57 protein-coding genes and 1 rRNA gene (1 of these 58 running past the window's edge) are annotated in these 57,671 nt (G+C 45.9%); 45 read left to right on the top strand and 13 right to left on the bottom strand.

The window, feature by feature from the left end:
* The 6 genes from NSS66_RS00290 to NSS66_RS00265 form a co-directional block, all read left to right on the top strand.
* Nucleotides 1-87, top strand: partial view of a MarR family winged helix-turn-helix transcriptional regulator gene (locus NSS66_RS00290; RefSeq protein ID WP_340958195.1) — the final stretch only. The gene continues 381 nt to the left of window position 1, outside the view; 87 of the gene's 468 nt are visible here — the last part of the coding sequence; its start codon lies off the left edge, out of view; the stop codon is at nucleotides 85-87.
* Nucleotides 88-180: 93 nt separating this feature from the next.
* Nucleotides 181-1,563, top strand: coding sequence for an MFS transporter (locus NSS66_RS00285; protein WP_340958194.1), 1,383 nt, complete (start codon nucleotides 181-183; stop codon nucleotides 1,561-1,563).
* A gap of 80 nt (nucleotides 1,564-1,643) precedes the next feature.
* On the top strand, nucleotides 1,644-2,213 hold the full coding sequence (locus tag NSS66_RS00280) for a hypothetical protein (protein ID WP_053325330.1): 570 nt from the start codon (nucleotides 1,644-1,646) through the stop codon (nucleotides 2,211-2,213).
* 68 nt (nucleotides 2,214-2,281) lie between these two features.
* Nucleotides 2,282-2,431, top strand: a complete 150-nt coding sequence (gene rpmG / locus NSS66_RS00275; protein WP_007430271.1) for a 50S ribosomal protein L33 — start codon at nucleotides 2,282-2,284, stop codon at nucleotides 2,429-2,431.
* A gap of 95 nt (nucleotides 2,432-2,526) precedes the next feature.
* Nucleotides 2,527-2,997 carry a hypothetical protein gene (locus NSS66_RS00270; protein WP_069079659.1) on the top strand — a complete coding sequence of 157 codons (471 nt, stop codon included), beginning with the start codon at nucleotides 2,527-2,529 and terminating at the stop codon, nucleotides 2,995-2,997.
* 17 nt (nucleotides 2,998-3,014) lie between these two features.
* Nucleotides 3,015-3,260 (top strand): type B 50S ribosomal protein L31, encoded by a 246-nt coding sequence (locus tag NSS66_RS00265; RefSeq protein ID WP_013310118.1) that lies wholly within the window; start codon nucleotides 3,015-3,017, stop codon nucleotides 3,258-3,260.
* A 111-nt stretch (nucleotides 3,261-3,371) separates the two neighbouring features.
* On the opposite strand, the gene NSS66_RS00260 is transcribed toward NSS66_RS00265, so the two are convergent.
* The 3 genes from NSS66_RS00260 to NSS66_RS00250 are packed head-to-tail and all read right to left on the bottom strand — an operon-like array spanning nucleotide 3,372 to nucleotide 6,481.
* Nucleotides 3,372-4,475, bottom strand: a complete 1,104-nt coding sequence (locus tag NSS66_RS00260) for a CobW family GTP-binding protein (RefSeq protein WP_049828476.1) — start codon at nucleotides 4,473-4,475, stop codon at nucleotides 3,372-3,374.
* Nucleotides 4,476-4,493: 18 nt separating this feature from the next.
* Nucleotides 4,494-5,471 (bottom strand): TIGR03943 family putative permease subunit, encoded by a 978-nt coding sequence (locus tag NSS66_RS00255; protein ID WP_071558808.1) that lies wholly within the window; start codon nucleotides 5,469-5,471, stop codon nucleotides 4,494-4,496.
* Between the two features lie 8 nt (nucleotides 5,472-5,479).
* Nucleotides 5,480-6,481 (bottom strand): permease, encoded by a 1,002-nt coding sequence (locus tag NSS66_RS00250; protein WP_028542352.1) that lies wholly within the window; start codon nucleotides 6,479-6,481, stop codon nucleotides 5,480-5,482.
* Nucleotides 6,482-6,715: 234 nt separating this feature from the next.
* Between NSS66_RS00250 and NSS66_RS00245 the strand changes: the two genes are divergently transcribed.
* The 15 genes from NSS66_RS00245 to NSS66_RS00175 all read left to right on the top strand — a co-directional run bounded on the left by NSS66_RS00245 (nucleotide 6,716) and on the right by NSS66_RS00175 (nucleotide 18,991).
* Nucleotides 6,716-7,795, top strand: a complete 1,080-nt coding sequence (locus NSS66_RS00245) for a CobW family GTP-binding protein (protein WP_340958187.1) — start codon at nucleotides 6,716-6,718, stop codon at nucleotides 7,793-7,795.
* Nucleotides 7,792-8,901 carry a FecCD family ABC transporter permease gene (locus NSS66_RS00240; RefSeq protein WP_053325335.1) on the top strand — a complete coding sequence of 370 codons (1,110 nt, stop codon included), beginning with the start codon at nucleotides 7,792-7,794 and terminating at the stop codon, nucleotides 8,899-8,901. Before NSS66_RS00245 ends, NSS66_RS00240 begins: the two co-directional genes overlap by 4 nt.
* Complete coding sequence (locus NSS66_RS00235) at nucleotides 8,898-9,686, top strand: ABC transporter ATP-binding protein (protein ID WP_053325336.1); 789 nt, start codon at nucleotides 8,898-8,900, stop codon at nucleotides 9,684-9,686. Before NSS66_RS00240 ends, NSS66_RS00235 begins: the two co-directional genes overlap by 4 nt.
* Nucleotides 9,687-9,750: 64 nt before the next feature.
* Complete coding sequence (locus NSS66_RS00230; RefSeq protein WP_340958184.1) at nucleotides 9,751-10,773, top strand: ABC transporter substrate-binding protein; 1,023 nt, start codon at nucleotides 9,751-9,753, stop codon at nucleotides 10,771-10,773.
* Between the two features lie 217 nt (nucleotides 10,774-10,990).
* Entirely contained in the window at nucleotides 10,991-11,698 is a 708-nt protein-coding gene (locus NSS66_RS00225; protein WP_025724201.1) for a metal ABC transporter ATP-binding protein, read from the top strand.
* The gene (locus tag NSS66_RS00220; protein WP_028542348.1) at nucleotides 11,644-12,492 is read left to right on the top strand and encodes a metal ABC transporter permease; all 849 of its coding nucleotides are present in this window, start codon (nucleotides 11,644-11,646) and stop codon (nucleotides 12,490-12,492) included. Before NSS66_RS00225 ends, NSS66_RS00220 begins: the two co-directional genes overlap by 55 nt.
* Before the next feature lie 52 nt (nucleotides 12,493-12,544).
* A complete protein-coding gene (locus NSS66_RS00215; protein ID WP_279830571.1) occupies nucleotides 12,545-13,531 on the top strand; it encodes a metal ABC transporter substrate-binding protein in 987 nt (328 codons plus the stop codon).
* Between the two features lie 333 nt (nucleotides 13,532-13,864).
* A complete protein-coding gene (locus NSS66_RS00210; RefSeq protein WP_023988407.1) occupies nucleotides 13,865-14,227 on the top strand; it encodes a response regulator in 363 nt (120 codons plus the stop codon).
* Between the two features lie 85 nt (nucleotides 14,228-14,312).
* Nucleotides 14,313-14,801 (top strand): hypothetical protein, encoded by a 489-nt coding sequence (locus tag NSS66_RS00205; RefSeq protein ID WP_023988408.1) that lies wholly within the window; start codon nucleotides 14,313-14,315, stop codon nucleotides 14,799-14,801.
* 66 nt (nucleotides 14,802-14,867) lie between these two features.
* Entirely contained in the window at nucleotides 14,868-15,251 is a 384-nt protein-coding gene (locus NSS66_RS00200; protein ID WP_023988409.1) for a VOC family protein, read from the top strand.
* Nucleotides 15,252-15,405: 154 nt separating this feature from the next.
* Nucleotides 15,406-15,600, top strand: coding sequence for a hypothetical protein (locus NSS66_RS00195; protein WP_028542346.1), 195 nt, complete (start codon nucleotides 15,406-15,408; stop codon nucleotides 15,598-15,600).
* A gap of 12 nt (nucleotides 15,601-15,612) precedes the next feature.
* Nucleotides 15,613-15,948, top strand: a complete 336-nt coding sequence (locus NSS66_RS00190) for a YolD-like family protein (RefSeq protein WP_028542345.1) — start codon at nucleotides 15,613-15,615, stop codon at nucleotides 15,946-15,948.
* Between the two features lie 121 nt (nucleotides 15,949-16,069).
* A complete protein-coding gene (locus tag NSS66_RS00185; protein WP_028542344.1) occupies nucleotides 16,070-16,414 on the top strand; it encodes a cupin domain-containing protein in 345 nt (114 codons plus the stop codon).
* Nucleotides 16,415-16,480: 66 nt separating this feature from the next.
* On the top strand, nucleotides 16,481-17,062 hold the full coding sequence (locus NSS66_RS00180) for a TetR/AcrR family transcriptional regulator (RefSeq protein WP_226887689.1): 582 nt from the start codon (nucleotides 16,481-16,483) through the stop codon (nucleotides 17,060-17,062).
* Between the two features lie 60 nt (nucleotides 17,063-17,122).
* On the top strand, nucleotides 17,123-18,991 hold the full coding sequence (locus NSS66_RS00175) for an alpha/beta fold hydrolase (RefSeq protein WP_340958178.1): 1,869 nt from the start codon (nucleotides 17,123-17,125) through the stop codon (nucleotides 18,989-18,991).
* Nucleotides 18,992-19,040: 49 nt separating this feature from the next.
* On the opposite strand, the gene NSS66_RS00170 is transcribed toward NSS66_RS00175, so the two are convergent.
* The 4 genes from NSS66_RS00170 to NSS66_RS00155 form a co-directional block, all read right to left on the bottom strand.
* Nucleotides 19,041-19,910 carry an aminoglycoside 6-adenylyltransferase gene (locus tag NSS66_RS00170; protein WP_053325341.1) on the bottom strand — a complete coding sequence of 290 codons (870 nt, stop codon included), beginning with the start codon at nucleotides 19,908-19,910 and terminating at the stop codon, nucleotides 19,041-19,043.
* Nucleotides 19,911-20,808: 898 nt separating this feature from the next.
* The gene (locus tag NSS66_RS00165; RefSeq protein ID WP_075154137.1) at nucleotides 20,809-21,642 is read right to left on the bottom strand and encodes a class I SAM-dependent methyltransferase; all 834 of its coding nucleotides are present in this window, start codon (nucleotides 21,640-21,642) and stop codon (nucleotides 20,809-20,811) included.
* Between the two features lie 155 nt (nucleotides 21,643-21,797).
* Nucleotides 21,798-22,679 carry an Hsp33 family molecular chaperone HslO gene (gene hslO / locus NSS66_RS00160; RefSeq protein WP_076265340.1) on the bottom strand — a complete coding sequence of 294 codons (882 nt, stop codon included), beginning with the start codon at nucleotides 22,677-22,679 and terminating at the stop codon, nucleotides 21,798-21,800.
* Nucleotides 22,680-22,710: 31 nt separating this feature from the next.
* The gene (locus NSS66_RS00155) at nucleotides 22,711-23,187 is read right to left on the bottom strand and encodes an Rrf2 family transcriptional regulator (protein ID WP_081327414.1); all 477 of its coding nucleotides are present in this window, start codon (nucleotides 23,185-23,187) and stop codon (nucleotides 22,711-22,713) included.
* A 245-nt stretch (nucleotides 23,188-23,432) separates the two neighbouring features.
* Here NSS66_RS00155 and NSS66_RS00150 point away from each other — a divergent pair, with 245 nt between their 5' ends.
* The 8 genes from NSS66_RS00150 to NSS66_RS00115 all read left to right on the top strand — a co-directional run bounded on the left by NSS66_RS00150 (nucleotide 23,433) and on the right by NSS66_RS00115 (nucleotide 33,865).
* Nucleotides 23,433-24,446, top strand: a complete 1,014-nt coding sequence (locus tag NSS66_RS00150) for an LLM class flavin-dependent oxidoreductase (RefSeq protein ID WP_023988418.1) — start codon at nucleotides 23,433-23,435, stop codon at nucleotides 24,444-24,446.
* A 263-nt stretch (nucleotides 24,447-24,709) separates the two neighbouring features.
* The gene (locus NSS66_RS00145; RefSeq protein ID WP_340958176.1) at nucleotides 24,710-26,779 is read left to right on the top strand and encodes a bifunctional aldolase/short-chain dehydrogenase; all 2,070 of its coding nucleotides are present in this window, start codon (nucleotides 24,710-24,712) and stop codon (nucleotides 26,777-26,779) included.
* 352 nt (nucleotides 26,780-27,131) lie between these two features.
* Entirely contained in the window at nucleotides 27,132-28,352 is a 1,221-nt protein-coding gene (gene rhaI / locus NSS66_RS00140) for an L-rhamnose isomerase (protein WP_028542339.1), read from the top strand.
* Nucleotides 28,349-29,824 (top strand): rhamnulokinase, encoded by a 1,476-nt coding sequence (gene rhaB, locus NSS66_RS00135; RefSeq protein ID WP_028542338.1) that lies wholly within the window; start codon nucleotides 28,349-28,351, stop codon nucleotides 29,822-29,824. Before rhaI ends, rhaB begins: the two co-directional genes overlap by 4 nt.
* 20 nt (nucleotides 29,825-29,844) lie before the next feature.
* Nucleotides 29,845-30,603 (top strand): DeoR/GlpR family DNA-binding transcription regulator, encoded by a 759-nt coding sequence (locus NSS66_RS00130; protein ID WP_023988422.1) that lies wholly within the window; start codon nucleotides 29,845-29,847, stop codon nucleotides 30,601-30,603.
* Between the two features lie 268 nt (nucleotides 30,604-30,871).
* Nucleotides 30,872-31,600, top strand: coding sequence for a (Fe-S)-binding protein (locus NSS66_RS00125; RefSeq protein ID WP_025724218.1), 729 nt, complete (start codon nucleotides 30,872-30,874; stop codon nucleotides 31,598-31,600).
* A complete protein-coding gene (locus tag NSS66_RS00120) occupies nucleotides 31,597-33,117 on the top strand; it encodes a LutB/LldF family L-lactate oxidation iron-sulfur protein (RefSeq protein ID WP_053325349.1) in 1,521 nt (506 codons plus the stop codon). Before NSS66_RS00125 ends, NSS66_RS00120 begins: the two co-directional genes overlap by 4 nt.
* The gene (locus NSS66_RS00115; RefSeq protein WP_068940814.1) at nucleotides 33,110-33,865 is read left to right on the top strand and encodes a LutC/YkgG family protein; all 756 of its coding nucleotides are present in this window, start codon (nucleotides 33,110-33,112) and stop codon (nucleotides 33,863-33,865) included. Before NSS66_RS00120 ends, NSS66_RS00115 begins: the two co-directional genes overlap by 8 nt.
* Before the next feature lie 12 nt (nucleotides 33,866-33,877).
* On the opposite strand, the gene NSS66_RS00110 is transcribed toward NSS66_RS00115, so the two are convergent.
* A complete protein-coding gene (locus NSS66_RS00110; RefSeq protein ID WP_023988426.1) occupies nucleotides 33,878-34,855 on the bottom strand; it encodes a LacI family DNA-binding transcriptional regulator in 978 nt (325 codons plus the stop codon).
* A gap of 154 nt (nucleotides 34,856-35,009) precedes the next feature.
* Here NSS66_RS00110 and NSS66_RS00105 point away from each other — a divergent pair, with 154 nt between their 5' ends.
* The 5 genes from NSS66_RS00105 (at nucleotide 35,010) to NSS66_RS00085 (ending at nucleotide 41,909) form a co-directional block, all read left to right on the top strand.
* Nucleotides 35,010-36,473 (top strand): glycoside hydrolase family 1 protein, encoded by a 1,464-nt coding sequence (locus tag NSS66_RS00105; RefSeq protein WP_340958171.1) that lies wholly within the window; start codon nucleotides 35,010-35,012, stop codon nucleotides 36,471-36,473.
* A 17-nt stretch (nucleotides 36,474-36,490) separates the two neighbouring features.
* Nucleotides 36,491-37,345 (top strand): DMT family transporter, encoded by an 855-nt coding sequence (locus NSS66_RS00100; protein WP_272640600.1) that lies wholly within the window; start codon nucleotides 36,491-36,493, stop codon nucleotides 37,343-37,345.
* 258 nt (nucleotides 37,346-37,603) lie between these two features.
* Nucleotides 37,604-38,446: a BglG family transcription antiterminator LicT gene (gene licT / locus NSS66_RS00095; protein ID WP_023988429.1), complete on the top strand. Its 843-nt coding sequence runs from the start codon at nucleotides 37,604-37,606 to the stop codon at nucleotides 38,444-38,446.
* 117 nt (nucleotides 38,447-38,563) lie between these two features.
* Nucleotides 38,564-40,453: a beta-glucoside-specific PTS transporter subunit IIABC gene (locus NSS66_RS00090; RefSeq protein ID WP_272640601.1), complete on the top strand. Its 1,890-nt coding sequence runs from the start codon at nucleotides 38,564-38,566 to the stop codon at nucleotides 40,451-40,453.
* Nucleotides 40,454-40,472: 19 nt separating this feature from the next.
* Entirely contained in the window at nucleotides 40,473-41,909 is a 1,437-nt protein-coding gene (locus NSS66_RS00085; protein ID WP_076294834.1) for a glycoside hydrolase family 1 protein, read from the top strand.
* A gap of 65 nt (nucleotides 41,910-41,974) precedes the next feature.
* On the opposite strand, the gene NSS66_RS00080 is transcribed toward NSS66_RS00085, so the two are convergent.
* The 4 genes from NSS66_RS00080 to NSS66_RS00065 form a co-directional block, all read right to left on the bottom strand.
* On the bottom strand, nucleotides 41,975-43,081 hold the full coding sequence (locus NSS66_RS00080) for a sensor histidine kinase (RefSeq protein ID WP_028542331.1): 1,107 nt from the start codon (nucleotides 43,079-43,081) through the stop codon (nucleotides 41,975-41,977).
* A gap of 15 nt (nucleotides 43,082-43,096) precedes the next feature.
* Nucleotides 43,097-43,798, bottom strand: coding sequence for a response regulator transcription factor (locus NSS66_RS00075; RefSeq protein WP_023988433.1), 702 nt, complete (start codon nucleotides 43,796-43,798; stop codon nucleotides 43,097-43,099).
* A 110-nt stretch (nucleotides 43,799-43,908) separates the two neighbouring features.
* The gene (locus NSS66_RS00070) at nucleotides 43,909-45,099 is read right to left on the bottom strand and encodes an acyltransferase (protein ID WP_339202307.1); all 1,191 of its coding nucleotides are present in this window, start codon (nucleotides 45,097-45,099) and stop codon (nucleotides 43,909-43,911) included.
* A gap of 319 nt (nucleotides 45,100-45,418) precedes the next feature.
* Nucleotides 45,419-45,844 (bottom strand): CHRD domain-containing protein, encoded by a 426-nt coding sequence (locus NSS66_RS00065; protein WP_023988435.1) that lies wholly within the window; start codon nucleotides 45,842-45,844, stop codon nucleotides 45,419-45,421.
* A 168-nt stretch (nucleotides 45,845-46,012) separates the two neighbouring features.
* On the opposite strand from NSS66_RS00065, the gene NSS66_RS00060 reads away from it, so the two are divergent.
* From NSS66_RS00060 to NSS66_RS00050, 3 genes are all read left to right on the top strand, one after another.
* Nucleotides 46,013-46,435, top strand: a complete 423-nt coding sequence (locus NSS66_RS00060) for a hypothetical protein (RefSeq protein ID WP_028542329.1) — start codon at nucleotides 46,013-46,015, stop codon at nucleotides 46,433-46,435.
* 231 nt (nucleotides 46,436-46,666) lie between these two features.
* Complete coding sequence (locus NSS66_RS00055; protein ID WP_028542328.1) at nucleotides 46,667-47,827, top strand: rhamnogalacturonan acetylesterase; 1,161 nt, start codon at nucleotides 46,667-46,669, stop codon at nucleotides 47,825-47,827.
* A 115-nt stretch (nucleotides 47,828-47,942) separates the two neighbouring features.
* On the top strand, nucleotides 47,943-48,266 hold the full coding sequence (locus NSS66_RS00050; RefSeq protein WP_023988438.1) for an MGMT family protein: 324 nt from the start codon (nucleotides 47,943-47,945) through the stop codon (nucleotides 48,264-48,266).
* Between the two features lie 156 nt (nucleotides 48,267-48,422).
* Here NSS66_RS00050 and NSS66_RS00045 read toward each other — a convergent pair whose 3' ends face one another.
* Nucleotides 48,423-48,611, bottom strand: a complete 189-nt coding sequence (locus NSS66_RS00045) for a hypothetical protein (protein ID WP_013370989.1) — start codon at nucleotides 48,609-48,611, stop codon at nucleotides 48,423-48,425.
* Between the two features lie 319 nt (nucleotides 48,612-48,930).
* Here NSS66_RS00045 and NSS66_RS00040 point away from each other — a divergent pair, with 319 nt between their 5' ends.
* The 8 genes from NSS66_RS00040 to NSS66_RS00005 form a co-directional block, all read left to right on the top strand.
* A complete protein-coding gene (locus NSS66_RS00040; RefSeq protein WP_339202008.1) occupies nucleotides 48,931-50,094 on the top strand; it encodes a TolC family protein in 1,164 nt (387 codons plus the stop codon).
* A gap of 13 nt (nucleotides 50,095-50,107) precedes the next feature.
* Nucleotides 50,108-51,568 carry an efflux RND transporter periplasmic adaptor subunit gene (locus NSS66_RS00035; RefSeq protein WP_076294831.1) on the top strand — a complete coding sequence of 487 codons (1,461 nt, stop codon included), beginning with the start codon at nucleotides 50,108-50,110 and terminating at the stop codon, nucleotides 51,566-51,568.
* A 6-nt stretch (nucleotides 51,569-51,574) separates the two neighbouring features.
* Nucleotides 51,575-52,294, top strand: a complete 720-nt coding sequence (locus NSS66_RS00030; protein WP_023988440.1) for an ABC transporter ATP-binding protein — start codon at nucleotides 51,575-51,577, stop codon at nucleotides 52,292-52,294.
* Nucleotides 52,291-53,502, top strand: a complete 1,212-nt coding sequence (locus NSS66_RS00025) for an ABC transporter permease (protein WP_339202011.1) — start codon at nucleotides 52,291-52,293, stop codon at nucleotides 53,500-53,502. Before NSS66_RS00030 ends, NSS66_RS00025 begins: the two co-directional genes overlap by 4 nt.
* Before the next feature lie 237 nt (nucleotides 53,503-53,739).
* A complete protein-coding gene (locus NSS66_RS00020) occupies nucleotides 53,740-54,354 on the top strand; it encodes a helix-turn-helix transcriptional regulator (RefSeq protein ID WP_223822107.1) in 615 nt (204 codons plus the stop codon).
* Nucleotides 54,355-54,367: 13 nt separating this feature from the next.
* Complete coding sequence (locus NSS66_RS00015; protein WP_025723337.1) at nucleotides 54,368-55,171, top strand: pyruvate, water dikinase regulatory protein; 804 nt, start codon at nucleotides 54,368-54,370, stop codon at nucleotides 55,169-55,171.
* A 148-nt stretch (nucleotides 55,172-55,319) separates the two neighbouring features.
* Nucleotides 55,320-56,297, top strand: a complete 978-nt coding sequence (gene glpX, locus NSS66_RS00010) for a class II fructose-bisphosphatase (RefSeq protein WP_340958163.1) — start codon at nucleotides 55,320-55,322, stop codon at nucleotides 56,295-56,297.
* A 1,194-nt stretch (nucleotides 56,298-57,491) separates the two neighbouring features.
* Nucleotides 57,492-57,671: ribosomal RNA gene (locus tag NSS66_RS00005) — 16S ribosomal RNA — on the top strand; the annotation flags it as partial.

Genomic DNA, 57,671 nt, shown 5'->3' with positions numbered 1-57,671 from the left:
ACATTATCTGTCGGAGAATCGGAGACGCTGCGCGGCCTGCTTAAAAAAATTCTCCACGATTACCGTTATGCGAACACCCGCGTTTGAGCGGATATATAGAGAGTTTGTCCGGATAGGGATATTCAAAAGCAGTGAAATACGATCTTAGATAAGAGGTTTACAGGAGAGGGAGAAAACCAAATGATAAATGAACAAACTTATCCCAATGCGGATAAGCTTATGCGTGTGTTGGCTTTCACACTTATTTTTTCAGTGATGAACGCTTTTATGTTTAATGTCGTTATGCCTGTGATTCGGGAGGAGTTTCATATTAGTGCTTCCGATGTAAGTTGGTTGCTGACTGGCTATATGATTGTGTATGCGGTTGGTTCAGTGACCTACGGCAAATTGGCAGATAAATATCGTCTTAAGGATTTGCTGACGTTTGGGATTATCTTTTTTGCACTGGGTTCGCTTATTGGACTGTTGGCCAATCAATTTTGGATGCTCATTGTAGCTCGTTTGCTTCAGGCTGCAGGGGCTGCTGTTATTCCGGCAACTGCTATGATCGTCCCAGTCCGTTATTTCTCGGCTGAAAAAAGAGGACGTGCTTTGGGTGTCACAGCAATCGGCTTGGCGTTAGGTACTGCACTGGCTCCGATTATTTCCGGTTTGATCACAGGCTTTGCAAGCTGGCGTTTTTTGTTCGTCATTTCCATGCTGCCACTGATCGCATTGCCGTTCTTTCGTAAATATTTGGACGATCAGCGTGGAGAGGATCAGAAGTTCGATTTTCTTGGTGGATTATTGCTGGGTGGAACAGTAGCCTTCTTGTTACTTTCGATTTCGCAAACCAATATGATGTTTTTTCTGCTCGGTATGGTGTTATTTGCACTGTTTATATGGCGCATTAACACTGCGCATGATCCATTCATCCAGCCGAAGCTGTTCCGTAACAAGCAATATTCATACGGGCTCCTTATCGCTTTTTTAGGGACGGGGATTAGCTTTGGATTGCCGTACTTGGCACCGCAGTTTCTGAACAGTCTCAATCAGCTTACGCCGGCAATAATTGGACTGGTTATGTTTCCGGCTGCTATTGCTTCGGCTCTATTGGGTAAAAGAGGGGGGCGTTTGGCGGATAGTAAAGGAAATTCGTTTCTCGTCTATACAGCTGTATCGCTTTTGTTCATCTGTTTTATCAGCTTGTCTACGTTTGTGGGTGCATCTCCGTATCTGATTTTATTTTTGCTTATTTTCGGAAACGTAGGTCAGACCTTCATGCAAATTGCCATGTCCAACACGATTTCTCGTACCTTGTCGAAAGACCAGATTGGTGTTGGAATGGGGCTGCTATCTCTGCTGAATTTCATTGCCGGAGCGATCACGACAAGTATTTTGGGCAAAACGCTGGATAGTTCGTCGTCCTTTCATTTGAATCCTGTCGTATCTAATGTGCAGGTGTTCAATTTTAGCAATATTTTTACGGTGCTTGCACTGATTGCGCTTGTGACGATGGGACTTTATGCGTTGCAATTCCGAAGGGGTTCACGCCGTAATACGCCTGCTGTTGAACAAGGATAAACATTTGATGCAAACTCATGCCAAAACAAGGGTATAATATAGAAGGAAAAGTTCATCTATGGAAGGACGGAGTGTCCGGCATGACAAGAAACCTTCAATATGTGCCCTATGGTTATGAGCCTCCGATCGAGACGCATAAAGGGACCATGGTCTACTATGATACGTTTGAGCAGATTACAGCCAGAGAGCTGGAGCTTTTTGCCGAAACGGGGGCTGCATTATCTTTTACAAAGCTGGTGCTGTATCCGCTACATGAAGAAACCGTCAGAAGAATGTGGAAGCAGCCGGTACGTTCGTATTACAAGCGGGTGGACGAGCTGGGAGAGTGGCAGCGGGAGCAGGCTTTGAGTGCTGTTGTGATTGAGAGTTGGGAAGGTAAGCGTAAAAAGTATACGCCGATTGAAGCAGCCATCCGTTTTTTGGCGGAAAAGTATACGACCCCACTTTTTTTGTACATGAGTCCTGAAACTGCAAATTTGTGCGCTTCCTATGCATCGTTTGGAGAATGGATTAGAAATGTCAGATTGCTGCTTTCGAGCGAACCCCAGGAACTTCATCCGAAGCTTGCACAGTACCGTAATCGCTGGAACACGGTAGAAGAAGCGACAAACCGTGACTCTAAGGTTGACAAAGCGGAGCATGAATTATAGAATAGAACTAATCGTAAAAATTACTATTGTAATTGTATACCATGTATTCCAATTAAGGAGGAAGAGAAATGCGCGTAATTGTTACCTTGGCATGCACCGAATCCGGTGATCGCAACTATACAACAACCAAGAACAAAAGAAATCATCCGGAGCGTCTTGAAATGAAAAAATACTCTCCGCGTCTGAAAAAGTACACGATCCATCGTGAAACTAGATAATTTGAGGCTTGCTATATAGCAACCTGAATGATCCTGCATCCTGAACGGAGCCTGTAATTCTAATGAATATAGGGCTTCATGAAAGGAGCTGCGGCATGATCTCTCCAGTTAACGATGAAGAAATCGTGTTAAGTTTGCAAAAGCCTGCGTTATGGAACCGGCGAAAACTTGAATTAGTCCAGTGGACAGAGCGTCCAAAGTTAAAGCTTGCACCTAAGAAAACGGCTTTTTATCAAGGCTGTATGATAGATGCCGAGCTACATGGCACGCTTTGCCTTTTGAATCGAAAGCACGTGGCTACCGAGTTCTCCTGTGCTGGTGTCAGCATTTGGGACGAGCCGGAGGACCATTCACTATATGCTTATATAACGATGAAGGCTGACGAAAGATCCGGAGCGTTCGTGCAATGGGCGATGCGATATATGCGGCATCGTTTGCTTGTCGTTTACGAGCTTGAGCGCAACCGTTATGATCTGTCGTCTTTTTTTCTGGGACATAACCGTTCCTTTTGCCAACTGATGGAGTATTGCGCCAGTACGTTTGAGTTTGAAACTAAAACTATATGAAAGATTAGGTGAAACTAATGAAAAAAGATATTCATCCAACATTGAACAAAGTTATCTTTTTGGACCCTAGCTGTGGATTTACTTTCCTGAGTGCTTCCACTAAATATTCGCAAGAAACGATGGAATGGGAAGATGGCAACACATACCCAGTTATCCGTGTAGATACTAGCTCCGCTTCCCACCCGTTCTTCACTGGTAAACAAAGAAACGTGGATATCGGTGGCCGTGTGGATCGCTTTAACAAAAAATATAACCTTAAGTAAGAACAGTCGAGCGTTATGTTTATGGATTATGCTAATAATCCGTGAACATCGCTTTTTAAAAACCCTCCTGCAGATGCAGGAGGGTTTTTTGTCTTAATCTAGACCTGTCATTTATAGCGAAATGAAGCACTGTTCCCATTGGTCGGTAATGGATGCTTTATCGAGCTGCTCCCCAATTAGCGTGACATATCCCTGACTCACGGGAAGTGCAGTAGGCTGCCACTCCAAGTGATTTCCTGAAAATTGCAAAAGCATTGTACCTTCCTGAGGAAGTACGCAATAACCTTTCGCTCGAAGCAGTGAGGAACCTAACCCGGTTAGAAAGTTTTCTAATCGTTGTTTTTCGAGTGGCTGAGGAGAATATTGATGCAGCGTTATGCTCTCCAGACGGGAGAACGAATGAGGCTGCTTAGGATCGTGGTTATGACTGTGTGTCGAAATAACTTTGAAAGCCGTACTTCTGGAGACACTACTGGTGCTTCCGATACTTTTGACGGGAATGGGGACGAACGGTGCATCTGCATCAGTGAGCTGGACCTGTGCAGGTGCTGGTTGAGGTGTCTGTGCAGGTTTCGCGGCAACGGATGCGGAGGCCAGAACAGGCTCTAGTAGTGGTTCAAGGTCAACCCGGCTATATTCAGTAGTTTGCAGCTTGGCCGTATCGTTGAGCTTGCGGATGCTCTTGACGACCTTCGTCACTTCACGGCTGCTTGCTGTATCCGTCTTGTTCACCACAATGAAGTCTGCGGTGCGCAGCTGTCCGTGCAGGGTGCGAACCAGTTCTTTATCAGCCGTAAAGCGGCTGTTGTATTCATGGAACAGCTCAGCATCCACAACACTGATGCTGTGAACCAGATAAAGCCGATCTGCCAGTAGAGGGGAGCGAAGCTCCTCCAGTACTTGTTCGGGGTTGGCTACCCCGGTGGTTTCCATGAAGATCAGATCTGGCTCCTGGCTGAGCAGGGTATGCAGAGCCCCTGCCAGCTCATTTCTTTTGCTGCAACAAATGCAGCCTTCTAGCAATCCTTCTACTGTTACGTCAGGCATTTCCTCTGAAATTATAGCGCTGTCTACATCATATTCGCCCATTTCGTTCATTAAAACAGCAGCACGAAGGGGGATTTGGCGAGTATGGGCTAATAGGCGCAAAAGTAGTGTTGTTTTGCCGCTTCCAAGAAAACCACTGATTAAAATAACAGGAACTTTATTCATCATTTTTCCTCCTTGGTGGGTTTAGTGTGCTGTGTTCAAGCGATCAAAGGTAGCTACCGAGTCTGCTTGGGTATAGACATAAGGGGATTCTGGCTGCTCGACAGCGGTTATTTTTTCGGATCGAATTTCAAGTACGGGAGCGTTGCCCTTTTGTGTGGCATGCAGTGTTCCTTCAATGGTCACCCAGGTATCCTTGTCAAAGGACGGGGCCTTCTGGGATTGGACGATGATCCCGAATGGCATGGCATCGGCAGTACAGCACATGACGAGGAATCTTCCTACTGCAAATAGGCCTTTACCCGGCAGGTTGTCGTCTTTATAGACAAAGCCAGTCACCTGTACTTTCTTTCCTTCAAAAGCTTGTTTATATAACTCAATGGCTCCAATAGTTTCGGAAAAAATCTCAGGCTTGATCTGTATGATAGGTTGCTGATACAGGCGTTTCGCCAGCTCGGCGAATTCTACATTGTACTTGTCAGGCGGAACGAACAGCTTATCCAGCGTTTCCTGACTCCATTTTCCCTCTGGAGGGGACGAAGTTGGGACGGAAGATGCAGTTGATAAAAGGGAGGCGGTGGATGCTTTTGTGGTCTGTGTATCCGTTTTTCGTCGGATATCCGGGTTGGGATACGTGAAGGACATGCCTTTTTTGGCGGCCATATCACTACCAAGTGCCTGATTGGGCAGCAGAGAACCGAACAGGAGCGGGATGAGTAGCATTCCATATACGAGTGTTTTTTTGAACCAGCTTTGCGGCAACGGATGCTCACAATCACATACATCCTCACCGTCCCGCTCCCCGATGATTCCGTGCCATGCCATCGCCAATGCGATGAACAAGAGTGGTACAGGACAGAGTAGGAGCAGCTTTTGCATATGGGGAGCCAAGTAGTAATGAAGTGCATTCGTGCGGCTTAATGAGACGATGTACACAGCCAATCCGATCAGGAGCAAGGAGCGCATGCCGTATTGCCAGCGAATGCTAAAGGTTGAATTCACGTTTGTATTCACCTCCCTAATAACCATTCAGCAGCTATAGAACCCACTAGGACGAGTGAAACAATGAGCAAGCCCAGGATGGCGACAAATTTGGTGCGGAAGGTGCTTAGCAGCATGAGCGTGCCTTTGAAGTCTAGCATCGGACCGAGTACAAGAAAGGCTGCCAGCGGACCCAGTGTAAAGGTATGTGAAAAAGCAGTGGCTACAAAGGCATCGGAGGTGGAACACAGCGACAGTATGTAGGCAAAACCCATCATAAAGGCGTACGATCCGACCGTTCCGTTGCTTAACGAAAGCATCTCATCACGTGGGATGAAGGTTTGGATGCAGGCTGTTAATAATGCGCCGATAGTGAGATATTTACTCATGTCCAAAAACTCGTCACCAGCATGTACAAAAAAGCCCCGCCATGTGCGACTATGCCGATGAGTCTGATTGTTCTGCTTTTGCTGGTTAAAAGAGAGCAACGACCGTTTGAGCGGATGCACTCGTACAAAGGCATACACGATCAGCCCGATGATCGCGGAGACGGCAAAAGCCAAACCCATTCGAACGGCAGTGACCTCGGGATGGGAAGGGAAAGCCATCATCGTCGCAGCCAGTACCACGGGATTGATAATGGGCCCGCTTAAAATAAAAGTGATACCCATATAGGCAGGCATTCCCTTGAGCATTAATTGGCGAACGACAGGGATCATGCCGCATTCACAGATGGGAAATAGCATACCTAGTAAGGAGGCCAGCAGGACACCCGGTACAGGATGCGCAGGCGCTATTTTGCGAATCCATGTCTCCGGTACAAGCCACTGCAAAAGGGATGAGACGAGCACACCGATAAGGAGAAACGGAACAGCTTCCAGAAAAATACCCATAAATACCGTTTTTAACGGTTGCAGCTGCCCCATATCTAACAAACGAAGCCACTGGGGAGATAGCGTGACAAGCACAGGGATGAGAAAGGCAAACGGAATTATAAAAGGCAGCATCTTCAACAGCGTACTGTTTTTCATTCCACGTCTCCTTGAGAATAAGGGTTCTTATCTACATCCTATGTCTGTAGAGGGACAATCATGCCCGCTGGATTGTGCTTGTATCACCTCCTATATTGACAATTCAAAGAGTGGTCGTATATATTTATGTTTATTATTAGTAATAATTACGATTAATTTCTGATAAAGGATTGCAAGAAGGAAATTTTTACGGTACGATCCATATTAAATGTTGTAAAGACAAGGAGGGGTTATATGATACCGATTGTTGTTTTATCCGGTTTTTTGGGTAGCGGTAAAACCACTCTTCTTCAGCATGCGCTGGCTTACTACAAGGAGAAGGGCTTCAAGCCAGCCATTTTGATGAATGAGTTGGGTGATGTTAATCTGGACGGCAGTTTGGTGAATGGCCAGGCACCCATGAAGGAAATGCTCAGCGGTTGTATATGCTGTACCATTCGCGGGGATTTGGGCGTCGAGCTCATGAATCTTGCTGATGAATATAAGCCGGACGTGATTATTGTAGAATGTACCGGAGTGGCTAACCCGATGGAGATTGTAGATGCAGTGACAGACGCCTCCATCTATTCCTCTATGATTTTACAATCCGTTATCACGGTCATAGACGCGCATCAATTTCTGGACTTTGCCTCGGGGAACGAGAGAAGCAAGTCGCTTCGTTTGATGCAGGATCAGCTTCGGTGCGCTTCCAAACTGATTATTAACAAGACCGATTTATTGGCTGCGGGCGAGTTGCAGAAAGTACAGGCCCTCGTAAAAGAGTTAAATCCATATGCTCTGACTGTGAGCACGCAACGAAGTGACGTGGACGCGGGTATTTTTTTCTCCACTCAAGGAGAGGAGCGTATGGACGTTTTGCGGCATAAGGAATCCGCAGTTGATATTGAGAGTGAACATCCTCATTCGGAAAATCATCTGCACACGTATGATCATGATGACCATACAGACCATCAGTCTCATGATCACCTTGATCACGCCCATGACCACGAACATGGGGAGCATTATCATTCCTACGACCATGTAGTTGTTCACACGCATTTCTTTGGACAACCTGTGCCACGATCCGAGTTTGAACAGTTGTTCCGCAGTTTGCCAGCTGAAATTTACCGGGCCAAAGGAATTGTGCGGTTTCTGGAATCAGAGGGCCAGATGATGTTTCAATTTGCCTATCGGGAGCTGGAAATCATTCCGATCCGCCCGCAAAAGCCAGTGAACGATGTAGCGGTTGTCATGGGTGAGAATTTCTCTGCTTCCGAGATCGAGGGACAATTGAGAAAGCTGGAAGCGGCCGAAAAGCCATTGAGTAGTTCATGACTTCGAGAACGAGCAACCTTAATCCATCACAACATAATTCTCGCGCACACCTAGCGGGCAAGCCTACTTGGGGATTTACAACAATTCTGCTGCTGACTGCTGGGCTGTTGCTTTCGGTCACACTCGCGGTTATGCTGGGTCCTGTAGCTGTCGCACCGGGGACGATATGGCGAATTGCACTGTCCCATCTTCCCTGGCTGGACCAGTGGATACCCGTGACATGGACCAAGCCTGAGCAATATATCGTTTGGGAAATCCGCTTTCCACGCGTGCTGCTAGGTGTTGTCGTAGGAGCAGGACTTGCTGTTACAGGGGCGACTATACAGGCATTAATCCGTAATTCGTTAGCAGATCCCTATATTTTAGGAGTCTCGTCTGGGGCTTCGGTAACAGCCACGTTGGTGATTGTGTTCGGAGCTTTCGGATTTTTAGGACGACTTGCGCTGCCTTTATCTGCTTTTATAGGTTCGTTAACTGCAATGCTTATGGTGTTCGCGTTATCCCGTGTGGCTGGGAGCATATCGACGACCCGCTTATTGCTGGCAGGGGTGGCGGTGTCTATGATGCTGTCGGCAGTGACTAGCTTTATCGTTACGATGGCCCCGAATGAAAAAGGCATTCGTGACGCGATGTATTGGATGATGGGAAGTCTGGCAGGTGCTCAATGGGATACGCTTTTTATTCCAAGCCTCATTGTAGCCGTTGGAACGGCTGTGCTCCTGACCCGATACCGTTCGCTGAATGCTTTGCTAACGGGTGAAGAGACCGCAGTAACGCTCGGTGTGAACGTACAGGCGTTCCGCGTATTACTGGTTGTTATGGCGTCTCTTTTAACAGGGGCAGTCGTATCAGTTAGTGGCTCGATTGGCTTTGTCGGGCTTATGATTCCGCACATCGTTAGGCTGGTCGTAGGATCAGATCATCGGCGCGTGCTGCCTGTCAGTCTATTGGCGGGAGCTATTTTTGTCGTGTGGGCTGATGTGTGTGCCCGGCTCCTGCTGGCTCCCCAGGAGCTGCCGATTGGTATTGTGACGGCTGTGTGCGGAGGACCCTTTTTTGTGTGGCTGCTGCGTCGTAGTTCCTACTCGTTTGGAGGCGAAAAATGAATATAGAAGTCGAATGCGTGACCTTCAGTATTCACGACAAACGGCTGATCGACGGCATCTGTCTCCAGGTAAAAGCAGGGGAGCTGGTCGGATTGATCGGTCCAAATGGCAGCGGGAAATCGACGTTGCTCAAAAATATGTATCGTGTGCTAAAGCCTGACAGTGGTTTGGTTACGTTGGATGGCCAGGATATGCTGCGGATGAAGTATAAAGAGACGGCCCGACAAATGGCAGTGGTGAGTCAGGATGCGCCGCAAACGTTTGATTTTTCAGTACGGGACATCGTGCTGATGGGGCGCCATCCGCATAAGAAACTGCTGGAAGCAGATACTGTCGTCGATCATGAACTGGTCGAGCAGGCGCTGGAGCGGGTAGGCATGGATGCTCAGGCGGATCAGGGCTTTGCCACCTTGTCCGGCGGAGAAAAGCAACGGGTATTGATCGCCAGAGCTTTGGCCGGGCAGGCGAGATTTCTTGTTTTGGATGAGCCGACGAATCATCTGGATATCAGGTATCAGTTGCAAATTTTGGATTTGGTCAAAACACTTCGGATAACTACGATAGCTGCACTACATGATTTGAATTTGGCGGCATTTTATTGTGATCGAATGTATGTATTAAAAGAAGGCAAAGTGGTAGCCTCTGGCATAACGGAGGATGTGCTTCAGCCAGACCTGCTGTGGAGTGTATTCGGTGTGGAGACAGAAATCTGCATTCATCCAAAAACCGGGAAGCCGAATATTACCTTTTTACCGGATTCTCTCAGGAGAGGAGGCTATCCATAACGTCAACAGAAAAGGTGATACGATGAGGTAAGATATACTACAAATAAAAGAGGAGACGGTACATATGAAAAAATATAGCAAGCCCGCGTTACCGCTGGTTATGCTCGCTTTGGCGATGATGCTGTTGTTATCAGCCTGCGCAGCAGGAAACACAGCTCAAACAAGCGATCCATTGGCAAACGGGCAGCAACCTGCCGCATTGCAATCGGCAACCAATAAGACGTCGGTAGAGCTTGAGAACATGGGCGTTAAAATGGCATTTCCCGAGGCGCCCAAACGCGCGGTTACATTGAACCAGCATGCAACTGAGGTTATGCTGGCCCTTGGACTGGAATCCTCTATGGTAGGAACTGCGTATTTGGATGATCAGATTTTGCCAAAATATAAGGCTCAATATGACAAAATCCCGGTACTGGCCGGACAATATCCGTCCAAAGAGGTGTTTATGGCCGCTGCACCGGATTTTGCCTATGCGGGCTGGAAGAGTGCCTTTAATGATAAAAATCTGGGTTCCCGTGAGGAGCTAGCCAAACAAGGGGTGCTGACCTATATACAGGAGTCCTCAAATAAACCGGGTCCCACGTTAGAAGATGTGTATCAGGATATACTAAATATTGGGCGTATTTTCAGGGTTGAGGAGCGTGCAGAAAAGCTGGTAAATGACATTCGTGAACAAGTGCAGTCCATTCAGACTCAAATTGGTGTTGTTGAACAGGCACCCAAGGTGTTTGTCTATGACAGCGGAGAAGACAAGCCCTTTACGGCTGCCAACAATTACCTAACGTCTTTGATTGAAAGTGTGAAGGCGAAAAATATTTTTGATGATATTGACAAAAGTTTTACCGAGGTAAGCTGGGAAGAGGTTGTGAACCGTAACCCTGATGTGATCGTCATCCTCGACTATGGTGATACTTCACTGGCGGATAAAGAGAAGCTGCTCCTAAGCAAGCCTGCGCTGGCTGGTGTGGAAGCGATCAAAAACAAACGGTTTATAGTACTGCCATTATCCGCAGCGGCTGAAGGCGTGCGCGCTCCGATCGCGTTGAAAACCTTGGCGGCAGGCTTATACCCGGACAAGGTGAAGTAAACAAACAAAAGAGTTTCCAAAACATTGACGAACCTTGCCTAAACTGTTAAACTTGCTAATGCGTAAAGGTTACGTTTATCAAACGCTTATTTTTTTATTACCAAATCGTAATAATTACGGTAGATGGTTTAATGATCATAAACGACCTGGAGAATCTGCGCAAATGATGATCGCTCAGATGGCTCCAGGCTTTTTAAAGGAAAAGGAGATTTGCGTCATGTTATTGGCCTCATTGGAACAGGTCACATTTGGCTACGGAGACGTTCCTAACTTGGTGGATGCCAATGTTGAAATTTTTTCGGGAGAATTTGTAGCTATTACCGGACCGAATGGTGCTTCCAAATCAACCATGCTCAAACTGTTGCTCGGCTTGCTTCAGCCTTGGAAGGGCAAGGTGTTCATGTCTAACCGTACAGGTGAAGGCAAAAAGCTCGTTGTTGGATTTGTATCCCAACAAATTGCTGCTTTCAATGGCGGATTTCCAAGTACGATTTTGGAATTTGTCCGTTCAGGAAGATATACTCATGGCTCTTGGTTACGCCGTATGCGGTCTGAGGATCATGATCTGACTGAGCAGGCGCTGCGTCAAGTAGGCATGTGGGATTTGCGTCACCGTAAAATCGGAGAATTGTCGGGTGGACAGAAGCAGCGTATTTGTGTGGCAAGAGCACTCGCTCAGGAATCGGATTTGCTCATTTTGGATGAGCCTACGACCGGAATGGATCAGGAAAGCCGCCATCATTTCTACGATCTGATGAATCAGCAGGTTAAGGAATATGGAAGAACTGTGGTCATGGTGACCCATGGACTATCGGAAGTGCAACATTATCTGGATCGAATTATTGAGCTTGAGAGGAAGGAAGATGGCGGATGGAAATGCTGCACTACGACTTCATGCAGCGGGCATTTTGTGCCGGTGGGGTAATTGCACTGCTGGCCTCGGTGCTTGGAGTTTATCTGATGCTACGGCGTCAGGCTCTCATGGCGGACATGCTATCGCATGTATCGCTGGCAGGGGTGGCAGCGGGTGCCTATTTAGGCATTAACCCAACGATAACTGGATTTATTGTTGCCGTAATCGGCGCGATTATCGTTGAATACGTCCGCAGGTCTTATAAAACATATAGTGAGATATCTGTGGCTATTATTATGGTAGGTGGCCTCTCGACGGCCGTTATTTTAATGAATCTGAATCAGAGCATCAACAAAGGGTTTTCCGCTTATTTGTTCGGTTCGGTAGTAGCGGTCAATCAGACAGAGCTGATGTTGATGATTGTAGTGGCTGTGATCGGAGGTATTTTCTTTTTTGTATTCCGGCGTCCATTGTATCAGATTACCTTTGATGAAGAAACGGCGAAGACTAATGGTCTTCCTGTCAAGTCCATCTCATTTGCATTTAGTATTTTAACAGGGATGATTGTAGCTGCTGCAATGCCGATTGTCGGTGTACTGCTTGTCTCCTCACTCATCGTGCTCCCTGCGGCGCTGGCGATTCGAATCGCACCGAGCTTCGCGGCAGCCATCTGGATATCTATGATCACTGCATTGATCGGCGTATTTATGGGTTTAACGGCGTCGTATGAACTTAGTACACCCCCAGGGGGGACAATTGCCATGGTGCTGTTATTATTCCTGATCGTAGGAGCTGGTATTCAAAAGCTGGTCCGTAAGCTGGGCAAGCAGCAGGCTTCCCGACGGAAGAATGCGACAGGCCAGTGAGTGTAATTACAGTGAGAGTGACTAAAAACTAACACATAAAGGAGTAATGAATATGAATACATGGTTCAAAAAATCATTTGTATTGTCTGCGGGACTAGCACTTATTTTGTCTGGCTGCGGAGCCAAATCTGATAATACAGCTACAAATGCTTCCCAAACCGAGCCGAATGCGGCACAAACAGCAGACAAGCTGAATGTGGTCACCACTTTTTATCCAATGTATGAATTTACCAAGCAAGTTGCTGGAGACCATGCTAACGTAACCGCGTTGATTCCTGCCGGTGCTGAGCCGCATGACTGGGAACCAAGCGCCAAAGATATGGCACAGGTTAAGGATGCTGACGTATTTGTTTATAACGGTATCGTCGAAGGTTGGGCAGAACAGGCTTTGAGCAGCGCGTCCAACGATAAGCGTGTTGTAGTTGAAGCGAGCAAAGGGTTAAACCTGATGGAAGGCACTGCTGAGGAAGAAGGAGAAGAAGCACACGCAAAGGAAGGCCATGATCACGATCATGTGCTGGACCCTCATGTATGGCTTAATCCAGTCTTGGCCCAAAAAGAAGTAGAGTCCATTGAAGCAGGGCTTGTGGCAGCCGATCCGGCAAACAAAGCTGATTATGAGAAAAACGCTGATGCTTATATCGCTAAGCTGAAGGATCTGGATAACGAGTTCAAAACAGGTCTGAAAGATGTAAAACGTAAAGATTTTATTACGCAGCATGCTGCTTTTGGTTATTTGGCTAAGCAATATGGTCTGACCCAAGTACCTATTGCCGGATTATCTCCGGAACAAGAGCCTACACCAGACAAGCTGGCGGGTATTATCAAATTTGCTAAAGAAAATAATGTTAAAACGATTTTCTTTGAAACTCTTGTTGATCCGAAGGTCGCTGAGACCGTAGCTACTGAAATCGGTTCAAAAACCGATGTACTGAATCCGCTCGAAGGATTGACGGATGAAGACAAACAGAAGAACCTGGATTACCTTGGTGTAATGAAAAACAATCTGGAGGCTTTGAAAAAAGCTCTGAATGAATAAGGAATTCTTAAACGAATAAGTTTAAAAACTGACGTCGGAATGATACCGGCGTCAGTTTTTTTATAACTATCTAAGAAGATTGTACTTTCTGGGCTAGTGCTCTAGATACAGTAGATATATAGTCCTTTGTAATTTGCTTTTCAGAAATGATTTACGTCATTGTGAAACGTTTTTTTGAAAACTAATTCTGTAGTAGCTAGTTTCAAATTTCTTTTATAATTCATTGGTAGCGTTTTTATTTTTACAGATTCTTTCTATTAATATTACTAGTTTATTCACCGATATTGAAGTTTGGGCGTGCATATCATTTGACAACGGATTGGAGAGGTTAATTTGGCAACAGTTATAGTAGTGGATGACTCTTTATTTATGCGTTCTGTGCTTAAGGATATTCTTTTGGATTTAGGTCACGCTGTTATTGCGGAAGCAGAAAATGGGTATGATGCTGTTTTGAAATACGCACACTTTCGTCCCGATTTAATCACCATGGATATTAATATGCCTAAGATGGACGGACTTGAGGCTGTTAAAAAGATTGTAGAGCTTGATCCCCAAGCCAATATTTTGATGTGTTCTGCTTTGGGGCAGCAGGAAGCGATTATAAAAGCATTTCAGGCAGGTGCAAAAGACTTTATTGTTAAACCATTTGAGATGGAAAGGGTCGTGAATGCAGTCACAAAAATGCTGGGGAGTTAAGGAATCAAGATTTTTAATACATAAATATTGAACATGTTAAAGCGAGAATTCCATGCTTATTTTCACGAATATGGAGATGAATAGGATGAGCAATCGAGTGTTGTCTCAAAAAGTATTTATAGACGAACTGATCGCTACGATCAAGAATGGAGGGCTTGTCCCTGTAAATTATGAACACCTCGTCAGCGAACAAAGGGAAAGAATGGATGCTCTTAACAATGAACTTACCCTTCGTATTGAGGGATTAGAGACCGACTTGATCTCTGCTTCGACACATTCCATTCCTTTTGCCAATGGCGAAATTATGTTTCTTGCTCGCTATATTGTACTCATTGGGGATCATACCGAGGGATACTTTGTGTTCTATCGAGCAGAAGACTGTGAAAGTCCAGAGGAATATCAGTTTTTAACAAGCTCTTATCAACTTCCACATTTATTACTTGAATTATCTCTTTCTTTAAAAGAACATGGTACTAATGAGCCGCTTGATATTCTGACTTATTGGAATGGCCCTGTCTATCCGCTGAAAGATTTGAATAAAGAAGATATTAAGCTATCCACCTATGAATTTTAAAGTGAGGAGATGGGATTAGGGCCATCGAGGTTTGGGAATTACTTATACAAAGGAGTTGAAAAATCAATGATTAGTAAAGTCGGTCAAATTATGTTGTATGTAAATAACCAGGATGAGGCACTGGATTTTTGGACAAAAAAAGTAGGATTTAAAGTAATTTCTGAAGAAAATAATGGTCAAGGAATGAGATGGATTGAAATTGCTCCTGCAAAGGGTGCAGAAACAAGCATTATTCTCCACAATAAGGAATTCGTTGCTAAAATGTCACCTGAATTAAATCTCGGTACACCTTCTTTAATGTTTTTTTCGGAAAATCTTGATCAATTATATGACGACTTATCAAATAAAAATGTCAAAGTTGGAGAAATTGTAACTATGCCTTTCGGAAGAGTGTTTAACTTTGCAGATAATGAAGAAAATTACTTTGCTGTAAGGGAACGAACTAAATAATAAATTTTTGTAGAAGTTAAATTTTTAAGTTCAGATTACATTGTTACGAAATCCCTTGAGAGAGTCAAATCCCTCAGGGGATTTTTTTACATTGATAATCAAACGCATGTTCGCATATAATACAAACAAACGTTCTGATAAGGAGTGAAGGATCATGTTGGAAAAATACGTGGGGCAGATCGTGGAAATCGTGTATTTGGATCGGAAGGGCAAACTGTCTCATCGGCGTATCGAGGTGCATCGTGTGCAGAATGGCTTGATACGAGCCATCTGTTTACAGACAGGCCAGCCACGTGTTTTTCGATTAGATCATGTATTGGCATGGCATCCGGTAACCAGAACAGCATAGGAGGGGCTTACGATGGGGAAAAAGCTTGAAGGAAATGGCATATGGGAAAGCTCACGCATGATTTTGCCTGAGCATCGGGAGGCATATTTAAGACTGATGAAGGAGCAAGGAAGGCGCGGCAAGCCAGCACTGGACGATCAGGAAATGCAGCAGATTGAACAGGCCATTATCGTATCCTATAACGAACGTAAGCCTATTACGCTAAAAGTGTTCAATCCATTTGATGATGAGGAGCTGCGTGGACTGGTCACAGTAATTAACACAAGTCGGCGAGAAGTGAAGCTATCCCGTGGGGAAGAGGATTTTAGCTGGATTAAGTTGGAGGAAATTATCGAGGCGCATATATAAAAACAGTCTGACTAAGTCGGAGTGTTTTTTACATTTGTCCCGCCGTTTTTTAAAATTAAGATTGTAGCTCTATGAATCCATATTTAAAATAAAACTGTAATTGCAAAAGGAGGAGTTCAATATGAAAATAAGTAAAAATAATGCTGAACATTATATATGGGGAGATCAATGTGATGGTTGGCGCTTGGTGAAAAATAATGATTTGAGCATTATTCATGAGCGGATGCCCGGAAATACACATGAGGTCAGACATTATCATCATCATGCGCGCCAATTTTTCTTTATTTTATCAGGTACAGCGGTACTTGAAGTGGATGGTGAACGAATCCAATTAGGATCTCAGGAAGGGTGTGAGGTTCCTCCTATGGTGCCTCATCAAATGTTTAATGAAACGAATCAGGATGTTGAATTTTTGGTTATTTCTCAGCCTGCGAGCAGAGGTGACCGGGTTCTGGCCGAAAAATAATATTTTGGAGTAGACATGTTCCAGCGAAGGTTGACAAGTCTTTTTTAGTACCGTATAGTGCTAAATATGATGAAAAAAAATAAAATCACGAATCGGGATGTTGTTCTGCGCATCGCCACCTCATTGTTTCTTACCCAAGGATATCATGCAACAAGTATGGATGAAATTGTGGCTGTGAGCAATGTGTCCAAAACGAACATTTACTATTATTTTAAAAGTAAAGAAGAGCTACTTTCAGCCATTCTGGATCAACTGATTCAAACGTATAATGAGATGATTTATGAAGTTGTTTCGCGTAAGGATCAGTCTGTTCAGGAACGTTTTGAAATCCTTCTTCAATTGCTGACAGAGCAAGAGACAGATTGTTTGGGAGGCTGTCCCTTTATTACTCTTTATACGCAAATGCCTCAAGATAGCGCCTTGTTTCGGAATAAAATAAGCCAGTTCTTCCAAAGCCAAATCACTACCGTAGAAATATTGCTGAACGAGGGAAGGGAAAGATTAGAGATTCAGGCTGAACTTCCTGCGAGGTCGACGGCCCAATTCATCGTCTCGGCCATTGAAGGTGCGCTCTTTCTGCAGCATGCAAGCCAGGACCCGAGCATACTCGAAAATTTAAAATTTACTTTAGCACTTCTGCTAAAGTGATTTTTTTAATCTTTATTAGTACTACTAAGTACTAAAAATTAAAAAAGGCAGGTTTCGTATATGGCACATATCTTTATCACGGGCGGCACAGGGTTTACCGGCATGCATACGTTACGACAACTTTCAAAGGCGGAACACACTATTACCGTCCTGGTTCGTTCGCAGCAGAAGTGGGAACAAATATGCAGACAAATGGATTTGGAGACAGCATGGCATATCGGGAAATTAACACCGGTTATTGGCAATTTGAGTATACCTGCTCTAGGATTAAATCCTGTTGACAGGCAACTCGTGGAGACAGCAGATGTGATAATTCATGCAGGAGGTCCGATGGATATTCTGCTGGGAGAGGAGGATGCGAGAGCAGCTTTTCTACAAGCAGCAGAAGAAATGATAACGTTGGCTACACATATTCATGCGAGCAAAGGGTTACGACATTTTATCCATTTGGTTGGTTACAAAAGCCCTTTTAATGATCATAACTGGATTACTCCCGAGCCCATCATCGATCATTTGGAACAAGCGCCTCCATATGAACGGATGAAATTTTTGGCTGATTTGCGTATTCGTCAAGGAGCACACAAGGAAGGATTTCCGCTTTCGGTTGTCCATTTGAGCGTTGTCATGGGTGACTCAGAGTCTGGGGATACGCCCCAAACTGGTGGGCTAGGCATTCTCGTAGGTTCTACAGCGCGCAAGCTTATGGGACTTGTCCCCGGCGGAAAATCTCATTGGCTTCCCTTGGTCCATGTAGATCATGCAGCCGAATTGATCAGTGTTCTTACGAAGGAATCACATCCTGCTAGTGAAACATACTACTTGATGGATGACAGGCAGCAGAGTCCAACGATGATAGAGCTGGGAACGAATATGGCGAAGGAGCTTCGTGTCTGTAAACCGCTCGGTTCGATCTCGCCAGCTTGGCTAACCAGTATACTGGGTACTCCTCTGGGCCAAAAGTTAGGTATTCCGAAGGAATCACTCGATTTTATCGTGGATGTGGACTACCCAATGGATGCAGCACGAGAGATTCAACGTAAATACGGGTTGTCACAGGCGATGAACAAAAGCGTGTTCCCATTTGTCATTACTGATCTTGATTTCAGGATTGCTCATTCCACCATAGATACAGATGGATATGTCCGCAACAGACGTGGGCCATTAGCTACCCTGGAGCGAAGGGTGAAGAATGGAAATCCAACGATCGTATTAGTTCACGGTACTTTCAGCGGGGCAGATTGTTTGATACCGCTGGCAAATCAATTTCCGGAATCCTCTGTTTGCTTGGTGGATCTTCCTGGTTTTGGCCGTTCCCCATACCATCATAAGGAGGATGTACTAGAAGGCCACATTGAATCGTTAGTGCAGGCTATTCAGGCTTTGGAAACGCCAATCTGCCTTGTAGGTCATTCGTTCGGCGGACTACTAGCTGCTAAGGCATGGGAACGCGTACCTGAGCGTATCAGTAGCTTACACCTATTGCAGCCTGTATTGCATACTGCTCCGCGCAGATATCGGAGCGCACGAATTACGGAGAGTATGCTAGGCAGACTCAGCGAGTCAGGCTTACGCAAGCAATTGCTTGCGCAGACTTGTTTTGAAAGTATCGACGATATCCCGCCAGCATACATCACATATGTTCTTGAAGAAATGCGTTCCCCACGCGTAAGAAAGACGACTGCGCAAGCCCTAGCCATGCTAACCAAGTCCGATAGCTTCCGGTCGGTCCCTGAGATATCCGAAAGAATGTATAAAGAGGAGGTTTCGATTCTATGGGGTGTGAAGGATCAGATCTATAAGTTGCCCGAGCCATTTCATGCCCTGCATACGCTGAATATTCCGGCAGCTCATCATTTTCCGATCTCGCAACCGGAACGAACAGCGCAATATCTAAAGCAGCACATACGACAGAATAACGTTAGTGTATAAAAATAAAACCAGCCTAGCACATATAAATCAAGTGCAGCCTGGTTTTTTATCAATAAATGTCCTTAGCATCTGCTGGGAGAGCTTTTACGTGATGGAGATAGTTCGTAACACGTTGATCGTCCAGAGTCGGATATTCGTAACCATAATGGTTCGCTACTTCCAAGGCAACTTCTCTAAATAAATTTCCCATGATAAAAAGAGACTGCCACATATGTTCATAATCTGCATCCGCAAACGTTTGGATGTAGGCTGTCCATTGTTCAGGCTCAAGGTGGTTCTCGAAATATTTTCCCTGCTTACCCGGATCTGCCGCGAAGTCTGTTCGTATACCAATATGCCATTCCAACATCAAGTGGAGCGCATCTCTAACAGGCCGATCCAGCATAAATTTAGCATAGGGCAGCTCTTGTCGCCATAATCCTTTAGCCACATAAGTACTGACCCACCAGAACTCGTTGCAGGAATCCGCATAGGCTTGGGCGGTTGGGGGTATCGTCTTATAATCTTGAAGACTTGGCGGTGGGAAAGGCTGCACAAGCCCGTCTTTATCCAGCAGCAGTACACTTAAGCTGTCTCGGGTCCAATTGGCGATGTTTTCTGTAGGATAGAGAGTAAGATCTATGCGATTGCCGTCCGTAAATAACATGAGAAAAGCAAAACGATCACGGGGCATCGGAGTAGGTTCCATATGCTCATCGGGCGTCTGCATAATGATCAATTCACCAAAATGGTTGATCCAGCGACGTTCCTGAATAAAGCTGTCCATGGAGGATACGAGAAAGACGATATCATAATCCTGAAAAATGTCCCGTGGAGCATGTGGATTGGCGCGTGAACCATTCAGAATCACGGCACGTACCCGTTCGTCCTCTTGAGCAAGATGGAGAATGGTATGAAGCATTTCATGTTCACTTCTCATAATAGTTGTCTCCACAAGCGGTATCTAAAGGAGAAAAACGTGGACAAGGGAGCAATAGAAATAATGGCCACTAGCTCAAGGATCATCAAGGAAAACAACCTCCTGTAAGTTCTTTTATCTGGGATAAGTCTCCTATCCTTACAATAGCCTATACACAGAAGCCATTCAATTGTGCTGCCGAGGCCTTCTTCATTACCAGAAGTACACTTGACCGAATTGTATGTTTTATCCATAATGAAGCGAGGCATCAAGTACAGACCATCTTAGAGCCTAATCCTCTAATACGTTTAAAGGAGTGATGATGTTTGAACACGAACAAACAAATCAAAAAGCTTATGAGAGATTTATGTATTTAGATGAATAAGAAAGAATCTCTCATAGGCTTATGGGAGGCAAATCGGACAGATGTGTGCTCATCACATGATTAAAGGAATAGAACTCGCGGAATCTTATTTTTATAAGGCATTCGGTCTTTTTATTACAATGAAGCATCACATATCGATTCAAGGTGTTATTAGCGGCACCACACCGGGTAGAATTTTTTTATCTAATAATGGGGATACCGCTGTATTGAGCAACCCCCAAGGCATTTTTCTGGGAGGAAGTCCGGACAATAAAGCCTTTTTAAAAGAAATCAACATGTTGCTTCAAGAAATCCTATTACCTCAACTGGCATCCAAAGGAGAATTAGACTACGTGCTATATTACCCGGCAGATGAGAAGTGGGAAGCTGCTCTTGAAACCGTGATGAAGGATTTACGGCCTATGAAGAGTGGACGAATGACGTTTACTCAGCATTTGGACGGTATAGCTAACCCGCTTGGAGAGGATATCGTAGCAATAGATCGTGAACTATTAAAGCAGCGGCATCTGACCGTAATTGTAGAGGTGCTGAGTTTTAAGACTTGGTACCTACCGCAAGCATATGCGGGCTCATACCGATTACGGATTCCTGCTCTTCAACCTGCCGTGATATATCCAGCAAGCGGCTGCGATGGGAAGGAAGCACCCACTTTTCCTCAAATCCGGGTGCAATCCAGACGGGTCCTTCCACGCCCAGTACACGAGGCTTCGGCAATCCAGCCGCCTGCCAGTCTGCGCGCAAGGCATCCGGTGTATGGAAGTAGGAGCGTGTGAGAAAAGAGGGATAAGCAGCAGGGCGCACATGCTGACCATCTGTTAGCTCCTGTCTGACCATATCCATGAACGCATCTTCCTCCACAATGGTATTGCACTCACCGTACACCGATAGCCCCCACAGTAGCGAGCCAAACCTGGAAATAGCTGAAGTAATCAGCGTTCCACCTTTTTTTAAGACACGCGCTGCTTCTTGCAGTGCTTTTACTCGTTCCTTCTGTTCCGTTAAATGATATAAAGGTCCCATCAATAGCACGATGTCCGCGCTTTCATCTTTACGATCAAGATTTCTGGCATCCGCGGTTTCCAGCTTGCTGATGATGGGTTTATTCAGTTGCTGCTGACGAGCGAATTCAATGGCTTGGGAAGATAGATCAAATAAATGAACTTCGTATCCCAGCTCCGCCAGCCACGAAGAGTAGACCCCTACACCGCCGCCGATATCGTAAATAACATGAGTAGACTCCCTGAGATAACGTGAAATGATTTCTTTTGATCTTTCCAGTTCTATTTTTCCTATGCCTCGCTCTAACCTGCCTATTTCTGCACCGCCATCATAATAAGCCAGAATTTCATGCGTATCTTTTTCAAGCATAGCGCACCTCATCTCAAGTGATTGGAATAATATAACATTATCACTTACATCATGAACAAGTCTACCGTGTTTAGGATTAAGAAACCATCGGAAGCATTGGGAAAGAAAAAAGCTGTTCCCCAGTAGCTAAACCTACTTTTTGGGAACAGCCATATTTAAATGATGTTTGTTTCCAGCATGCCCTCGAGATCTTCTTTGGTAAGATGGTAGTGTGCGTTACAAAAGTGGCAATGAGCTTCAGCCTGTCCATCGGTATGGATCATATCTTCTATTTCCTTATTCCCTAAGCTGATAATGGCATTGGTAACGCGCTCTTCTGAGCAGGGACAATGAAATTGTACAGGCATGGTTTCCAGTATGTTTATGTTGCTTTCTCCTAAAATCTGACCCAGAATCTGCTCTGGTGTAAGACCTTCCATGACCATTGCGGAGATGCTTGGAATGCTCTCAATACGTCTCTCGATAAAACTGATAACCTCTTCTGGTGTATCTGGCATCAGCTGAATAATAAAACCTCCAGCCGCCTGTATAGAGTTATCTGGGTTAACAATAACTCCCGCTCCCACAGAAGAAGGAATTTGTTCGGATTGGACGAGATAAGATGTGAAGTCCTCGCCCAGTTCACCCGATATGAGAGGGACCTGTCCAACAAACGGGTGTTTTAAGCCGATATCTTTGGATACAATTAGCGCTCCATCTGTTCCTACAGCTCTGGCGACATCCAATTTCCCTATCTGATTAAGCTCAAAATGGGTTTGTGGATTTTTTACATAACCTCTAACTTCACCTTTGGAGTTGGTATCGACAAGAATCGTGCCGATAGGTCCGCCACCGTTGATTCTGATCGTCAGTTTATCCTCATCCTTAAGCATGGCTCCCAGCATGACGCCGACCGTCATAGAACGTCCCAATGCAGCCGATGCTGTGGGCCAGGTATAATGACGCCGTTGGGCTTCACTTACCGTTTCCGTTGTTCTCACGGCATAAGCCCGTACCTGATTGTTGTAGGCAAGAGCTTTTACTAAATAATCGTTCATGTTCATATTCCTTTCTGTTAATTAGAGTTCTTTACAAGACCATTTTTTCCTGAATCCAGTTCTCTAAAGAAGTAATTTTGTCATCATATCCTTCTTTAAAAAAGTCAGCGGATAGTGACGCGATGGTTTCTCTTTTCAGAACTGCCTTCCAGGAGGCTTCCGCTTCTTCCATCAAATTTGCCAGTAAACAACACTCATCGTCTTTCTTTAATTCAAGCATTTCGTTGTATATACCACTGGAAGAATAAAGGGTTTGTTGTCCCTCAATCGCTAGATAAATATCAAATACCCGTATATCCTCAGGTTTTTTCTTTAATTTGAACCCGCCCTTGACACCAGGTACAGAAGTAATCAAATCGGAGCTAACCAATTTTCGTAACAGTTTATGAAAATAAGTAGGTGAAGCACCTAACTGCTGGCTGATGGCCTCCCCAGGTAAAACGGCTTTGTCCGGCAGCATCGTGAGTAGAAGAAGAGCGTAGACAGATTGTTCGACACCTGTTTTCATATGCACTAGCAATCACCTCAATATTTATAACCAGGCTAACGTGGATAAATATTATCCACATATATTGCATAATAGATGAGCTTATTATAAAAGTAAACTGTTTTTTGATAAAAACTAAAAATTTAAATCATTTGCAATTCATAACGGAACACATTATCATAATTGACGTATCAATTGATGGGTCAAAGAATTAAGGCGTTGAGGGAAATATGTAAAATAATATTTTGACAGGGGGTTTATATATAATGACTACGCGTAACGTTGCACTATCTATATTAGATCTTGCACCTGTCATTGAAGGCGGCACTCCTGCCGATTCCTTCCGCGATACGGTGGATCTTGCCCAGCATGCTGAACAATGGGGGTACCATCGGTACTGGCTAACGGAGCATCATAACATGCAGGCGGTCGCCAGTGCGGCTACGTCCGTGATCATCGGGCATGTAGCTGCACATACAGACAAGATTCGGGTCGGTTCAGGCGGTATTATGCTGGCTAACCATGCTCCACTCATGATTGCAGAGCAGTTTGGAACCCTAGAGTCGCTTTATCCGGGACGAATTGATCTGGGACTTGGCCGGGCTCCAGGCACGGATCAACCCGCGATGAGGGCACTGCGGCGCGGGCTTCACAGTACTGGGGAAGATTTCCCCGAGCAATTGAATGAGCTGCGTTCTTACCTGAATCCAGCGCTAAACGGAGCCGTTCCGGGAGTAAGAGCGATTCCTGGAGAAGGGCTGGACATTCCCATCTGGTTACTGGGATCAAGCGGATTCAGCGCACAGCTGGCAGGTCAGCTTGGGTTGCCGTTCGCATTCGCCAGCCACTTTGCCCCGGCTCATTTGCTACAGGCTTTAGAGTTGTATCATCGTAATTTTCGGCCATCCAAAGCACTGGATAAGCCATATGTGATGGTCGGTGTTAATGTGCTTGTTGCAGATTCTGATGAGGAAGCAAAATGGCTCTTTACTTCACAAGAACAGCAGTTTCTAAATGTGCTGCGCGGGCACAGCGGAGGACTGAAGCCACCAGTGGATGACATGGAAAAGCTTTGGAGTGAGCACGAGAAGGAGATGGTTCGTGGTAATATGCTGGGGTATTCAGCCATCGGCAGTCCTGACACCGTCAAGCAAAAGATGGATTTGATAATCGACCAGACGAGAGCCAATGAGCTGATTACAACCTCTCAGGTATATGACCATCAAGCGCGCCTGCGCTCGTACGAGCTGCTAGCCAAAGTGATGCGTATAGTTGGGTAATTAGATGAGTTAAACAAATGAGGCTGTGCCAGAAAGGTTCTTATAACCGATTCTGACATGGCCTTTATTTTCTGCGTGGAAATGATCGTTTTACAATGAATATATCCGTTTTATAGATGGGTAAAAATTAAAATTTATTTTTGATTATTTTTGTATTACTTATTTTCAAATTAAAACAAAAGTGTTATAGTCTCCATAAACAAAGAATAACCACTGTAATAAAGCCTTTCAAAACTAAAACTAAACTTGGAGGTCTTTTTCCTATGGTACAAAGTCTGTGGATTTCTTCACAAGCATCTGAGCAGAAAAGCACGCTGGAACAGCTCGTATACCGTTCTAACCTGATTGGCACAGATAGGAGTGTGTGCAACTGGGGAGGCGGCAACACTTCGGCCAAAACGATGATACAAGATTTTCGTGGGCGTGAAGTAGAAGTGATGTACGTTAAGGGCAGCGGTTCCGATCTCGCAACAATGAAAGCGCATAACTTCACAGGGCTTCGTATGGAGGATATTCGTCCTTTATTTGAAAGGGAAGATATGTCTGACGAGGATATGGTCGCATATTTGGCGAACTGTATGATAGATGCCAAGCATCCACGGGCTTCAATTGAGACGCTATTGCATGCTTTTCTGCCTTTTAGACATGTGGATCATACACACCCGGACGCGATTATTAGCTTGTGCTGTGCGCACAACGGCAAGGAAATCGCTAAGGAAATTTTCGGTGACCGTTTTGTATGGGTGCCTTATATCCGTCCTGGCTTTAAGCTATCGAAAATGATTGCCCAAGGTGTACTCGATCATCCACAAGCTGAATTGGTATTGATGGAAAAGCATGGTCTGGTTACGTGGGGAGAGACATCCGAAGCGGCTTATGCGAAAACAATCGAAATCATTCAAGAAGCAGAAAGCTATATTAGAGCTCGTCAAGAGGAAAAGCAGGCATTTGGAGGCACAAAATATAAAGCGCTTACTTATAAAGAACGCCGTAGCATTGCATCCCAGGTCATGCCATCCGTCCGTGGTGCAGTCAGTGATGAGAAAAAGATGATCCTCACCTTTGATGACGCGGAGGATGTGTTGGAGTTTGTGAACGGCCGGGATTCTGCTGCTTTATCCCAGGTCGGGGCTGCGTGCCCGGATCATCTGGTCCATACCAAGATGAAGCCACTCTATGTAGATTGGACACCGGATGTGGAGGATGTAGAGGGCTTGAAAGTTAAGCTTGCCGAGGGTATAGCAGCCTATAAGGAGCAGTATCAAGCTTATTTCGAGCGCAATCGGCATGAGGGAGATGTTATGTTTGAGGCTGCGCCACGTGTAATTTTGATTCCGGGTATTGGTATGATCAACACAGGAAAAAGCTGGAGCAACGCGCAGGTAAGCGGCGCCTTGTATCATCGTGCTATTGCTGTCATGCGAGGAGCAACGGCGTTAGGAGAGTTTGTTTCACTCAGCGAGAACGAGTCATATAACGTGGAATATTGGCCGCTGGAGCTTTATAAGCTGTCACTCGCGCCAGCAGAAGCTGAATTTTCCCGTAAAATTGCGTTCATTACAGGCGGTGCAGGCGGAATTGGCAGTGCAACCGCACGTCGTTTGGTGGATGAAGGCGCACATGTCGTACTGGCAGATCTGAATCTGGAAGGCGCGCAAAAGGTAGCCGCAGAGATAAATAGTAGCTACGGAGAAAATCGTGCCATCGCCGTAAAAATGGATGTGACGCAGGAGGAGCAAATTCAGGCTGCCTATGCAGAAACGGCATTGACCTATGGCGGTGTAGATACCATCGTCAACAATGCAGGCCTTGCTACATCCAGTCCGTTCGATGAAACATCGTTAAAGGAATGGAATTTAAATGTGAATGTGCTGGGAACGGGTTATTTTCTGGTTGCACGAGAAGCGTTCAAGCTCATGAAGGAGCAGACACTTGGCGGCAGCATGGTGTTCGTCGGCTCCAAAAACTCGGTCTACGCAGGAAAAAATGTAACAGCCTACAGCTCGGTCAAGGCGCTGGAAGCGCATTTAGCCCGTTGTATTGCCGCAGAAGGCGGTGAATATGGTATCCGTGTGAACACCATTTTACCGGATGCCATTCTGCAAGGCTCGGCAATCTGGAACTCCAATTGGCGCAACGAGCGCGCTGCCGCCTACGGGATTGAGCCCGACCAGCTGGAGGAACATTACCGCAAACGGACGACGCTGCTGGTCAACATTTACCCGCAGGATATCGCCGAGGGCATTGCCTTTTTCGCCTCATCCAAGGCAGAGAAAACGACAGGTTGTATGCTGACCATCGACGGTGGCGTTCCCGCAGCATTTACACGCTAGCCGAATTAAAATGAACCTATGTAAGCGATAGACTCATTTCAACGGCTCAACACTTAGGATTATAACGAACTAATTTAATGTACTAATCTATTTCACTAAACCAAGCCACATGACGATAGTTTCGAAGGGCTTATACACACTAACACTTTAAAAATAGAAGTGACTTTATGGGTGGTCAGCAGCAGAGCGGGCGGAATTGTTCTGAAGAAACGATGTGTTCGCCTTTGCAACGGGATTTTAACCTTATCATGTGTTATAAAATGAAAAATCCCGTTGCAACAGCGATCGGAAGAATAATCCGCACGCGAAGCGGCCTCCCGTAACTCACTTCATTTTCCAAGGAGGAACCACGATGAGTGACAAAGCGTACGCCTTATTCGAGGAGCAACAGCAACAACGGGGCATTGACCTGGAGCAAGTAAAGGCAAAGCTGAAAGCGCTTAGCATAGAAACACCATCCTGGGGATATGGTGACTCAGGTACACGATTTAAAGTCTTTCAGAAAACAGGCGTGCCGCGTGACCCGTTCGAAAAGTTGGAGGATGCCGCGCAAGTTCATGCCGTGACAGGCCTATGTCCATCCGTTGCGATCCACATTCCGTGGGATACAGTAGACAATTACGGCAAGCTTCGCAGTCATGCCGAAAGCTTGGGACTACAGATTGGGGCCGTGAATCCCAATCTGTTTCAAGACGAGGACTACATGCTCGGCAGTGTCACCAATGTAGACCCGGCCATCCGCCGCAAGGCCATCAACCATTTGCTGGAATGCGTGGATATTGCGAAGGAAACGGGCTCTAACGATTTTAGCTTATGGTTCGCAGATGGAACGAATTATCCCGGTCAGGGAGACATTCGCAAACGGAAAAATTGGATGCTGGAAGCGCTCAGTGAAATGTATAAGGCGCTTACTCCTGACATGCGCATGTTGATTGAATACAAGGCGTTCGAGCCAGCCTTTTACCATACGGATATTGCCGATTGGGGCATGGCGTACAATTTCGCAACCAAGCTGGGGCCGCAGGCACAGGTGCTGGTGGATACAGGGCATCATCTGCCGGGAGCCAACGTGGAGCATATTGTCGCGTTTCTAATTGATGAGAAGCGATTAGGTGGTTTTCATTTTAATAGCTACAAATATGCGGATGATGATCTGATCGTGGGCTCCGCGAATCCGTATGAACTGTTCTTGATTTTTTATCAGATTTTGAATGCGGCTCAGGATGCGGATGCGGATATTCGCCATACCGTCGATAAAATTGCTTATTTGATCGACCAATCGCACAATATTGAACCCAAAATTCCGGCGATGATTCGCTCGGTGCTGAATGTGCAGACTCAATATGCGAAGGCACTTCTGATCAATCATGCAGAGGTGGAGGAAGCGGCGAGTCGCCAGGATGTGCTGGGTGCGGAGGATGCCGTGCGCCAAGCGTTTGAGTTCGATGTGGCACCATTGCTCAGAGCGATCCGTGAAGAGCAAGGGTTACCGGCAGACCCGATGAAAGCCTATTTAGCGTCTGAGTATGGCACGCAGATTTTGCAAAGAGGCAAGGGTGGTGCAAGCTGGTGAGCATCCTCGCTTATGATTTGGGGGCAAGCAGCGGCAGGGTTCTACTCGGAGAATTGACAGATTCACGTATAGTGGTGGAGGAAATTCATCGCTTTTCGAATGATCCGGTCAAGGTTGGGGAGCGTCTGCACTGGGATCTGTTGCGTCTGTATCACGAGGTTCAGCAAGGATTGCTCAAAGCCAAGCATATGGGAGTGAATCCGTCCAGTCTTGCGATTGACTCCTGGGCGGTCGATTTTGGATTAATTGGGGAAACCGGAGAATTGCTGGGGAACCCTTATCATTATCGGGATTGGCACACCCACGGGGTGATGGAAGAAATACAGAGACGGCTGGGAAAAGACTCCATTTTTCAGCGTACAGGCATTCAGTTTTTGACGTTTAACACGATTTATCAGCTGGCTGCTATGCGAAATGCGAGTTCACCGTTGCTGGAGCAGGCAAAGCATTTCTTGATGATTCCAGATCTGCTGCGGTATTTTCTGACAGGTGAAATGTACAATGAGTTTTCGAATGCGACTAGCACGCAATTATATAATCCGTTGCAGCAAAAATGGGATGATGAGCTTTTGTCTGGAATCAATATTCCCCGTTCCTGGTTTGGTGAGGTACTGGAGCCAGGAAATGTTGCAGGAACTATCCGCTCGTCGGTCATGACCGATCTGGGTATTGGGGCGATTCCTGTAATTGCAGTAGCAGAGCACGATACGGGATCTGCTGTGGCTGCCGTGCCTGCGCTGGAGCACTCGTTTGCGTACTTGAGCTGCGGAACATGGTCCCTGATGGGAACGGAAACGGCACAGCCTGTAATCAATGACGATACGCTTCGTTTTAATTTTACGAACGAAGGTGGGGTCGGTCGAACTTACAGGCTGCTTAAAAACATTATGGGCTTGTGGATTTTACAGGAGGCGCGCAGAGAATGGGAGCGGCAGGGATACTCCTATTCCTTCCCCGAACTGGTTCATATGGCAGAACAGGCTCCAGCATTCACTTCTTTGATTGACCCGGACGATGAACTGTTTCTGCACGCTGGGGATATGAAAACACGTATTCGCCAATATTGCCGCAACACCGGGCAGCCATTGCCCGAGACGCCGGGTGAAATCACGCGCTGTGTTTTGGAGAGTCTGGCGTTAAAGTACCGTTACATTTTGGAGCTTACGGAGCAGGTGTCAGGACAACGGTTTAATGGTTTGCATATGGTCGGAGGAGGGATTCAAAATCGCTTGCTGTGCCAATGGACGGCCAATTCGATTCAAAAACCAGTGTGGGCGGGACCTGCAGAAGCGAGCGCAATCGGCAATCTTGCGGTACAATGGATGACACAGGGAAAGTTCGCCGATATATGGGAAGCACGCCGGGTCATCGCGGATTCTATTTCCGTGGAGGAATATGAACCTGCCGAGTCAGAAGCGTGGGAGGATGCCTACGGGCAATTCCGGCGGGTGGCGGGACTTTTTGTACATTAAAGATGTGGAGTGAGATTGCCATGCTGGTCGCAGAAAGATATGAGATGATTGTGCAGCTCGTTAATGAAAAAGGAAGCATACGGGTGTCCGAATTGAGTGAGTTGTGCAAAGTAACGGAGGAAACGATCCGCCGTGATCTGGACCGCCTGGAGCAGGCGGGACGACTGCGCCGTTCGCATGGGGGAGCGGTCAGTGTCAAAAACGAGCAGCCTGAAACGCCCTATGCGGTACGGGAAATTATGAACGCAGAGGAAAAGCGTAGGATTGCCGAGGAAGCGGTCAAGCAGATTCAGCCGAATGATCGTATTTTGCTGGATGCCAGCACAACCGCCTGGTATATGGCGTCAAGTTTACCGGATATTCCTTTGACAATATTAACAAATTCAATTCGGGTAGCTACAGAGCTGGCGGGTAAGGAAAAAATCGAGGTCATTTCGACGGGCGGGCAGTTGCTTCAACGCTCGTTGTCATTTGTAGGCCCGCTCGCAGAGCGTTCACTAGAAACCTATTATGTGGATAAATTGTTTTTCTCCAGCCAGGGGGTTCATCTGGATCGCGGTATTAGCGAATCAAATGAACTGCAAGCTCGTTTGAAGCAGAAAATGGTCAGCATTGCAGACCGTGTGATTTTACTGGCGGATGCGAGCAAATTTGGGCAACAGGCGTTTACGCATGTCGTGAACCTGTCGCAGGTATCCGAGATTATTACGGATTCGCGGTTGTCGGACCCGATTCGCAGTCAACTTGCGGAGCTGGCTATTCCAGTTACGGTTGTGTGAAGCGGGGAGTTTCCAAGGTGAAGGCCGCTTTGCGTTTCATTTGGTCTTACGATCGCTATTGCAGTGGGATTCTTTGATGATGTAAAAAAGTTATAAGTGAGAATCCCACTGCAAGCTTCTAAAGTATCACTTCCCCCGGATTTTTAGCATTGAGTAAAGAATCTGGGGGCAACAGCGATGGGAAGCACCATCTGACTGCGCAGCGGCACTATAGGTAACCTTTCAGTTATAAAGTAATAGCTATTCCATGGACGGAAGGGTGTTCCGTATGAAGGTATCTTTATTTATTACCTGCCTAAGTGATGCGATTTATCCCAAGGTAGGGGAAGCGATGGCACGCTTGCTTGTCAGATATGGTGTTCAGCTGGATTTTCCGAAGATACAGACATGCTGCGGACAGCCATCCTATAACAGCGGCTATTGGGATGAAACGAGGGTTGCGGCTAAAACGATTTTGAAAGCGTTTAACGACAGCGATTTTGTCGTATCCCCCTCCGGTTCCTGCACATATATGATTCATCATTACCCGGAGTTGTTTAAGGATGAGCCCGAATGGCTGGACTCCGCACGGAGGCTGGAGCAAAAGACGTATGAGTTTACGCAATTTATGGTGCAGGTGCTTGGTGTGACCGATGTAGGCGCGTCTTTTCCGCATACGGTAACCTACCATCCGTCTTGCCATGGCACACGTTTGCTCGGCGTGAAGGAGGAACCGATGAAGCTGCTTGGCAGTGTAAAGGGGCTGCAATTAGTACCACTTCCCTTTGCTGAGGACTGCTGTGGCTTTGGCGGGACTTTCGCGGTGAAAATGCCGGATATTTCGGGAGCGATGGTGACTGAAAAAGTGGACCACATCAGGGAGACCGAAGCCGAGGTACTGGTCGGACTAGATATGGCCTGCTTGATGAACATTGCCGGAAATCTCCGGTATCGGGAGGAGCCAGTTCGGGTGATGCATCTGGCTGAGCTGCTGTACGAAGGGGTGAAGCACGCATGACCGCCGTACACTCACATTCCATGAACCAAAAGGTCAAAAAACGCGCAGAGCTGGCCCTAAATGATGATTTTCTGCGGAATGCAGTTCGTTTCACTACGGAGCGGCTTCGTAACGGCAAGCGGGTGGCTTCAGAGCAGCACGGAAATTGGGAGGAATGGCGGGAACGGGGCCGTCAAATTCGTCTGCATACCATTGCCCATCTGGACTATTATTTAAATCTATTTGTAGAAAATGCCCGTGCCAACGGGGTGCATATTCATTTTGCCGATACAGCAGCCGATGCCGTACGTATTACACTGGATATTGCTGCGCATAGCCAAGCCCGCTCCGTCGTCAAATCCAAGTCGATGGTGTCGGAGGAGTTGCATTTGAATCAGGCGCTGGAGGGTGCGGGTATCGAGACGATTGAAAGTGACCTCGGTGAATATATTATTCAACTGGCAGGAGAGCCCCCGTCTCATATCGTCATTCCGGCGATTCACAAAAACCGTTATCAGATTGCCGAGCTGTTATCCAAAGAAGCAGGGGAGAAATTGTCCGCGGATACGACGATTTTGGCGGGCTTTGTCCGCAAAAAGCTGCGTGAGAAGTTTCTAGAAGCGGATATTGGCATGACCGGGTGTAATTTTGCCATCGCCGAGACAGGCTCCATGGTCCTGTTTGAAAATGAAGGCAACGCACGAATGGTATCCACTTTGCCCAAAACGCAAATTACGCTGATGGGCATGGAACGGATTATTCCATCCTGGACGGATTTGGAGGTGATGGCTACATTACTGCCACGATCCGCTACTGGACAGAAGCTGACCATGTACATGTCTGGTATTTCAGGCCCTCGGCGCAGCCAAGATGCCGATGGGCCTGACGAAATGCACATCATCATCGTAGATAACGGACGTTCACTACAGCTAGGCAATCCCGAGTTTCAAGAGTTGCTGAATTGCATTCGCTGTGGGGCTTGCCTGAATGCCTGTCCAGTGTACCGACACATTGGCGGGCATGCGTATGGCGGGACATATAGTGGCCCTATCGGTGCAGTGCTTACGCCTGCCCTTCATGGCAACATCGAAGAGTGGAACGATATTGCGAGTGCATCCAGTCTGTGTGGTGCGTGTTATGAAGCCTGTCCGGTCAAAATACCGCTGCATGATATGCTGGTATATTTGCGTAGACGTAAGGTAGAGGCGGGACAAGGAGATAAGCTGGAAACAGTAGGAATGAAAGGTTTTGCGACCGTGGTTTCCAGCTCGAAGCGATTCGCAGCGGCGATTCGGCTAGGGCAGATTGCTCAGAAAGCGGTCGTTCGTAAGGGCGAAATTACCCTAAAGCTGGGCCCCCTAAAGGGATGGAATACGTACCGTGTGGCTCCCTCTTTGGCGAAAAAATCCTTCCGTCAGCAATGGAACACGCTGGAGCATAAGCTGGAGCAGGAACGCAATGTGATGCAGCCGGATGTTCTCAGTCGAATGGAGAAGATTTTGGCAGATAGAAGTAAAGGAGGGACGCAGCATGAGTGAACAGAGTAATCCTTCTGCGCAAGCAAAAGCGGCCCATGAAACGTGGCTTCATCAAATGGAAGCAGAATCCCGTGCCAAGCAGGTACGCTTTATGGACGACATCGCGACGCGGCTCAAGCGTCCACGACAAACGGAGCCGCCAGTTCAGCCGTTTCGCGGGGCACCTGCATTTTGGCACGAATTCGAATGGAGCGCGGAGCAGCGCATCGAGGAGTTCACCGCCAACTTTACAAGTGTTGGCGGGCATGTCGTGCGTCTGTCGGATTTGGAGCAGACCGCAGACTGGATCGCGCACAAAGCGCGAGAGCTGGGAGCGGCCTATATCGTCCGGCAGAATGAGCCGGACCTGGATGCGCTCCAGCTGGAATTGGCGCTGCCGGAAGTCCGTTTATCGGTGTGGAACACCGATCCAGTCGAGGATTGGAAGGCCCGCGCCGCCGAGGCGGATATCGGCATCGTCATCGCCGACGAAGCGGCTGCTTACACCGGTTCGGTAGCGGTGCTATCCTCGCCGGAGAAAGGCCGTGCAGTCAGCCTTTTGCCAACTGCACTGATCATTCTTCTGCCAGTAGAGCGCTTGCGAACACGACTGGGCGAAATTCTAAACCGCTTTGACAAAGCCGGGCGTGAGCAATTGCCCGCAGGCATTCATTTTATTACTGGACCGAGCCGCTCGTCGGATATTGAAAATGATCTGACGATCGGTGTACACGGACCGGGTATCGTCTATACACTGTTGATTGGTTAGTTTGTAGATGGATTAGCAGGTAGACTGGCGGACCTTCAATTCAAAAGCAAGGGAGGCTGGCTCCAAAGGCTGCCCGTTCAATTGCTGATATAATGTACGGAACATTTCCTGTCCGATTCGCTGCAACGGGTTCGTAATATTGGTCAGTCCCATGGCGTCGGCTACCTGACTTTCGTCAGCTTCAAAGCCGACCACTGCCAAATCTTCTGGAACCTTCCAACCTTTACTACGAGCGGCTGAGATAATACCGCATGCCACCAAATCATTGGTTGTCATGATGGCATGGGGACGTTCCTTTAACGACTCCAGCTTGGCGAACGCTCGCATTCCGTCCTGCACCGTATGGATACCGCTGAGCAACCATTCCTCATTCACTGGCAGCTTCCTTGCCGCGAGCAGGTCATAATAGGCCTGGAGTCTTCTTTGGCTGTTTACGCTGTTTTTTCTGCCTACGGTGCAGGCGATTTTTTCAAATCCCAGCTCGGCCAAATGCTCTAATCCAATCCGAAATCCTTCATAATGGTCGAGATAAATGGATGAAATCTCTTTATTTTTTAATGGCTCGCAGGTCACAATCGGCCCATACTTGGTGTAATGCCTCACAGCAGACCAATCCAGCATACGCCGTAAAATGACGATCCCGTCCACTTTTTTCTGCCTCAAAAGCTCTAACGCCGCGCTTTCCAAATCCTGATTTTCCTCCGTCTGGTAGATCAAAACCTGATAATCTTGCTCTTTACCCGCATTGGATACTCCCTTGATGATTTGCATGTAATAATTATTAATCGTTGGGGTCATGATCCCAATAACCTTGGTACGGCCTACTTTCAACTGCACCGCATTAATATTCGGAATATAATCCAGTTCCCGAATGACTTCCATCACCCTGGTCCGCGTTGCTTCACTGACATATGGATGATGATTAAGCACACGAGACACGGTACTTGTCGATACCCCCGCAATTTCAGCAATTCTTTTTATATTATGCATGACATTCAACTCCAAAAATTTAGTTCTTGACCTGGAATGCATCCCAGATTGTAGCATGAAAGCATAAAGCGTATGCAGCAATCCGGGATGCATTTGAAGGACATGGGTTCCGCATACTTCTTCACAAATTATAACCTACTTGGAGGAATGCAACATGGAACAGGCAAAAGGTTTTCCCAAGAACTTTCTATGGGGCGGGGCAGCCGCTGCCATGCAGATTGAAGGGGCTTACAACGTAGATGGAAGAGGGCTCTCGATTTCTGATGTATTTACCTTTGATCCAGCACTCGACAAAAAGCATTGGCTGGATCAGTGGCATATGATGACCCATGCGCAGGTCAAGGAAGCTTTGGACCCAAACAGCACCAAAAATTATCCAAAACGTCGGGGAAATGATTTCTATCACCGTTATGAAGAAGATATTAATCTGCTGGCCGAGATGGGTTTTAGATGCTTTCGCACTTCCATTTCCTGGACACGTATTTTCCCGAATGGCGACGAGACAGAACCCAATGAGAAAGGGCTGCAATTCTATGACAAGGTTTTTGATGCCCTGCTGGCCAAAGGAATTGAACCTGTCATCTCGCTGACCCATTACGATATGCCTTTGTATCTTGTCACCGAATATGGTGGCTGGAAAAACCGGAAACTGATTGAATTTTTCGTCCGTTTTGCCGAGACTGTATTTACCCGTTACAAGGATAAAGTAAAGTACTGGATTACGTTTAACGAAATGAACTGTGTCAAACATCATCCGTTTGTCAGCGCGGGGATCATTGAAGAGAATCACCCGAATCTGGAGCAGGACAAGTATCAATCTGCCCATCATCAGTTTATAGCCAGCGCGCTGGCAGTCAAAGCCTGTCATGATATTATACCGAACTCCCAGATTGGGTGTATGATCAGCTATCTGTTGCTTTATCCGAATACTTGCAATCCGGATGATGTGCTTGAATGCCAAAAGGAAGAACGAGTGTCCTTCTTTTTCAGTGATGTACAAGCTAGAGGGTATTATCCGTCCTATACCGCACGTATGTTCAAAGAAAAGGGTGTTGTTCTGCATAAAGAACCTGGCGACGATGAAATCTTGCGAGATAACCTCGTGGACTTCGTGTCCCTGAGCTACTATATGTCCAACAATGCCAGTGCCACTGCCGATCAGCATGCCAAAGCAAGCGGAAATCTGATTGGTGGCGTGAAGAATCCTTACCTCGAGCAGTCCGAGTGGGGATGGCAGATTGATCCTAAAGGATTACGTTATGCGCTCAATAACCTGTATGACCGCTATCAAAAGCCACTGTTCATCTCAGAAAACGGCGTGGGTGCGACAGATCAAATGAATCCTGACGGCACCATTAACGATGATTACCGTATCGACTATCTGAAAAAACATATCGAGCAAATGAGGGAAGCCATTGAGGATGGAGTGGACCTGTTCGGCTACACCGCCTGGGGTCCCATCGACATGATCAGTGCTTCGACCTCACAGGCATCCAAGAGATACGGCTTCGTCTACGTTGACCAGGATGATCTGGGCAACGGAACACTGAACCGCTACAAGAAAAAAAGCTTTGACTGGTATAAAAAAGTGATTGAATCGGGCGGAGAAGTGCTCTAAACGGAGGCGTATGATGCATGAAAGGCTTGAGCCTGCTCTTATGCCTGATCTGGGGCTTTAATTTTGTCATCATGAAATTGGGCAATGGAGCCTTTGAACCTGTTCAATTTGCGGCTCTTCGGTTTCTCACAGGGACGCTACTTCTGTTCGGAATTCTGATGTGGAAACGGGTTCCGAACCCTGACAGGCACACGATAAAATGGTATATACTCTGCGGGATTCTCCAGACTACCTATTTTAATATTGCGATTCAGATATCCCTGAACTACATTAATGCGGGCTTAACCTCCGTGCTTACGTACAGCATGCCGCTGTTTTTATCCATTATGGCTCATTTTATGATTCCAGGTGAGCGGCTGAATACACGCAAAACGATTGGAATTGCTACAGGGGTCTTGGGGCTATTATTTGCTATGGACATTCATTTGGGCGGCAATTTGTGGGCCATGCTGCTTGGGGTGAGTTCAGCGATTGCTTGGGCACTTTCGAACCTGATTATCAAGCTCAAGCTCCAGCATTGCGATAAAATCCAGTTTACGACCTGGCAGATGGCGTTCGGTGCGCTCGGATTGTTATTGTACTCCCTGTTGTTTGAGCGATGGGAGCCGAACTTTAGCGCTGCGTCGATCTTTTATATCTTATTTTCCGGCATTGTGGCGTCTGCTCTTGCATTCCTGCTGTGGACTCATATTCTCACTAGAATGGAAGCTAGTAAAGCTTCTGTTACGCTGTTGCTGGTTCCTATCATCGGTGTTGTGTCCGGCTGGATCTTTCTTCACGAGGCGCTCAAAGCGGCTACCTTGCTTGGCATTTTCTTAGTACTGGCGGGCATCTGGATTGTGAATCGTTCAGGGACTCCGAAGCCGCAGTAAGCGGATGGAAGGCTTTTTTTAATAAAGGGTTGACAGAAAAAAAGAAACTCTATTATAATGAAGCCAAGAAAACGATTACAAAAATGAATCTCATAATTTTCAGGGTGTTACTATTTTAGGCATAACCTGAATGGAGTTCCGGTAAATGGGCGATAACGTCTATGAAGCGGTATTCTGTTCAGGTTTTTTAGTGTATGCACATTTTTTAACAGAGTCTTTTAAAAAATGGCCTTCCAGTAAATAAAAGCAGGTGGTCGCATGATTTTGAAGAAAGCGCTTAACAACAATGTCGTTTTAGCAGAGGAAGAGGACGCCCAAGAGGTCATTGCGACAGGAAATGGAATCGCATTCAACCTGAAACCGGGGGATACCATCGATGAGCGAAAAATCACGAAGCTGTTTGTAGTCAAAACTCAGGATTTATCCGCGAAGCTGGCGGATTTGCTGAAAGATGTGAAGATGGAATGTATTGAAATCGCGGATGAAATCGTGGAGTATGCCAGACCGAGATTGGCTGGAGACATTAGTGACTATATTTACCTAGCCCTGATCGACCACATTTCATTCGCCATCCAACGGCATGAACGGGGAACACCGATTGAAAACCGATTTCTTTGGGAGATCAAGCGGTTTTATCGCGAAGAATTCGCGATCGGAAAACACGCGCTGGAGATGATTCGTAACAGGATCAACATCACGTTCGATGAGAATGAAGCTGGGTTTATTGCCCTGCATTTCGTCAACGCCCGCCTGGATAACCAGAAGCTTGATCTGACGCTAAAAACGTCAAAAGTCATCAAGGATATTATGGATATTGTAAAATACCACTTCAATGTCGAGATTGATGAAGATTCATGGAATTACAACCGTTTTGTAACCCATCTTAAATTTTTTGCCCAGCGGCTTTTTGCCCACGAATCGGCAGACCCGCAGTACATGAATTTGTTCGAAGACCTGAAAATCAAATTTCCAGAAGAGCACAGATGTGTACAAAAAATAGGGGTGTATGTGAATAAGCAGTTTGAGCAGAAATTAACCAATGATGAAATGATGTATCTTATGATTCACATTTCCAGATTGGTCAACAGAACTGAAAACTAACAGGGTGTTACCATTCGTGGGCATTACCTGAGTGATTTCGATACTAAATTGCATTTTGGTATCGGGGATTACTCAGGTTTTTTTTATATCAACCAGAGAACATTGGAGGCAGGCATTATGAGCAAACATGATGAATTAGCGAAATTCATTGTAACTAATGTAGGCGGAGAAGAAAATATACGTGATCTGTACCATTGTATGACCCGTCTGAGATTTACACTTAAGGACAAGCAAAAAGCCAATAAACAGGCTTTGGAAAATTCCGACGGAGTCATTTCCGTGATAGAAAGCGGAGGGCAGTACCAGGTGGTGATCGGCAATCATGTTAACGAGGTTTATGATACGATTGCGAAGAACTATAACCTTCAGGTAAAAAGCGGCAACGACAAAAAAGAGGATAATGCAAAGGAAGGTAATTTCATCAGTCGTGCTTTTACCGTCATGAGCTCTATTTTCCAGCCGATTGTACCTGCTTTGGCTGGTGCAGGGATGCTGAAAGCTATCCTGGTTATTCTTACACAGTTAGAGTGGTTGGACAGTGCCTCCAGTACCTATGCTATCCTTGCTGCCGCAGGCAATGGCGTATTTTTCTTCCTGCCACTGATGTTGGCGTTTTCAGCTTCGAGAACATTCAAGACCCAGCCTATCGTATCTGCTGCCATTATGGCCGCTCTGCTGGAGCCTAACTTCACCAAGTTGATGGAAAACACGGGGGATATTGCTTCCTTTATCCACATTCCCGTTGTCCTGATGAGTTATACGACATCCATTATTCCAGCAATTTTAGCCATTTGGCTGTATTCATATCTGGAACGGTTTCTGAAGCGGGTGGTTCCGAAAAGCATTGAATTGTTTATGGTCCCGCTTGTTTCCTTATTAATTATGGTTCCGCTTACCGCCATTGTGATCGGTCCACTGGGAGTGTACACCGGTAAAGGTATTGCGGATGGTATTGAATTTTTGAGTACGCAAAGCGGTCTCTTGACTGGAGCCATTCTGGGAGGCGGCTGGACCTTCCTGGTGATGTTTGGTTTACACTGGGGGATTGCACCTGCGATGATCAACAATCTTTCCCTCAAAGGGTTTGATACGATTCGACCTATGATGGCTTCTGCGACCTTCGCCCAATCCGGTGTCGCTCTTGGGGTCTTTCTGAAAGCCAAGGACAAAAAGCTGAAAGCTTACGCACTGTCATCTATTTTCCCTTCACTGTTCGCTGGTATTACAGAACCTATCGTTTACGGATTGTCCGTGAAGCTGAAAAGACCAATGATTGCCGCCGTCATCGGGGGAATGATCGGAGGGGCCATTGCCGGACATTTCCAAACGACCGTGCTTGCTTATGTGTTCCCGGCAATAACAACGATTCCGGCATTCTTTACGAATACAATTGCTTTTTATTTGATTAGTATCATCATTTCATTTGTGGTTACTACCGTATTGACTTATATTCTGGGCTTTAATGAAGGAAACGGGGCAACGGATGCGGAGACAGGAAAGACGGAAGCAGAAAAATCCGAGCCTGCCTTACAAACTGAACCTGGACATACCGAAGTCACCGAGAATGTCTATGCGCCTATCCATGGCCAAATTGTTCCGCTTCATGAGGTTCCTGATCCTGCGTTCTCTACAGAAGCGATGGGTCAAGGAATAGCCATTCTACCGAGTGAAGGAAAGGTATATTCACCGGTTTCCGGGGTTGTCTCGCTCGTATTTCGAACCGGCCATGCGATAGCCATCACCTCAGATAACCATCTGGATCTGTTAATTCATGTGGGACTAGATACGGTTAAGCTGAAAGGCAGCTATTTCACGAAGCATGTAGAACAAGGGCAACGGATTGAACGAGGCGATTTGCTGCTTGAATTTGATATTCCGAAAATCCAGGCAGCCGGTTATGACCTGACCACTCCGATTATTGTTACCAACAGCACTGCTTACCAAAAGGTTACCCAGACACAGCAAAAATCCGTTGATTTGCAAAGTGTTTTACTCACCGTACATTAAATAAAGGAGGAAATGAGTTATGACAGCACAGATAGCCAAAAGTTTTCCTGATAATTTTCTATGGGGTGGTGCTATAGCAGCGAATCAGGCTGAAGGGGCATGGAACGAGGATGGTAAAGGGCCAGCAATCAGCGATGCATTTCGGGGAGGAATAGTAGGCGGGACGTTTGATGATACGATTGATGAAAACAAGTACTACGCCAGCCATGAAGCGATTGATTTTTACCATCGTTATAAAGAAGATATCGCCCTGTTCGCCGAAATGGGCATGAAATGCTTTCGGACTTCCATTGCATGGTCCCGAATCTTTCCGAATGGGGATGATGCCGAACCAAATGAAAAAGGGCTGCAATTTTACGATGATCTGTTTGATGAGCTACTGAAGTATGGAATTGAGCCGGTCATCACCATTTCTCACTTTGAGCTACCTCTGAATCTGATTCGCAAATACGAAGGCTGGAAAAGCCGCGAGCTGATTGGATTCTATGTAAAGTATGCGGAAGTTGTCTTCAAACGTTATAAAAACAAAGTGAAATATTGGATGAACTTCAACGAAATCAACCATTTCCATACCATTCCTTTGGCGGCAGGAGGCATTGTTGTTCAAGACGATGAGCACAAACTGCCGACTATTTATCAGGCTAGTCACCATGTTTTCGTTGCCAGTGCCCTGGCTACTAAACTGTGTCATGAAATTATCCCAGGAGCGATGATGGGCGCTATGTTATCCCTGAGTCCGATCTATCCGAATACCTGCAATCCGGACGATGTGTTTGAAGCCTATGAGCTGAGAAGAAGATCCTTATTTTATTCCGATGTGATCCTTAGGGGCTATTATCCAAGCTATGCCAAACGGATCTGGAAAGAGCATAACATCATGGTTCAAATGGAGCCCGGAGATGAACAATTACTGCGGGAGCATACAGCGGATTATTTAGGATTTAGCTATTATCGAAGTACGACACATAAAGCAGGTATGCCCATCTTGGGCAACACAGGGGGAATTATGGGACTCGACAATCCCTATTTGGAAAAAACGCCATGGGGATGGCCAATTGACCCGAAGGGCTTCCGCTATGTGTGTAATGAGATGTACGACCGATATCAGAAGCCTCTGTTTGTTGTAGAGAACGGCTACGGCAGTCATGATGAAATTTTGGAAGACGGTTCAATTCATGATCCCGAGCGGGTAGACTATCTGAACAAGCATCTGATCCAGCTGCATGAAGCTATTGAGGATGGTTGCGAAGTGCTTGGCTATACCTGGTGGGGTCCAATCGACATTGTCAGTGCGGGAACGGGAGAAATGAAAAAAAGGTACGGCTTTATCTATGTAGACAAAAACAACGATGGTACGGGTACGCTGGAAAGAAGAAAAAAGAACAGCTTCTACTGGTACCAAAAGATTATTGAATCCAATGGGGAAGTATTGTTTGAACAAAATAAAGGAATATAATCCTGTATTCCATAAAAGTCAGAAACGAACCAGCCAGAGATACGATCTTTGGCTGGTTCGTTTGTTTATGTGTAGGAGTAGAGGGGAAAACGGGTTTCAAAATCTGTTTGTCTGCGATTGCTCCTAACCGAAATGCGGCCATCATGCAGCTCGGTAATACTTTTGGTAATCGCAAGGCCCAGTCCGGTGCCTCCGGTTTCCTTGGAACGTGATTTGTCCACCCGGTAAAACCGCTCAAACAAGTGCGGGACATCTTCCGCAGGAATTGGGGTGCCGTAGTTAGTGCAGATTACCACCGCCTCGTCGTCTTCGCGTCCTATGGTGATATCGAGGCGTTTGCCGTCTTTTCCGTATCGAATAGCGTTGGAAAACAAATTTTCATACAGGCGTACCAGCTCGTCGGTATCGGCTAGAATCCGAACAGGCTCGACGATTCGGACACGGTAGGACATGTCCGCCTGTTCCAGCGAGGGTACAAATTCCTCAGCAAGCTGGGTAAGCAATTTGCCGAGATCTACAGGCTCCAGCTCCAGTGGCAGACTGCCACCGCTCACACGCGTGTATTCAAACAGCTCATCGATCAGCTTTTTAAGCGTCAATGACTTTTCATAAGCAATGTTCACATAATAGCGCAGCTCAATTTCATCCCGATAGCGGTCGGTTTCAATATATTCCAAAAAACCGATCACGGATGTTAGCGGGGTACGAAGATCATGAGATACGCCGGTGATCAGGTCGTTTTTGGCTTTGGCGGAAGCCCGTTCTTCTTCCAGTGAGAGACGGAGCTTGTCCGCCATGGTGTTCATATTTTTCGCCAAGGTACCCAGCTCGTCCGCTGAAGAAACAGGGATCGTATAGGACAGATCTCCATCAGCAAACTCCTGCATACCCGTCGTAATTTCGCGAAGATAGCCAATCGTATTTTTGGTAAAAAGGAAAAAGAAATAAATATATAAAGGCAGCCCTCCAATCAGCATGATGAGTGGGGACCCAATATGATTCACGGTCCAGCGAATTAGACGAGTGCCAAAAAATGAACGGGAAGGGTTCAGCCATAGTAGCAAAGATGCTCCATAATAAAACACCATCAAAATCAGTCCGGTTAAAGTGAAGGCGGCAAGGCTAAGGGCTGCCAGCTTCCATCCCAATGTGTCATATCGTTTTGCCTTCAAGACGTGAATCCTCCATTAATCGAATTTTTCCATTTTGTAGCCGATTCCCCACACCGTTTTCAGGTATTTAGGTTTTCTCGGATCAGCCTCAATTTTCTCGCGAATTTTACGCACATGAACCATCAGCGTGTTGTTGGATTCCAGATATTGCTCCTTCCACACTTTTTCATAGATCTGCTCCATGCTCAGCACTTGACCACGATTACGTGCCAACAGCTCGACAATGGCAAATTCACGCGGGGTCAGCTTAATGGATTCTCCGGCGAGAGTGACCTCATGCGTAGCAGAATTAATGGAGAGTTCATCCAGTATCATTTCATGCTCCAATGCAGGGGAGGAGTGGGTGTATTTCCGTACTCTGCGCAGCTGGGATTTGATGCGTGCCACCAGCTCCAACGGGCTGAACGGCTTAGTGACATAATCATCGGCCCCAACGCTGAGTCCTGTGATTTTGTCCATATCTTGTCCCTTCGCAGACAACATAATAATCGGAAAATGCTCGGTTTCTCTGATCTTCATGCAAGCTTCAACCCCGTCCATATTGGGCATCATCACATCAAGCACCATCACATCTATCGATTCCCGACTGACTTGCTCCAGCGCTTCCAATCCGTCTCGTGCCATAAGCAGTCGATATCCTTCATTTTCCAAATAAATTTGCATCAGCTTAATAATTTCAGGTTCATCGTCTACTAATAAAATGGTTCCGTTATGCATGGTTGTGCACCCTTTCTGTTCTTTCCAGCAGTATATAATATGGGCGTATTATATACCTTTTTAAAGATGGAGGCTATGGACACTCATCTCAGTTCGCTTGCTTGGGGTCGTCAGCCTTTGGATAGTGCTGTTTCAGTTGAAGAAATACGGTTTTCTTGCTTGAATTGTCTTTTTTCTATTTCTGGTAGTTGACCGAACAAGATCCAAGCAAATGGCAGGAAACGGGAGATGATCGACACGACGAGCCAAGAGCAAAGAAGTGCAAAGAAAAAACCTCCGGCATACCACACATGAATAAGCTGCGGAGAACCGATATGTGGTGAAAACTGCCGATACAGGAGCAGGAAGAACGGATGAATCAGATACACACCAAAGGACAGTGTGCCCAGACGTTCCAGTTTGCGAGTCACAAAGGAATGTTGTCGTCTAAACATTAAAAAGGAAATCTGTAGTATTACCAGCGTGCTAGACAGGCTGTACATATTATACATAAGTTCAAAAACTAGCGAATTGTACGAGATTCCGTACATTCTATTTTCGTACCACATATAGACATGCATGGTGGCTGAAATCAGCCATAAAGCCCAAATTGCGATCCATGTCAACACTCCGGCAACACTTCGTTCCCCCTTACGCATCAGAAACCACGTTCTCAGCTGTGGGTAGTAGTAACCGAGAGCAGCACCCAGCATGTAGCAGGCTATATAAGACAGTGCCCAACTGCCCTTATTTTGAACCTGAAATAGAAATTTATTTCCAATAACAAATGACCACTGTACCAACAGCCCAAGGACAATAGACCATTGTGGAAGTTGCCGACAACGCTGGAACAGCCACAGTACGAATGGAAATGCAAGATAGAATTGCATCATGATAAAAATATAATATAAATGAGTATACGCTTTGCCTGTGGCCAGCTTCAGAGCAAAGCTTTTCGCAAGTGTGATTATATTCCATGGTTCGGAGCTGCCAGCCATAAGGGACAGGATGAAATAAAATAGAGAGAACATGACGTAAGGTAAGAGGATGTACAGCAACCTCTGCTTATAAAAGCGGCTTAAGAGCTGTCGTCCCATCGGACGATCCTTGTAGTTGTAGAACAGTACCATGCTGCTAAGCGCGATAAATACGGGGGTTCCATACTTCATCAACACATTGAGCGCATTGTATACAACATAAAGACTGGAATTTGTAAGCTGAACCGTTGCATAAGAAGTGGCATGTACCATCAAGACGGCTAAAATCGCCATGGCTCTGACCAACTGCAATTCGGGAATTTTTTCTTTGGTCTTAGGCTTCATAAGCTTCATTTCCTTTCAGGAGTGAACTGTATCTTGTTGAACTCTTTCTATTAAAAGATAAAGTTCTTAACAACCCTGAAGGGAAGGGCTTAAGAAACGCTTATGAACTTCTTAACTTTTGTTAAGAATTGAGGATTTTGCAAAAATCCCATAAGCGACTTCCAATGAACAAGATATAGATTGAAATGGTTTAGTCCGTCTATATATGCACTTCGGAGCGACTGGAATCGAATTTTGCAAAATCCTGAATTAAGAAAAGAACTTCCATAGCCTCAAAATGAGTGACATGGAAGTTCTTTTTTATACTCATGATCATTCGTTATTTGCAGCGTTTGATAGGTGCGCGTCTAATTTGTCCACGAATGGCACCGTTCGGATGACGGATGGTGTGGACATTGACGTAGGCATTGCCCTCTCTAATTTGGCACACCAAATCATAAATGGTTCTGCCTCTGAGCGGACCGGTAAGATCACATGCACGGAGCACGCCGCTAACGACGCCTCTTCTAACGGTTATCCCAAACTTCGAAGGACCAAACAGTGTAGCAACAACAGGGCCATTTTCACCTCTTCGTCCCAGATGAATATGCGCTTCGGTTACCCGTGAGATATTGCGTACAGTCAGTTCAAAGCTTAATTGTTGGCTCGTTGGACGGTAACGAAATTCGGCTGTTCCCGTCGCATTTGTTCTGACAGGAGGCACTTCATTAGCCCCCCTTAAGGTGGCTCTAAACTTATTAGACATGACATCCCTCCTTTCCCAGTGTTGGTTTAGTGTATTCACAGGGCCAGGGAAAGGGCTGCACATTAGCCTATTCATCAGAAGTTGTGTGTTTTACAAGATATTCAGTCCAAGCACAAAACAAACTTTTTCATAGTCTATGAGTATCTGGTAGAGAGAGGAGGGGAAACCATGGGAACATTTATTGATGGGAGAACATCCCAAAACGCTTCGACAGCTAACTCTATTGCTATTCCGATCACGGTTTTGAATACACCTCAATTGTTTGGACAGATCGGATTAAACACACAGGGAGCTACAGGTACGCCACGGGTTCTGCTTAAAGGAACCATATCGCTTCAACTTCCGCTTGCTTTAGTAGGAATTACTATCACTATTGTAAGAGGTACTGTGGTAACTGACCCTGTTGTTTATTCGGCTACATCCACTTTTAGTTTGAGTTTATTAGCTCCACAGGTTATTGCGTTCTCAGCAGATGATTTCAATCCGCCGATTACGCCACAACTGGTGTACACTGCTTTTGTTTCTGCTAACCTGCTGGGTACAATACGTGTAGGTCCAGAGAGCTTTGACGGAATTTTGGTTGCGGATTAATGTAGTGATTTTGATATGAAGAAATATTGCTTCATAAAGCTTCGCAGTTGTAACTGCGAGGCTTTTTTGTGTACAAGTACAAGTTTTAGCTTAACGAATAAACTACTTTTCTTTTGCATAATAATCACATAGGCATAACCCTGCAACAATGGGTAGAATTTTATGTATGCGCTTACAAAAATAAAATATTCTTTGCTTCGTACAATTAAAAATCTGAAGGAGGAATGAAGAATGAAATGGAAAAAAGGATTGACTGGTATGCTTTTAGCAGCTTTTTTATGTGGTGCACCAGGTATGGGCATAGCTACGCCGGCACATGCATCCGCTGGCGAGTACAAGTTTGATTTTGGCGGAGGTACGGTCGAAACGGGTTATACCGGTGTGAGTGCTTCGCTGTCCTATGACTCAGCACGTGGGTATGGCTTTCGTACCCCTGAGAATATGCGTAATGTCAGCGCTTCGGGGACTGGAGTGGCAAGTGATGCGGTACGGTTCCTGGCTACAGGTACGAAAAGCGAGAATACTTTTGACGTTGATCTTCCTCCTGGTTTGTATGAGGTGTCGGTTACTTTAGGAGATACCTCTCGTTCGAGTATTGCGGCTGAAGGGGTGTATCAGGTCATTAATATGACAGGGAATGGGGCCAAGGATCGCTTTCAAATTCCAGTGACAGACGGGCAGCTAAATCTGCTAGTTACTGAAGGCAAAGAGGGCGCGGTCTTCACACTCAGTGCATTGGAAATCAGGCAATTATCTAGCAATCCGGTTACGAATCGAACGATTTATATCGGTGGAGATTCTACGGTTTGTAACTATTATCCGCTAGATAGCAGCGTGCAGGCGGGATGGGGCCAACTGCTGCCAGAGTTTGTGAACACGAATACTTTTCAAATTCGCAATATGGCGTCAGGAGGCCAAATTGCTAGAGGCTTCCACCAGGACGGTCAGTTGGAGGCCATCGTCCAATATATTAAGCCGGGGGATTATTTTATTCTCCAATTGGGCATCAATGACACCAATCCAAAGCATAACGAAAGCGAAGCCGAGTTTAAGGACTGGATGAAGGATATGATTCGGCAGGTTAAGGCTAAAGGGGCGACGGTAATCCTGTCAACTCCGCAAGGACGAGCCACTGACTTTAATGCTAACAATGTACACAACGCAGAAAATAGATGGTATAGAAGCGCTATTTTGGCACTGGCTCAAGAGGAACAAACGCCTTTAGTCGACCTGAATGTTCTTAGCTCAGCTTATTTCACTTCTATTGGTAAAGACGCTACACTGGCCTTGTATATGAACGGTGATACACTCCATCCAAACTATGAAGGTGCAAGGGAACTGGCCCGCTTGGTAGCACAGGATTTAAAAAGGCAGGGTCTGAGCGGATTCTAAATTTAAACGATGGGTTTTCCCCTGCTTCTTACATTCGTAGGAGCAGGGGTTTTTAGCCTCTGTTCAGGGTGCTATAATTATTGAAAAAGCAATAGTAATACGGAGGAATTAGAACATGCAGCCTTTCACTGCCCGTGTGCTTCAAATTATACTGTTGATCCCTGAGGGAAAAGTAATGACTTACGGTCAAATTGCGGCAGAGGCCGGAAGCCCAAGAGGTGCCAGACAGGTGGTGCGAATTTTGCATACATTGAGCCAAAAACACCGACTTCCTTGGCATAGAGTGGTCAACCGTTTGGGGGAGATTGCTTTGCAGGAGGATGAGTCCGCATCCCTGCAGCGTCTGTATTTGGAGGAGGAAGGCATACGTTTTAATGAAAGCGGGCGTATTCCACTCGATCAATATCTCTATGATCCGCAGGCGGAGATGGAAGAATAGGAACGGAACAAGCTATGCGGTTTTATATTAGATTTGATGATCACAAAAATCCGGGACAAATCAATTATCGATTTGTCCCGGATTTTTTTCATCTAGCATACGAAGCAGATAACTAGAGGTAATCTGTTATTTATAGCATAAGATTCACTTGTCATTTTATCCGATGAGATGCTGCTGATCCCGTTGGGCAAGGTGAAAAGAAATGCTGTTCATCAGCGGTATATCGTTATTTTTCCGGGCTTCCCGGATCAGTTGTTTCTTTTTTTGTTCTGATTCACGTAAAAAGCGGGTCATCCACAAATCAGACGGTTCGTTAGTGGTTGTCATGCGAGATTCTTTTATCATCTATTAACCCTCCCAGTGAGCGGCTGTTATTCTTTCTCTAGTATATGTTCCAAACCTTAATAGATGCTGTTGGTTTCCTTAAAATTAGCTGAAAATTAGGTAAAGTTCAGGTAAAAATAGGTTGAATCAATATCTCATTGGACGAAAAGTAGTATAAAGCGAGTAATCAGGAAGTAAAGGTTACAAAAATGTATTGTTTTGACACCTTGTACCAACATAAACCTGAAAGTACAATTAGAATGCAAAGAGTTCGTGGAAGTTTATGTCGAAAAAAATGGAAAAGATTCGGGGAATGAACCGAAAGGGGAGAGATTCATCTATGAAGCAAAAAGCGGCTGTCGTGCTGCTTGTATTGTCCTTATCATCAGGATTGGCCTCCACTGTACAGTCTGAGAGTTTATCAGGAAATGTAGCATCAAGTACGTCGGTTAGTCCATCTACTGAGGCTACATCGAAGACATCATCCGTAACGGGTCAGGCTTTACCTACATTAACACTCAAGCAGGCCGTGGAATGGGCACAGACGAACAATTACAATACGCGTACCGCCGAACGGGACGTAGAGCGTCGCAGAATGGAACTGAAAAATGCAGAAAAGGATCTGGGAAATGCATTTGTTGATTTTATAGACGGTGAATATGTTGATGATAATACCTCTTGGAGAAGTTATAACTCTTCGACGCTATCTTATCTAGCCAGCAAAAAGCAGGCGCAGTTCGCCAAAGACCAGATTTATTTTAATGTGATGAAAAGCTATCAAAGTGTGTTCGTGGCAGAGAATCAAGTGAAAAATGATCTAGAAGCGCTTGAAATTGCCCAAGCGGAGGAAAAGATTGCACTTGCCAAATTTGCGCGCGGCAAGCTGTCTGAGTATGCGAAAAACGAGAGTACACAGACCAGAAGCCAGGCTCAGCAAACAGTAGAGCAGGGGAAAATTGCGTTGCAAAAATCTAGGGATGCTCTGAACTTCCTCATGGGACAGCCTAACGGAACAGCCTATGAATTGGTTGATCGGCCCGTGTACAAGGAACCGAAGAAGCTGGATATCGAAATACATATACAACAGCTGACAGACATGAATCCAAATTTATGGAAGCTGGAGGATAGCATCAAAACTTCGGAACTTAATGTGAGATACTTCGATTTTAACAACGGCGCAGGTGCTTACGATCTAGCTAAAATGGATGTCGATACAGCCAAAGAGGAGCTCGCCAAAGGTCAAAAGGATTTTGCCGAATCACTCCGTAATTTGTATGCCACGGTTAAGGAAAACCAAAAAAAATATGTACAACTGGAAGAAAGCTTGCGTACGGCAAAAGAGGCCTTGGAGTTATCACGCAAAAAGTGGGACAGAGGTCTAATTATCGAGATGGAATTGAAAAATAATCAGTTGAAAGTGAACCAGATTGAACGGCAAATGGAAGAGCTGGCGATCGAGTTGGATCAAAATGAGTATACGTTGAACAAGCCATGGAGCACATAGGGAGGAAAAGGCGTTGGCAGAAACGGTTTTAAATGATGCTTTAATCAAGTTACGGAAAAAACGGAGAAAAAAGTGGATATGGACTGCAATTGTTCTACTGGTTGTAGGTGGAGGCGGAACGACAGTATATCTGAATCTGCCCAAGGAGCAGGCGGCACCTTTGGTTCAGGATGAGACGCTTAAAGTAGAGCGCGGCGATGTGAGTGAGAAGCTGGACACGTCCGGTACCGTGCAAGCGTCCAAGGAAGTGAAGTTAAACTTCACGAGTGCAGGTGATAACAAGCTGGCAGTGGTAAATGTGAAAGCCGGGGACAAGGTGAAAAAAGGACAGGTGCTGGCTCTTCTGGACAGTTCAGAAATTAAAATGCAAATTCAGACTGCGTCTGATACTTTGGAAATATCCAAATCCAAGCTGGCTGAATTGGAGAAAGGTCCGAAGGCAGAGGATATTGAAATTCAGAAAACAAATGTACTTCGGGCCAAAATGGCTATCGATACAGCGCAAGAATCATTTGAGCTGGAAGAAGCCGAAAGTCAGAAGAAAACTTCCCAAAAGCAGTTGGAACAGGCGCGAAAGGCATATGAAGACCAAAAGTTTTTACATGATGCCGGTGCGGTGTCCAACAGTGAATTGGAGCAGGCAGAGCAAGCACTGGATAAAGCACAGACGGACTATGATGGTCTGGATCTGCAGTTCCGCAAAATCATGTCGCAAAAACGTCGCACCATTTCAGAAGCTGAAATCGGATATCGTACGGCAATGGCAGAGCTTCGCAAAATTCAGGTTCCGGCTGATGCATCCAATATTCAAGCCTCACGGATAGAGGTTCGAAGACAGGCGACGGAACTGGAGCAGAAGAAAAATGAATTGAACAAGCTTCAGGTCACAGCACCTTGGGACGGGGTAATCTTGAAGGTGAACGGGGATGTAGGGACCAGTCCGACGGCTCCATTCATTGTCATGAATAACTCGGATTCCAACGATCTTAAGGTGGTTGTGAAGGTAAGTCAGACCGACATTGTCAAAGTAAAGAAGGGTCTTTCAGCCGTGTTGACTACCAATGCATATCCGGGTGAATCATTTCCAGGGAAGGTGCAATTCGTCTCACCGGAAGCCTCTACGGATGAAGGGATGACGACGTATCTGATGGAATTGTCTGTTCATGACCCGAAAGGCAAGCTCAAAACGGGCATGATTATGAATGTGGCCGTTATTTTGGGAGTACACAAAAATGTATTGTTCGTACCTGCTACTGCGCTGAGATCGGAAGGGGGACAGGATGGCGTGTATGTTTCCGCTAATAACGCTGCGAATCCAGGGGCGCGCACATTCAAGCCCGTAGAACTCGGATTTTACACGCCAGATCGAGTCGAGCTCAAGTCAGGTGTAAAGGAGGGTGACACGCTTATTGTGCCTGCTCCTGAACCTCCGCCGGACCCTTCTGCTATGGGCGGCATGCAGGGAGGTTTTTAAACGGGTATGAGATACGTCATTCAGATTGAGGATTTGAAAAAAGTGTATCAGGTCGGAGATCAGGAAATTCATGCCCTGCGTGAGGTACAACTTGATATTGCTGACGGTGATTTTGTCGCGATCATGGGACCGTCTGGATCAGGCAAGTCCACGATGATGAATGTCATCGGCTGTCTGGATTTACCTACATCGGGACAATTTTATTTGGATGGCTATTCGATATTAGATGCCCGCGAGGATGAACTGGCTATTATACGTAATCAGAAAATCGGATTTGTATTTCAAAAATTCCATTTGCTCCCGCGAGCAACGGCTTTGGAGAATGTGGAACTGCCTATGATCTATGCGGGTATTCCTGCCAAGGAGCGTCGTTTGCGGGCAATGGAGGCTCTTACTAGCGTAGGTCTAGGCGATCGGATGAACAATAGGCCAAACGAATTGTCAGGCGGTCAGCAGCAGCGGGTGTCTATTGCGCGCGCACTTGTGAACAATCCGGTCATTCTCTTGGCGGATGAACCGACAGGCGCATTGGACTCCAAAACAAGTGTTGAAATAATGGGGATTTTTCAGCGTCTGAATGATCAGGGGAAAACGGTTGTACTGGTTACTCATGATCAGGAGGTTGCGGAATACGCCAAGCGTCTGATTCATTTTCGGGATGGGCGGATTGAAGAGGATCAGCCTGTTGGGAAACGAAGAATGGCGGCAGAGGAAGTGAAGGCATGAAGTTTAAGGAAATTATCCGTGTATCGCTCAACAGTTTGCGAACCAATATGCTGCGATCTTTGCTGACCATGGTGGGCATTATTATCGGAGTGGCCGCTGTGATTATGATTGTAGCCATTGGTAAAGGATCAACGGCTACGATTACATCTCAGATCAACAGTATGGGAAATAATCTGCTGATGATCTATCCTTATGCTCCATATGATGGCTCCAGCTCCATGTCGTTCAGTCAGACGAAAGGAATATCTCTGGAAGATATCGATGCGCTAGAGGAGCAAAAAGCAGTAGCAGAGGTAGCGCCAAGTGCCATGACCAATGCAGATATTACGTGGAGTCGCAATAAGGTCAGCGCGCAAATTGAGGGGACTTCGCTGGCATTCGTTCATGTGAGAAAGCTGTCACTAGCTCAAGGCAGGTCGTTTACCCACTATGAAGTGGATAAACAAATGAATGTGGCCGTGCTTGGGAGTGATGCGGCCCGTAATATTTTTGGTCCGGATGCCCCAAGAGCGGTCGGTGAGACGATCATGATTAAACAGCTTCCTTTTAAGGTGGTTGGTGTGCTGGCAAATTCCAATTCCAATATGAGTAACAGTGGTCAGCAGGTATATGTACCGATTACAACGGGGATGGAACGGCTAGGCAATATGAGTATTCAGCAGGTGAACGCCTCTGCAACAACAGAGGAGAAGATTAATCAGGCAAGTGCTGAAATTCGGCAGGTGCTACGTGCCAGACATGAGCTAAAGCCATCAGAGGGCGATGACTTTCAGATCATGACCCAGACGGAAATCTTAAAAACAGTGTCCGGGGTTGATCGGATTATGAATATGCTGCTGGCCGGTGTAGCTGCAATTGCGCTTGGCGTTGGAGGTGTCGGCATTATGAATATTATGCTGGTGTCCGTCACGGAACGTACGAGGGAGATCGGGATTCGTAAAGCGATTGGTGCGCAACGCAGTGATATTATGCTGCAGTTTGTGGCTGAGGCTGTTTTTCTCAGTCTGATGGGTGGACTGGTTGGCGTAATGGTGGGTCTCGGAGGTGCAAAGCTGCTCGAGAAATTCGTCCAAATGCCGATTGTGTATTCGATAGAGCCCGTGCTTTACTCTTTTCTGTGCTGTATGGGGGTTGGAGTGTTGTTCGGAGTATATCCGGCGCGAAAGGCGTCGAAGCTGCGTCCAATTGATGCTTTAAGATACGAATAAGGGAGCGGGTACTTCGCCTTACTCGAAAGAGCAGGGTGCAAAGTACCCGTTTTTTGTGTTAAATAAGTGTTTTAAATGATAAAAAGACATGAATAACTGCCTTAATTTTATATATGTGATGTTTTATATGCTTTTTAAGGTTGATTTATTGTTATATATGACGTATTATATTCAATATTAGATCGCAAGAAAAAAGGAGGGACGTTCATCATCGACCTTACGGCAAGACAAGTAGAAATTTTAAACATCGTACAAAAGCATGCCCCGATTACCGGGGATCAGATTGCGGAAATGCTTAATCTCAGCAAGGCGACCATTCGGACCGACCTATCCAAATTGGGCATTCTGAATTACATAGATGCAAAGCCCAAGGTCGGATATTTTGTTGGAAAGCGGGGCACGCCGAACCGGGAGGAAAAGTTCCGGCTGTTGCAAATGAAGGTCGGCGATCTTCATGGTGTTCCAGTCATCGTACGAGAAACAACCACGATTCAGGAAGCTGTCGTAGCTCTCTTTTTGGAAAATGTGAGCAATTTGATCGTCACCGATGAAGACGGAGATTTGGCAGGGGTAGCTTCCCGCAAGGATTTGCTTAAGGTAACGTTAGGGAATCCCAATGCAGCAACCATTCCTGTCAGCCTTGTGATGACCCGACAGGCGAATGTTGTCACCGTTTCCCCAGAGGATACGGTATTAGAGGCAGCGCGCAAAATTATTGCCCGTCAAATCGACAGCCTGCCTGTTGTCGTCCCTTCTGACTCCGACAAGCCAGGGGAGCACTGGAAAGTCGTGGGACGCATTACAAAAACGAATATTATTAAAATGTTGCTCGATATGGTAGCAGAGGATTAATGGGAGGAATCGAATGGTTCAGGTGAGCAGTCATTTTATAGCGATCTGTTCAGACTCGATTGGCGAGACGGCAGAAGCTGTCGTACAGGCGACCATGCGCCAATTTGAGTTACCGGACACAGAGATCAAAAGATTTATGAACGTGAGGGATGAAGACGAACTGAGCCGGGTGATGGAGGAAGTTGCCGAGCGTAAAGGCTTCGTAGCTTATACGCTGGTACAGCCAGAATTGAGAGAAGCGATGAAAGAGGAGGCTGTCCGGCTGAATGTGCGGGCTGTCGACATTATGGGACCGATGATGCAGGCGTTTGCTGATACGTTCCATAACGATCCCAAAGAGAAGCCTGGTCTGCTGCACCGACTGGACGATAACTATTTTCGTCGTGTAGAGGCCTTGGATTTTGCGGTTCAATATGATGATGGCAAAGATGTGAGCGCCATTCTCAAAGCGGATATTGTATTGCTTGGAGTATCCCGTATTTCCAAAACCCCTTTATCCATGTTTCTCGCGCATAAAGGTTATAAAACGGTCAACATACCGATTGTACCGGAGCTGACACCGCCTGTTCAGTTGAAGGATGTTCAGCGTGGTCGAGTATTCGGATTAACGATCGAGCCAGAGTTACTGTTGAAAATACGCAGTGAGCGACTAAAGGTTATGGGGCTTCCTAATAATGTGCAGTATGCTACAGCGATGAGGGTAGAAGAGGAAATAGCGTATGCGCAGTCTTTGTTTAAAGAGCTGAATTGTCCGGTTATTGATGTTACAGATAAGGCGATTGAAGAGACGGCAGGTTTAATTATCAGAATGTTATAGAGCCTAGTAGCTGCTCATATAACTAAAAATTAAAATCGTAGGATACAGGAGTTTAATAGATAAATAGAAAGATTGCAGCAAAGCTGCCCTAAATAATTCATTTGCTTAAAGGTAACAATTAATTTTTAGGAGAGGTGGAGGGATAGGTATGGAGAGTCAAATGGCATTGGAATTCGTTCGGGTAACAGAGGCAGCGGCACTGCAATCAGCACAATGGACAGGGCGTGGAGATAAGAATAGTGCAGACGAGGCGGCTACGGTAGCCATCCGCACTCATTTTAATGCGGTATCCATGGACGGCACGGTCGTCATTGGCGAAGGCGAAATGGATGAGGCTCCCATGCTGTATATCGGGGAAAGAGTAGGCAATCGCAGGGGACCGGCTATGGACATCGCTGTCGATCCACTAGAGGGAACCGAAACAGTAGCAAATGGTTTGAATAACGCTCTGTCGGTCATTGCTGCTGCACCTCGTGGTAGTCTACTCCACGCTCCAGATATGTACATGCAAAAAATGGCCGTTGGCCCGGCATTGGCTGGAAAGCTATCACTTGAGGACCCAATTCCAACTACATTGTCAAAAGCTGCACGAGTACTCGGTAAATCCTTGTCTGATCTTACCGTGTCCATTCTTGATCGTACACGGCACGCCGGGATCATCAAGCTTCTGCGGGAAAGCGGCGTTCGAATCAAACTGCTTGGCCATGGGGATGTGATGGGCGCGCTTGAAACATGCCTGGATAGCGGTGTAGATTTGCATATCGGTTCTGGTGGCGCTCCTGAGGGTGTATTGGCCGCTGCAGCGCTGAAATGTATGGGCGGAGAAATCCAGGGTCGCCTGCTGCCTCATGGTGAAGAAGAGATTGAGCGTTGCAAGCGTATGGGCATTACTGATCCCGGTGCGTTGCTCTCCATGGATGATATGGTCGGACGCCAAGGCGTGATGTTTGTGGCTACAGGTGTGACACCTGGAGAGTGGTTGCAGGGGGTTCGTTCTCTTCCTGGTCACAGAGCGGAAACTCATTCAGTCGTAATGCACTCAGAAACAAAAACGATTCGCTTCGTGCGGAGTATTCATCATACAGCGGATTCTTCCGGTACGCTTGCGGTAGCGGCATCCTCTTGAACATTGAAGTCATGGCTTCCTAAATCTGTTCCCACAGTAGGCGAAAGGTTCTTCTTCACCTTGCATCGTCCAGAGGTGAATTCAAAGCAGAAGTTTCGTATGCTGTAAACACAATACGGAGATTAAGTTTATCGTTTAACAAACAAGGAACGATAGTTCAAAAAAACAGCGGTATCTAGGACTCATCCAAGGATACCGCTGTTTTTCATATTACGGGGTCAATCTAACTGTCATGGAACAGATGAAGTTATCAACTCCATGGAATACGCATCGAGTATAACCTCACTTTCATTGAGTGACGTAAGCATAATTATTTTTGCCGTTTTTTGGTCCGTATTAGAAATGTGGTTTTCATTTACGTGCTTTTTTTATTAAACACACAGTCAGATAACCTAGTGCTACTACTCCTGTGCTTATAAAGCAAACTCTTAAACCATCTATTTCTACTTTTCGAGTAAGTAAATAAATAGCGAAGAGGCCAGTGAAAAATGTAAGGATTAAATTCATAATAAATTTCTTCATAATTATCAACTTCTTCTGAGAAAAATGCATCCAAAAAGAATATAAATAGTATTACTAGCATCAAAATCAAATGAAATACAAGAAGCATCAACCTTAGAAAACATCTAAGAACTAATTGACAAAGCAAATCTTTATGGATATTAGAACAACGTAGATTTAAGCAAAATTTCCACCTATTAGGATTATGAACCACTTTGGTGTATTATCTATAGTTGTCTATCAAAAGGAATTAATTTCAAGTAGAATTAATTTGGTATGCGTGTTAAATTACTAGTCCAGCCGATAGAACAAGATCAAAGATTTTTAATAAGTTCGAACAAGCTGGGAATTTTTACAGGTAGACTTGATCGGTTTAAATTGATATATTATTATTCCAGCCCGAAAGTGATTGTTAACTAAATAAGGTTTGGATAACTCGCCTGGAATTATTTACAGGTTGATTAAATTAGATGGAAATGTTATATTATTGTTCTGGCTCAAAAAGCCGCATGAAAATTTGATCTTTGAAAACTGAACAACGAGTGAGTATGGATTTTGTTTACAAAATCCAACGCTGAAATTTTGGTACATGCCGTCAGGCTGTATAAAATGGAAGCGAACAAGAGATATTTTTATCTCGTCAGTTTCAAAATGAGCTTATCGCTCTTTCTATAAACCGGCTTCGGTTGGTCTTTAATGGAGAGTTTGATCCTGGCTCAGGACGAACGCTGGCGGCGTGCCTAATACATGCAAGTCGAGCGGGGTTGTTTAGAAGCTTGCTTCTAAACAGCCTAGCGGCGGACGGGTGAGTAACACGTAGGCAACCTGCCCACAAGACAGGGATAACTACCGGAAACGGTAGCTAATACCCGG

Origin of the sequence: Paenibacillus sp. FSL R10-2748 (assembly GCF_038005565.1) — a bacterium.
GTDB lineage: Bacteria > Bacillota > Bacilli > Paenibacillales > Paenibacillaceae > Paenibacillus > Paenibacillus polymyxa_B.
The sequence above is the reverse complement of the archived record's forward strand: the minus strand, read 5'-3'. Positions and strand labels throughout refer to the sequence as shown.

Excerpts from the sequence above, each read along its gene's own strand:
- NSS66_RS00285 (WP_340958194.1), top strand. The coding sequence starts at position 181 with ATGATAAATGAACAAACTTATCCCAATGCGGATAAGCTTATGCGTGTG.
- NSS66_RS00280 (WP_053325330.1), top strand. The coding sequence starts at position 1,644 with ATGACAAGAAACCTTCAATATGTGCCCTATGGTTATGAGCCTCCGATC.
- rpmG (WP_007430271.1), top strand. The coding sequence starts at position 2,282 with ATGCGCGTAATTGTTACCTTGGCATGCACCGAATCCGGTGATCGCAAC.
- NSS66_RS00270 (WP_069079659.1), top strand. The coding sequence starts at position 2,527 with ATGATCTCTCCAGTTAACGATGAAGAAATCGTGTTAAGTTTGCAAAAG.
- NSS66_RS00265 (WP_013310118.1), top strand. The coding sequence starts at position 3,015 with ATGAAAAAAGATATTCATCCAACATTGAACAAAGTTATCTTTTTGGAC.
- NSS66_RS00260 (WP_049828476.1), bottom strand. The coding sequence starts at position 4,475 with ATGATGAATAAAGTTCCTGTTATTTTAATCAGTGGTTTTCTTGGAAGC.
- NSS66_RS00250 (WP_028542352.1), bottom strand. The coding sequence starts at position 6,481 with ATGAAAAACAGTACGCTGTTGAAGATGCTGCCTTTTATAATTCCGTTT.
- NSS66_RS00245 (WP_340958187.1), top strand. The coding sequence starts at position 6,716 with ATGATACCGATTGTTGTTTTATCCGGTTTTTTGGGTAGCGGTAAAACC.
- NSS66_RS00240 (WP_053325335.1), top strand. The coding sequence starts at position 7,792 with ATGACTTCGAGAACGAGCAACCTTAATCCATCACAACATAATTCTCGC.
- NSS66_RS00235 (WP_053325336.1), top strand. The coding sequence starts at position 8,898 with ATGAATATAGAAGTCGAATGCGTGACCTTCAGTATTCACGACAAACGG.
- NSS66_RS00230 (WP_340958184.1), top strand. The coding sequence starts at position 9,751 with ATGAAAAAATATAGCAAGCCCGCGTTACCGCTGGTTATGCTCGCTTTG.
- NSS66_RS00225 (WP_025724201.1), top strand. The coding sequence starts at position 10,991 with ATGTTATTGGCCTCATTGGAACAGGTCACATTTGGCTACGGAGACGTT.
- NSS66_RS00220 (WP_028542348.1), top strand. The coding sequence starts at position 11,644 with ATGGAAATGCTGCACTACGACTTCATGCAGCGGGCATTTTGTGCCGGT.
- NSS66_RS00215 (WP_279830571.1), top strand. The coding sequence starts at position 12,545 with ATGAATACATGGTTCAAAAAATCATTTGTATTGTCTGCGGGACTAGCA.
- NSS66_RS00205 (WP_023988408.1), top strand. The coding sequence starts at position 14,313 with ATGAGCAATCGAGTGTTGTCTCAAAAAGTATTTATAGACGAACTGATC.
- NSS66_RS00200 (WP_023988409.1), top strand. The coding sequence starts at position 14,868 with ATGATTAGTAAAGTCGGTCAAATTATGTTGTATGTAAATAACCAGGAT.
- NSS66_RS00195 (WP_028542346.1), top strand. The coding sequence starts at position 15,406 with ATGTTGGAAAAATACGTGGGGCAGATCGTGGAAATCGTGTATTTGGAT.
- NSS66_RS00190 (WP_028542345.1), top strand. The coding sequence starts at position 15,613 with ATGGGGAAAAAGCTTGAAGGAAATGGCATATGGGAAAGCTCACGCATG.
- NSS66_RS00185 (WP_028542344.1), top strand. The coding sequence starts at position 16,070 with ATGAAAATAAGTAAAAATAATGCTGAACATTATATATGGGGAGATCAA.
- NSS66_RS00180 (WP_226887689.1), top strand. The coding sequence starts at position 16,481 with ATGATGAAAAAAAATAAAATCACGAATCGGGATGTTGTTCTGCGCATC.
- NSS66_RS00175 (WP_340958178.1), top strand. The coding sequence starts at position 17,123 with ATGGCACATATCTTTATCACGGGCGGCACAGGGTTTACCGGCATGCAT.
- NSS66_RS00170 (WP_053325341.1), bottom strand. The coding sequence starts at position 19,910 with ATGAGAAGTGAACATGAAATGCTTCATACCATTCTCCATCTTGCTCAA.
- NSS66_RS00165 (WP_075154137.1), bottom strand. The coding sequence starts at position 21,642 with ATGCTTGAAAAAGATACGCATGAAATTCTGGCTTATTATGATGGCGGT.
- hslO (WP_076265340.1), bottom strand. The coding sequence starts at position 22,679 with ATGAACGATTATTTAGTAAAAGCTCTTGCCTACAACAATCAGGTACGG.
- NSS66_RS00155 (WP_081327414.1), bottom strand. The coding sequence starts at position 23,187 with ATGAAAACAGGTGTCGAACAATCTGTCTACGCTCTTCTTCTACTCACG.
- NSS66_RS00150 (WP_023988418.1), top strand. The coding sequence starts at position 23,433 with ATGACTACGCGTAACGTTGCACTATCTATATTAGATCTTGCACCTGTC.
- NSS66_RS00145 (WP_340958176.1), top strand. The coding sequence starts at position 24,710 with ATGGTACAAAGTCTGTGGATTTCTTCACAAGCATCTGAGCAGAAAAGC.
- rhaI (WP_028542339.1), top strand. The coding sequence starts at position 27,132 with ATGAGTGACAAAGCGTACGCCTTATTCGAGGAGCAACAGCAACAACGG.
- NSS66_RS00130 (WP_023988422.1), top strand. The coding sequence starts at position 29,845 with ATGCTGGTCGCAGAAAGATATGAGATGATTGTGCAGCTCGTTAATGAA.
- NSS66_RS00125 (WP_025724218.1), top strand. The coding sequence starts at position 30,872 with ATGAAGGTATCTTTATTTATTACCTGCCTAAGTGATGCGATTTATCCC.
- NSS66_RS00120 (WP_053325349.1), top strand. The coding sequence starts at position 31,597 with ATGACCGCCGTACACTCACATTCCATGAACCAAAAGGTCAAAAAACGC.
- NSS66_RS00115 (WP_068940814.1), top strand. The coding sequence starts at position 33,110 with ATGAGTGAACAGAGTAATCCTTCTGCGCAAGCAAAAGCGGCCCATGAA.
- NSS66_RS00110 (WP_023988426.1), bottom strand. The coding sequence starts at position 34,855 with ATGCATAATATAAAAAGAATTGCTGAAATTGCGGGGGTATCGACAAGT.
- NSS66_RS00105 (WP_340958171.1), top strand. The coding sequence starts at position 35,010 with ATGGAACAGGCAAAAGGTTTTCCCAAGAACTTTCTATGGGGCGGGGCA.
- NSS66_RS00100 (WP_272640600.1), top strand. The coding sequence starts at position 36,491 with ATGAAAGGCTTGAGCCTGCTCTTATGCCTGATCTGGGGCTTTAATTTT.
- licT (WP_023988429.1), top strand. The coding sequence starts at position 37,604 with ATGATTTTGAAGAAAGCGCTTAACAACAATGTCGTTTTAGCAGAGGAA.
- NSS66_RS00090 (WP_272640601.1), top strand. The coding sequence starts at position 38,564 with ATGAGCAAACATGATGAATTAGCGAAATTCATTGTAACTAATGTAGGC.
- NSS66_RS00085 (WP_076294834.1), top strand. The coding sequence starts at position 40,473 with ATGACAGCACAGATAGCCAAAAGTTTTCCTGATAATTTTCTATGGGGT.
- NSS66_RS00075 (WP_023988433.1), bottom strand. The coding sequence starts at position 43,798 with ATGCATAACGGAACCATTTTATTAGTAGACGATGAACCTGAAATTATT.
- NSS66_RS00070 (WP_339202307.1), bottom strand. The coding sequence starts at position 45,099 with ATGAAGCCTAAGACCAAAGAAAAAATTCCCGAATTGCAGTTGGTCAGA.
- NSS66_RS00065 (WP_023988435.1), bottom strand. The coding sequence starts at position 45,844 with ATGTCTAATAAGTTTAGAGCCACCTTAAGGGGGGCTAATGAAGTGCCT.
- NSS66_RS00060 (WP_028542329.1), top strand. The coding sequence starts at position 46,013 with ATGGGAACATTTATTGATGGGAGAACATCCCAAAACGCTTCGACAGCT.
- NSS66_RS00055 (WP_028542328.1), top strand. The coding sequence starts at position 46,667 with ATGAAATGGAAAAAAGGATTGACTGGTATGCTTTTAGCAGCTTTTTTA.
- NSS66_RS00050 (WP_023988438.1), top strand. The coding sequence starts at position 47,943 with ATGCAGCCTTTCACTGCCCGTGTGCTTCAAATTATACTGTTGATCCCT.
- NSS66_RS00045 (WP_013370989.1), bottom strand. The coding sequence starts at position 48,611 with ATGATAAAAGAATCTCGCATGACAACCACTAACGAACCGTCTGATTTG.
- NSS66_RS00040 (WP_339202008.1), top strand. The coding sequence starts at position 48,931 with ATGAAGCAAAAAGCGGCTGTCGTGCTGCTTGTATTGTCCTTATCATCA.
- NSS66_RS00030 (WP_023988440.1), top strand. The coding sequence starts at position 51,575 with ATGAGATACGTCATTCAGATTGAGGATTTGAAAAAAGTGTATCAGGTC.
- NSS66_RS00025 (WP_339202011.1), top strand. The coding sequence starts at position 52,291 with ATGAAGTTTAAGGAAATTATCCGTGTATCGCTCAACAGTTTGCGAACC.
- NSS66_RS00015 (WP_025723337.1), top strand. The coding sequence starts at position 54,368 with ATGGTTCAGGTGAGCAGTCATTTTATAGCGATCTGTTCAGACTCGATT.
- glpX (WP_340958163.1), top strand. The coding sequence starts at position 55,320 with ATGGAGAGTCAAATGGCATTGGAATTCGTTCGGGTAACAGAGGCAGCG.